This window comes from Myxococcus sp. AB025B, from assembly GCF_006518215.1.
GTDB classification, from domain to species: Bacteria; Myxococcota; Myxococcia; order Myxococcales; family Myxococcaceae; genus Myxococcus; species Myxococcus fulvus.
Genome location: NZ_SRLW01000019.1, coordinates 1 through 56,754, shown reverse-complemented (window position 1 = coordinate 56,754; position 56,754 = coordinate 1). Strand labels below are relative to the sequence as shown.

Here is a 56,754-nt window from a genome sequence, read left to right as displayed (position 1 = left end):
TCGATTCGCAAGGCCGAGAGTTTGACCAGCGGGAAGAAGGCGGCGAAGTAGCCCCCACCAGCGTCGTCATCCGGTGTTCGGCATGCTCCGGAATGGGTGTTCGGCTTGGACCGGACTCAGTGATCGGCATGGCCGGAATACGCACCCAGTGCCCGACACATCGTCGACACCGCATGCTCGGCCTGGTTCTCGCTCACGAATCGGAACGCTTCTTGGGCGTCCCGACGCCTTCCTGTGCGAACCAGGCCGCGGCTTTTGAGAGGATGTCACGCTCCTCGCGCAGCACCTTCACCTCGCGCCGCAAGCGGGCCAGTTCCTGCTTCTCGTCCGACGTCAGCCCATCCTGTCGCGTGCCCTCGTCCAGTTCGCTCTGGCGTACCCAGTTGCGCACCGTCGTGTCAGTGACGTGGAACTCCTCGGCCAGGCTGCTCGTCGTCCGTCCCGCCTTCGCCAACTCGACGATTCGCGCTCGGAACTCCGGCGGGTATGGGGGCTTCGGTTTCGGCATCGTTGGGTCCTTCTCCCACAGTTGAATGGACTCAACGAACCCGACGCAACTCCACGGTGACGCTGTCCGCCCGAAGTGTGTACGCAATTTGTACGTAACCGACTGAACGCCCGAGTACCCGTCCGAACGGTTCGGGCCTCGCCGCGAACCACGTCAACTACTCAGAATCAGAGGGAAAAAGGTGGCGGTAGGGCATGAGAATCGAACTCACCAGGGACGCCTCTCAGCGCCCCTCACCGGTTTTGAAGACCGGGCCGGCCACCAGGTCCGGAGGCCCTACCGCCTCTGATTAGTGCCGGCGACCCCCGCACCCGTCAACGCGCCCGTGCACCCCGCGCCGGCTTCGGCCCCGGCAGCCCGTGCACAATCGTCTCCAGCAGCGTGTCCCCCAGCATCTCCGCCGTCGTCTCCTTGAACGCGGCGCACGTCAGCTTGAGGCTCACAATCCCGTGCAGCCCCGCCCACAGCATCTCCGCGAGCCTCGCGGGCTGGGCCTCCGGCGCCAGTCTCCCAGCGGCCTGCAGGTCCACGAACACGCTCGCCAACAAGCCAAATGAGCGCGGCCCCGCTCCGTCCGGCGTGCCCTGGAACAGCTCCGCCGACAGCTTGGGGTCCTCCATGAAGATGAGCCGGTAGGTCTCCGGATGCTCCTGGCCGAACGCCACATAGGCCGCGGCCATCACCTTCAGCCTCGCCAGCGGCTCGGGCTCCACCGCCGCGGGCTCCAACTTCGCCAGGAACTCCTCGAACCCCCGGATGCTCAGCTCCCGGGCAATCGCCTCCCGGTTCTCGAAGTGCAGGTACAGTGTCGCCGGCGCGTACTCCACCGCGTCCGCCAGCTTGCGCATCGACAGCGCCGCGAACCCCTCCTTCACCACCATCTCTCGCGCCACCCGCAGGATGTGCTCCCGCAACTCCGCCCGCTGGCGCTCCTTCCGCTCCGTAATCCCCATACCCACCACCCTAGGACTTGATCTCCCGAACGACCACCACTAAATGAACGGTGTTCAATGAACGGTGTTCACAAAATCTCCGCTGTTCGTGCGCAAGGAGTCCGACATGGCAGGCAAGGTGGCGTTGTTCGGAGCGTCCGGAGTCATCGGCCAGAGCGTGGCCAACGCGTTGAAGGCCGAGGGACGGCCCTACCGGGTGGTCGGCCGCTCCAGGGGCTCACTCGAATCCGAGTTCGGCGCGGACCCGCTCGCCGAAGTCGTGACGTGGAACCCGGATGACCCGGCCTCCGTCAGGGACGCCGCCCGGGGCGTGGACACCCTCATCTACATGGTGGGCGTCAATTACTGGCAGTTCCACCTGCATCCGCAGGTCATGCGAAAGACGCTCGACGGCGCCATCGCCGAGGGCGTCAAGCACGTGGTCCTCATCGGCACCGTCTATCCCTACGGCCTGCCTCGCACCACGCCCGTGCGCGACGACCACCCGCGCGAGCCCAACTCCTTCAAGGGCCGCATGCGCAAGGAACAGGAGGACCTCCTCCTCGCCGAGCACGCCGCCGGCCGCATCCAGGCCACCATCCTCCGCCTGCCCGACTTCTACGGCCCCCACGTCGAGCGCAGCTTCCTCCACCGCGCCTTCGTCGCCGCCCTCGCCGGCAAGCGCGCCCAGCTCATCGGCCCCATCGGCCGGCCCCACGAGTTCATCTTCGTCCCCGACGTGGGCCCCATCGTCCTCAAGCTCATGGACGAGCCCCGCGCCTACGGCCGCTCCTGGAACCTCGCCGGCGCCGGCGTCACCACCCAGCGACAGATGATCGAAGAGACGTACCGACAGCTCGGCCGCCCCGCCAAGGTCCTCACGATGGGGAAGGGGATGCTGCGCTTCATCGGCCTGTTCGACCCGTTCATGCGCGAGCTGGTGGAGATGCACTACCTGCTCACCACCCCCGTGCTCATGGACGACTCGGAGCTGCGCCACCTGCTCGGGGACGTCCCCAAGACGCCCTACGCCGAGGGAATCCGCCAGACGCTCGCCGCCATGAAGGCGCCGCGCTCGGCCACCGTCAGTCCAGCCCCCGTTGCCACAGGTCGTCCTCGTCCAACCCCATGAGGTGACCGACCTCGTGCATCACGGTGATTCCAATCTGCTCGATGAGCTCCTCGCGCGTCTTCGCGAAGCGCTCCAGGTTCTTCTGGTAGAGCACGATGGACGCGGTGAGGTGGTCATACGCGCTCGTCACGCTGCGCTCGCCCACGGGCGTCCCACGGAACACGCCGAGGATGCTCGGTGACAGGGGAGGGTCCTGCCCCAACAGGTCCTCATCCGACGGGAGGTCCTCCACCGCGATGGTGACGTTGTCCAGGTACTGCTTGGCGTGCTGGGGCAGCGCCTTCACCGCGTCCTCCACCGCGCGGTCGAACTCCGCCTCGCCCAGCGCCACCGGGGGAGGGAACTCCTCGGGCACCAGCGCCTGCGCCCGCGCGAAGCGCTTCTTCGCCTCCTTCTCGTCCCCGCGCCGCTCCGCCATCAGCCCCAGGTAGTGGTGCGCCCACGGCTCGTCCGGCATGTCCTTGAGCACCGCCTCGAAGGCTCCGCGCGCGTCGTCGAAGCGGCACAGCTCGAACAGGGCGATGCCCCGCTCCAGCCTCGCGTCCACCGAGCGCGGCATGTGCCCGAGCGCCGCGTCCAGGCTCACCAGGGCCTGCTCGCACTCGCCCATCTGGTTGAGCCCCATGCCCTCCAAGAGCAGGAACTCGTAGAGCATCTCCACGTCCTGCTCGCGCTGCGCCAGGCGCTTGCCCCGCGCGCACAGCTCCAGGCCCTCCTCCACCGCCTCGCGGTCCTCGCCCGCCCGGCACACCAGGCAGTCCGCGGCGCCCAGCAGGATTTCCAGGTCCTCGGGGGCGGCCTTCAGCGCCAGGCCGAAGGCGCGGCCGGCGTCCTCCAGGCGCCCCAGCTCCGTGAGGGCCGCGGCCCGGTAGTGCAGGGCCTCCGGCAGCTCCGGCGCGTCCGAAAGCAGACCCTCCACCTGTCCCAGGGCGCCCTCGAAATCGCCCGCCTCGAAGGCGTCCGCCACCGCCTCCAACCGCACCCTCGGGTCCCCCGACCCCGATGCCTTCCCGGTCCGCTTCTCCATGGCCCGGCTCATAAGAAGGCCCGCTGTGCGTTGTCAACGACAGGGGCGGCTGTTACGGTTCAGCGCCCTGTTGGTGCGGCATTCCGTCCTGTGAACATCCTTGTCGTCGACGACGATCTCGAGCTGTGCACCTTGCTCTCTCGCTTCCTGGAGATGCATGGGTACACCGTGTACTCGGCGTCCGACGCCCTCCAGGCGCTCGACATCATGGAGCGCAACGAGGTGGGCATGGTCATCACGGACTACATCATGCCCCACCTGGATGGCATCGCCTTCACGGAGATGCTCAAGGCCGACCCCCGCTTCCAGGCCATCCCGGTGCTCCTCATGACGGCCAGCACCGACGGCAACGTCACCGAGAAGGGCCTGCGCAAGGGCGTGGCCCTCACCCTCAACAAGCCCCTGGACATGGGTCAGCTTTTGACCCTGGTGCGCTTCGCCGAGTAGTCCCGGCCGCCCCTGTCCCAAGGACGTGGCGGGCCGTCCGCTCGCCCACACGTCCGCCCTTCTCGGTTGACATCGTTGCCCCGCCCCTTATGTTGGCGCTCGCCAGGGCCGAGTGCTAACGGCCTGCGTTGTACCCACAAAAATTCCAAGTAACTTCAGGAGGTTGCGATGGCAGCGAAGGAGATTTTCTTCCACCAGTCCGCCCGTGAGGCCATCCTGCGCGGCGTTCGTACGCTGGCGGATGCGGTCGCGGTGACGCTGGGTCCCAAGGGCCGCAACGTGGTCATCGAGAAGAGCTTCGGCTCGCCCACGGTCACCAAGGACGGCGTCACCGTCGCCAAGGAGATCGATCTCGAGAACAAGTTCGAGAACATGGGCGCGCAGATGGTGAAGGAGGTCGCGTCGAAGACCTCCGACAAGGCGGGCGACGGCACGACGACGGCGACGGTGCTCGCGCGCGCCATCTACGAGGAGGGCCTGAAGCTGGTGGCCGCGGGCCACAGCCCGATGGACCTCAAGCGCGGCATCGACAAGGCCGTCGAGGTGGTGGTGGAGGAGCTCAAGAAGATCTCCAAGCCCACGTCCGACAAGAAGGCCATTGCCCAGGTGGGCACCATCTCCGCGAACGGGGATGAGACCATCGGCACCATCATCGCGGACGCGATGGAGAAGGTGGGCAAGGAGGGCGTCATCACCGTCGAGGAGGCCAAGGGCCTCGAGACGACGCTCGACGTCGTGGAGGGCATGCAGTTCGACCGCGGCTACGTCTCGCCGTACTTCGTGACGAACCGCGAGCGCATGGAGGTCGTGGTCGACGACCCCTACATCCTCATCAGCGAGAAGAAGATCTCCTCGATGCAGGACATGATTCCCATCCTCGAGCAGGTCGCGCGCTCCGGCAAGCCCCTGCTCATCATCGCGGACGACATCGAGGGCGAGGCGCTGGCCACGCTCGTGGTGAACAAGATCCGCGGCGTGCTGAACGTGGCGGCGGTGAAGGCGCCGGGCTTCGGTGACCGTCGCAAGGAGATGCTCAAGGACATCGCCACGCTGACGGGCGGCATGGTGGTGAGCGAGGAGCTGGGTCACACGTACGAGAAGCTGACGCTCGCCGAGCTGGGCCGCGCCAAGCGCATCACGGTGGACAAGGACAACACCACCATCGTCGACGGCAACGGCAAGAAGGAGGAGATCGAGGGTCGCATCAAGCTCATCCGCGGGCAGATCGAGGCCGTGACGAGCGACTACGACCGCGAGAAGCTCCAGGAGCGCCTGGCGAAGCTGGTGGGCGGCGTGGCCGTCATCAACGTCGGCGCGGCGACCGAAGTGGAGATGAAGGAGAAGAAGGCCCGCGTCGAGGACGCGCTGCACGCGACCCGCGCGGCCGTCGAGGAGGGCATCGTCCCGGGCGGCGGCGTGGCGTACCTGCGCACGCTGGCGGCGCTGGAGGCGCTCAAGCCGGGCGGTGAGCAGAACTTCGGCGTGGAGATCATCCGCCGCGCGCTCCAGGAGCCGCTGCGGAAGATCGCCAGCAACGCGGGCGTCGAGGGCGCCGTGGTCATCAACAAGGTGCGCGAGGGCAAGGGCGCGTTCGGCTACAACGCCCGCACGGACACCTACGAGGACCTGGAGAAGGCCGGCGTCATCGACCCGACGAAGGTGGAGCGCACCGCGCTGCAGAACGCCGCCTCCGTCGCCTCGCTGCTCTTGACCACCGAGGCCATGGTGGCCGAGCGTCCGAAGGGCAAGTCCAAGGGCGGCGGCGCTGGCGGCGGCATGCCGGACTACGGCGGCGACGACATGGAGTACTGAGCCACGCTCCGCGCCCCGGGCTCCACGCTCGGGGGGGCGGTGGGTGAGCCGGCCTCGGCCCCGGTTGCCTCGTGTGAGGCACCGGGGCCGTTGTCTTTGGGTGGGGCAGGGGACGTGCGTCCAGGTGCCCACGGGCTCACGATGAGGGCGGGGCCGACGCGCGTCAGGGCTCGTGGTCCGCCGGGCCTCGGCGGCGGCTGGGAGCGACGCGAGGCCTGGACGTGTCAGGGCACCCGGCCGACCGCGCCCCCGGTGCCGCTCTCCTGTGAGGTGAAGAGCAGCGTGTCTCCGTCCACGATGAGTCCACCGGGGCCCGTGCCCACGGGGCCCACGGAATCCGTGGTGTTCGCCGGGCATCCGCGCACCCGGCGCAGGAAGCCCGCGTCACCGGCCACGGACTCCTTGAAGTACACCGCTCCGTGCAGTTCGACGGGGAAGAGGGGACCCTGCAGCCCGTCCGCGAGCACGCGTGCCTCACCACCGGCTCTCGGCAGCGCGAGGACACGGCCCGTGCCGCCGCCTCCCTCGGTGATGAGGAAGCGCGAGGGCGTCAGCTCCAGCGAAGTGCCCGAGGAGATGCTCGCATTCACGCGCTCTGCTGGAGTCTCCAGGTCCAACGGGACGCGGTAGAGACCCGGCTCCGTGTTCCCCGTCACGAGGAACCACACGTCCGTGCCGTCGATGCGCGCACCACGGACCTGGGTGCCGGCGGGGCCCTCGTAGAGCACCAGTGACGAGGAGGCGCTCCCCGTCGCGTCCACCCGCACGAGCCGCCGTGCTCCCGTCGCCACCACGACGTAGTCACGCCCGGCCAACCGTCCGAGGAGGACGTCCGTCCCGCTGGAGATGACATCCGGCACCGAGGCCTCGATGGGCACCGTGCCGCGCGCGCCCGTGGCCTTGTCCACGCGCCACAGTCCCGTCTGGTCCAACACGAAGAGGAACTGCGCGTTCACGGCGATGGCGTTGGGGGCAATGAAGCCCTTCGCCACCGTCGCCACATCGCCTCCCGACCTGGGGACCCGGAGAATCTGCCCGTTGCCCTCTGTCTGGCTCGGGCGCAGCGAGTGAGACTCGGAGATGTAGATGTCAGTCGCGTCCACCGCGAGCCTGCGCGGATTGTTCAGCCCGGGAACGAGCAGGGATTCGCGCACCGAGGCAGGGGGCTCGCAGCTCCCCGCGTCCTCCTCGCCAGAGCCCGCATCCGGCGAGCCGGTGCCGCCGTCTCCCGTCGAGCCGCCGTCATCGGCGCCCGTTCCACCATCGTCGTCGGAACCCGCATCGCTTCCCGCATCCGAGCCCGAGTCCACGGGCCCGCTCGCGTCCGGTTCGCCCTGCACCGGGGGCTTGTCCGAGGAACACGCCACACCCAGCAACAGGACGGACAGGAGCGCGAGTCTCATGGGACGCCTTTCTTGAACGCGCGGCTCAGCTCACGGCTGAGCGCCGTGGTGTCGGACAACAGCTTCGGCAGGCACGCCGCGGCTCCCGCGCGCAGCGACTCCAGCGCCGTCTCCATCGTCAGGTGCTCGGCGAGCACCACGAAGGGCGCGCCCTGCGCCAGCGCCTTGCCCAGCTCCAGCGCCTTGCGCCCATACGCCGGCGAGAAGTCCCAGCTCACCACCACGCCCGCGGGCTGCTCCAACGCGATGAGCTCCGACGTCGGGAGGATGCGTGCCTCCAGCCCCACCAGCTCCAGCGCCTCGGCGATCTGCGCCGCCGTGGTGGGGTTGTCCTCGAGCACGTCCACCCGCTTCACCTGCGTCGCGGTCCCAGGCTGGGCCGGGGGCGCCGCGAGCGTCGCGCGCAGCAGGTTGCGCACCTCGCGGATGTCGTCGAAGGGCTTGAGCAGGTAGTCCACCACGCCCAGCTCCAGCGCCTGCTGCGTCGTCACCAGCGACGGATAGCCCGTCATCAAAATCACCCGCGACGTCGCGGACAGCCGCCGCGCCTGCTGCGCCAGCTCCAGCCCCGACAGGCCCGGCAGGTTCTTGTCCGTGACGATGAGGTCCACCGGCGCCTCGCGCAGCAGGTCCAGCGCCTCCTCTCCGCTCGCGGCCTCGATGACCTCGCACTCCTTGCTCATCAGGTCGCGGAACACCATGCGGATGATGGTCTCGTCATCCACCACCAGCAGTCGCTTTCGCCGCCCGGGCGCGGCCTCGGTGGCGGGGAAGAGCACCCGGAACACCGTCGCTGGCGGCGGCACGTCCCGAATCGCGCCCTGCGGCGCCAGGTCGATGCGCGCGTGGTGCTCCTGCGCGATGCGCCGACACACCGACAACCCCAGCCCCGTGCCCCGCTTGCTGGCGGTGACGTACGGCTCGAAGATGCGCTCCTTGAGCTCGTCGGGGATGCCCGGACCCCAGTCCGCCACGTACAGCACCGGCGCCGAGCCCTCGCGCGTGAGCACCACCTTCACCCGCCCGCGCCCCGACATTGCGTCGCGCGCGTTGTTGAGCAGGTTCAGCGTGAGCTGCTCGATGAGCCGCGCGTTGCCCTGCGCGAAGATGTCCTCGGGCGCCTCGACCTCCAGCGAGATTCGCGCCGAGTCCGGGTTGACGCTGAAGAGCCTCGCGGCGGCCCAGATGGGCGCGGCCAGCGACAGGCGCTGCTGCGGCGCGGGCCGCTCGCTCGCCAGGCGGATGTAGTCGGAGACGATCTGCTCCATCCGCTCCACCTGCGACATGAGCAGCCGCAAGGGGCCCGTGGGACCACGGTCCTCGGCGAGCAGCTGGGCATACGCCTTCACGCCGAGCAGCGGCTGCCGCAGCTCGTGCAGCACCTCGGCGGCGAGCTGGGTGGAGTGGAGTCCCGAGCGCTGGAAGGCCGCCGCGGCCGCGCGCGCGGCTGGCAGGTCCCCCGCATCCAGGGCCTGGAGCAGTTGGGCGAGCGGCGCGGGTATCTCCATGTGAGGAGCATGACGGAGGCGGGCGGCTCCACGCAACGCACCAGGAGGGATTCCGTTGACCGACTCCCCGGGGACGCGGATGCTCCGAGCGTTCGCCTCGCGGCCCCAGCCTCCCCTGGACTGGACGCCGCCGCCAGGCCTCGGAGGGCCTCAATGCCGCAGACCGACCCGTTCCATTCGCTCGTGCCCCGGAAGATGACCGACTCCGAGCTGGCGCGCTCCATCCGGCTCAACATCGAGGCGGAGCTGGACGCCATCAACCTCTACGCCGCCCACATCGACGCCACCGACAACGAGGAGGCCAAGGCCGTCCTCCGTCACGTCATGGACGAGGAGCGCGAGCACGCCGCCCTCTTCTGGCAGCTCATCGCCCGGTTGGATCCGGAGCAGGCCCAGCACGCCCAGGAGGCCGTGGAGAAGTTCAAGCTCATCATCTCCGGTGCCCCGCATGAGTCCGTGGAGGCGGTGGGCAAGGAAGGCAAGGGCGGCGCCGAGGCCCCCGAGCCCAGCATCGTCAAGCGCCTCACCGTGGGGAACATGCGGCCCTGAAGCTCTGGTGCCGCTCAGGTGCCGCTGCTCCCCTGGCGCCGCTCGGCCGGGGGGGCCTCCAGGTCCTGCGCGGCCATGTAGACCACGTTCCGGGTGCCGCGCTTGCCGCGGTACATCGCCCGGTCCGACAAATCCAGCAGCGTGGCCTTGTCCCGTGCGTGCTCCGGGAAGCTGGCGACACCGATACACGTGGACAGCTTGAGCGACAGCCCCTCGCGCGCGAGGAACTGGTGCGTCTCCATGGTGCGCCGGATGCGCTCGGCCACCTTGAGCGCGCCGCCCGAGTCGGTGTTGCGCAGGAGCACCACGTACTCGTCGCCGCCGTAGCGCGCCACCACGTCGTGGTCTCTGACGCAGCCCTTCACCACGCGCGCGGTCTCCACCAGGAGCTTGGAGCCGACCAGGTGGCCGTGGTTGTCGTTGATGGACTTGAAGTGGTCCAGGTCCAGGAACAGCAGGCTGAAGGGGCGCTGCGTCTGGAGGGAGGCCTGGACCTCGCGGTCCAGCACCAGGTGCAGGTAGCGCGTGTTGAACAGGCGCGTCAGGTCGTCGACGTACGCCAGGTCCTCCACCGCCGCGAAGCGGTCCAGGTTGCGCAGGGCCAGCGCCCAGTTGCGCACCAGGTAGCTGGCGGCCTCGGCGCCGCCGTCCGTGGCGCGCGCGTCCGAGTAGAAGAGCACCGCGTGCCCCAGCACCGTGTTCGACTCGATGGCCGGGAAGGAGCTCACGCGCTGGAAGGGGACATCCAGCATCTCCGAGTCGCTGGGCGCCTTGCCGTGGAGGAGCTGCTCGCGCAGCCACGCCACCAGCGCCTCCTCGGTGCCCTCGGGGAGCCCCCGCGTGCCTTGGGCGCGCAGGCCCAGGTTGGCGTCGCGCTCCAAGAGGACGATGCCGTTGGCGTGCGCCATGGTCTCCAGCGCGCTGGTGGTGGCGACGGCGAGCTTCTCGCGGTCCAGCGTGGTGGCCAGGCGCTGACCGGCCTCGAGCAGCGCGACATGCCGGCGTAGCGAGGCGTTCTCCTGCATCAGCTCGCGCGTGGTGAGCGCGCGGCGCACCGCGTGCTGGAGGGCTTCGGGCGCGACGGGCTTGACCAGGTACTCCGCCGCGCCGCTCTTGATGGCGCGCACGGCGGGGTCCACCTTGTCCAGGCCGGTGATGACCACCACCTCCACGCCCGGATGTCGCTCCCGCACGTGCCGGAGGACCTCCATGCCGTCGCCACCGGGGAGGATGAGGTCCGTCACCACCGCGTCGAACCGGTCCGCGGCGAGCGCCTGTCGGGCCTCCAGGAACGTGGCCACCGCCGTGACGGTGTGGCCCACGGCCGTGAGGTAGTCGCCGTAGAGGGTGCGGGCGATCTTTTCGTCGTCGACGAGGAGAATGCGCGCCATCTCCCGCATGGCTTAGCACCCCCCATGGAACGCTGCTAGGGTCGCGCCCCGTGTCGCCCTTCGAAAGCGGTCGCCGTCTCTGCTTGCTCGTTGAAGCCGGGGAGACCCGCTATGCCGTGGAAGCCACCTCCGTCATGGAAGTGGCGATGCCCGGTGGCAATGGCAGCAACCTGCGAGGCGTGCTGGAAGTGAAGGACCTGGCGGCGCTGCTCGGCGGCGCGCCGGAGCCGGACGCGGGCATGGTGGTGGTACTGGATGTGAGCCCCACGCTCGCGGTGCGAGTGCGCTCCGTGGTGGAGGTGGCGGACGTGGCGCGCGCGCCGTTCTTCCTGTTGCCGCCGGGGCTGGCGGACTCGCTGGCGCCGTTGAGCCGGGGGGCGGTGCTGCACAAGGACCGGCTGTACCTGGAGCTCATCGCGGAGGCGCTGCCGCACCGGGTAGGCCCCCGCGCGACGCCTGCTCCCCCGCGCCCCGTTCACTGGGCCGAGTCCGTGCCCGAGCGGGCGCTGGTCTTCGAGTCACAGGGGCGGCTGTTCGGCGTCCCCCTGGCCTTCGTGTCCCAGGTGGTGGAGCGGGGCGAGGCTTTCAGCGTCCTGCCCGTGCAGAGCGGGCCGGTCGCCGGTATCTTCCCGCATGCCCAGGTCCTGTGGCCCATCTGTTCGGTTCCGGCACTGCTCGGGACGCCCCCCGCGCCGGAGCCGTTCTTCCTCCTGGCGGAGCTGGCGGGACGTCACGTGGGGCTGACGGCCACGCGGGTGCTCGGAGTGCTGCAGCGCTTCGAGCCGGACGAGACGGCGGGGACCTTCCGGGTGCCCGGGTTGGCGGAGCCGGTGCTGTTCCTCGACCTGCAGCGCATGTTTTCTTGATCGTCCCGGAGCGCGAACCGTAAGCTGCCAGGCTTGATACCGTGCCGTGAAGCAGGTTTTCACGGCCGGATTCCTCAACGAATTCAGGGGGTCCGACGCCCCCGAGGCCCGATACCGATGCCCAAGAATCTGCTGGTCGCCGATGACTCGCTCACCATCCGCAAGGTGATCGGCATGATCTTCGCGACCGAGGACTTTCAGGTGACCGCGGTCGACAACGGGCTGGACGCCATCTCGCGCAGCCGCGAGCTGCGTCCGGACGTCGTCCTGGCCGACGTGATGATGCCGGGCAAGAGCGGCTACGAGGTCTGCGAGGCGCTGAAGAACGACCCGGCCACGCAGGGCATCCCGGTGATGCTGCTGGCGGGCACCTTCGAGGCCTTCGACGAGAACCGCGCTCGCGCGGCCCGCGCCGATGACCACATCACCAAGCCCTTCGAGAGCCAGGTGCTGCTCGACAAGGTGAAGGCGCTGGTCGGCCAGAAGTCCAACACCCTGCCGGCCTCCGTCGCCACGCAGGTGATTCGTCCCTCCGCCACGCCCGTCGCGCCGCAGCCGGCCCCCGCCGCCGCGCCGCCCGTGGCCGCCCGTCCGGGCGTGCCGCCGGCGCCGGGCGTGCGTCCTCCTGGCCCCGGGATGCCGCCGGGCCCTGGCGCTCCGCGTCCTCCGGGTCCGGGCATGCCGCCCGGCATGGCGCGTCCTCCTGGCCCCGGGATGCCGCCGGGGCCTGGCGCTCCGCGTCCTCCGGGTCCGGGCATGCCGCCGGGTCCGGGCATGGCGCGTCCTCCTGGCCCCGGGATGCCGCCGGGCCCTGGCGCTCCGCGCCCTCCGGGTCCGGGCATGCCGCCGGGCGCCGTGGGGCGTCCGGGTGTCCCGCCTCCGCCGGGGGCTCCCGCGCCGGGCATGCCGCCGCGTCCGGGGATGCCTCCGGGTCCTGGTGCTCCGGGCATGGCCGGTCGTCCGGGCGCGCCCGGGCCGGGCATGCCGGGTGGGCTGCCCCGTCCGCCGGGTGCCACGCCGCTGCCTCCCATCGCGGGGGGTGGGGCGACGCAGCCGGCGGCTCGCAACCGGGATCCGTTCGGCCTGGGGGCTCCGGCGGCGCCGGTGGCCGCCCAGCCGGCCATCAGCATCGAGGACTCGCTGCCGGACACCAGCGGCGCCGAGGAGATCTCCCTCGACATCGGTGGCCCGCCGACGGCGCCCGCTCCGGTGGCCCGTCCGGCCGCCACGGCGCGTCCCACATCGTCGGATGGGGGCGAGGCCCTGCTTCGCGAGGCGCTGTCCAAGGCGTCGCGCGAGGTCATCGAGAAGATTGCCTGGGAGGTCGTACCGCAGCTGGCGGAGACCATCATCCGTGAGGAGCTCGAGCGGCTCATCAAGGACCGAGAGACCCAGCACTGAGGCGCCCCGCGCCGTAACCCCTTGACCTTTGCCGGCCCCCCTCAGGGGGGCTGGCCGTCTTCAATGACCGACACGACCGAACTGTCCAAGGCCTACGAGCCCACCGAGGTCGAGGCTCGCCTCTATGCCTTCTGGCTCGAGCGCGACTACTTCCGCGCCGCGGCGACCTCCGACAAGCCCGCCTTCTCCATCGTCCTGCCGCCGCCCAACGTCACGGGCAGCCTGCACATCGGCCACGCGCTTACCGCGACCATCCAGGACATCCTCACGCGCTGGAAGCGGATGAGCGGCTTCAACGCGCTCTGGCTGCCGGGCACGGACCACGCCGGCATCGCCACGCAGATGGTGGTGGAGAAGGAGCTCAAGAAGACCGAGGGCAAGAGCCGCCACGACCTGGGCCGCGAGCAGTTCCTGGAGCGCGTCTGGACGTGGAAGGGCAAGTACGGCGCCCGCATCGGCGAGCAGCACCGCTTCCTGGGCGCGTCGCTGGACTGGAGCCGCGAGCGCTTCACCATGGACGACCAGTCGTCGGCCGCGGTGCGCGAGGTCTTCGTCCGGCTGTACGAAGAGGGCCTGATGTACCGGGCCCAGAAGCTCATCAACTGGTGTCCCTCGTGCCGCACGGCGCTGAGCGACCTGGAGGTTGAGCACGAGGAGAAGAACGGCTCCATCTGGCACATCCGCTATCCCATCAAGGACAGCGAGCGCACGCTCACCGTGGCGACGACGCGCCCGGAGACGATGCTGGGCGACACCGCCGTCGCCATCCACCCCGAGGACGAGCGCTACCTGGGGCTCGCCGGCCAGCAGGTGGTGCTGCCGCTGACGGGCCGCGAGATTCCCATCATCGCGGACGCGGAGCTGGTGGACCCGAAGTTCGGCACCGGCGTGGTGAAGGTCACGCCCGCGCACGACTTCAACGACTACCAGACGGGCCTGCGGCACAAACTGCCGATGCTCACCATCCTGGATGAAGCGGCCCGGATGACGAAGGACACCGGCAAGTACGCCGGCATGGATCGCTTCGAGGCGCGCAAGGCGGTGCTGGCGGACCTGCAGGAGCAGGGGCTCCTGGAGAAGGAGGAGCCGCACAAGCTGAACGTCGGCACCTGCCAGCGCTGCGTCTCCGTCGTGGAGCCGCGCCTGTCGCCGCAGTGGTTCATCAAGATCGAACCCCTGGCGCGTCCGGCCATCGAGGCGGTGGAGCAGGGCCGCACGAAATTCGTCCCCGAGTCGTGGACGAACACGTACTTCCACTGGATGCGCAACATCCACGACTGGTGCGTCAGCCGCCAGCTGTGGTGGGGGCACCAGATTCCCGCGTACTACTGCACGTCGTGCAGCCCTCGTCAGGGTGACGACACCGACCTTCCGTTGGATGCCCCGACGGTGAAGGTGGGCGGCGTGGACTTCGCTCGCGCGGAGCCCATCGTCTCGCGCGGGACGCCGGAGTCGTGTCCCAAGTGCGGCGGCAAGAGCTTCATCCAGGACTCCGACGTGCTGGACACCTGGTTCTCGTCCGCGCTCTGGCCCTTCTCCACGCTGGGCTGGCCGAAGGACACCGCGGAGCTGAAGACCTTCTACCCAACGTCCGTCATGGAGACGGGCCACGACATCATCTTCTTCTGGGTCGCCCGGATGATGATGATGGGCCTGCACTTCATGGGCGATGTGCCCTTCCGCACCGTGTACCTGCACGCGATGGTGCGCGACGAGAAGGGCGAGAAGATGTCCAAGGTGAAGGGGAACGTCATCGATCCCCTGGACGTCATCCTCGGCGCGAAGCCCGAGCAGCTCAACGCGACGCTGAAGAACAAGTTCCCGCAGGGCATGCCCGCGTTCGGCGCGGACGCGCTGCGCTTCACGCTCGCCTCGCTCACCCAGCAGGGCCGCGACATCAAGCTGTCGATGGACCGGCTCGCCGGCTACAAGGCGTTCTGCAACAAGCTGTGGAACGCCAGCCGCTTCGCCCTGATGAACATGGGCGGCGGGTACCAGTACGACGGCCGCTCGCCGAAGGAGCTGCCGCTGACGCTGGCGGACCGGTGGATCCTCTCGCGCCTGCAGCGGGCGACGACGGAGGCCCGCGCGTCGCTGGAGGTCTACGGCTTCGCGGAGGCCGCCTCCACGCTCTACCAGTTCCTCTGGGCGGAGCTGTGCGACTGGTACATCGAGCTGTCGAAGCCGTCGCTGTACGGCGATGATGCGACGGCGAAGGACACCACGCGCGCGGTGCTGGTGTATGCGTTGGACCGCGTGCTGCGGCTGATGCACCCGTTCATGCCCTTCATCACCGAGGAGATCTGGCAGAAGCTGCCGATGTCCCGGCCGACGGAGAGCATCATGATCGCCTCCTACCCGGAGCCGGACGCGGCGCTGGTGGACGAGGCGGCCGAGTCGGAGATGGCGCCGGTCATCGCGGCCATCGAGGGCCTGCGCACCATCCGCGGTGAGAGCAACCTGTCGCCGGCCACCAAGCTGAAGGCCGTGGTGCAGAGCCCGGATGCGCGCACGCGCGAGCTGCTCGAGCGGTGGCGGGGCTACCTGCTGCCCCTGGCCGGCCTGTCCGACGTCCAGGTGGGCCCGCCGGGCGCCAAGCCTCCCCAGGCCGCGGCCTTCGTGGCGACGAACCTGGAGATCTACGTTCCGCTGGCCGGGCTCATCGACCTGGACGCGGAGCGGGACCGGCTGCGCAAGGAGATCGCCCGCGCCGAGCAGGAAGCGGCCAGCGTCCTGCGCAAGCTCGACAACCCCAACTTCGTGGCCAAGGCGCCTCCGGACGTGGTGGAGAAGGACCGCGCCCGCGTGGAGGAGTTGAAGGAGCGCAAGGCCAAGCTCGAAGATCACCTGCAGCGGATTGCCCCGGAGCCCTCCATGCCCGAGAACCTGCCGTCCGAGAGCACCACGCGTCCTGACGAGGAGAGTGCCTCCCCCTCCGAGCCGGCCCAGGTGAAGGTCGCCCCGTCGAAGGAAGAGACGGGCGGCGTCGACCTGGGCCAGGAGCTGAAGGGTGAGATGGGAGGGGACGAGGGCCAGGGGCCCCAGACGGACCCCCAGGTCCAGGACGCGCTCGCGAAGCTGCGCGAGGGGACGAAGGAGGGGCTGTCTCCCTCCGACCACCACGACCTGGGCGTCGCGTACATGAGCATGGGGCTCGTGGACGACGCGATGCGCGAGTTCGGCAAGGCGAAGGAGGGCGGCGATGGCCGCGAGGCTCCCGCCGATGCTCCCAAGGCCGAGAAGAAGCCCAAGAAGGCCAAGGCGCAGGCCGACGACGGGGCCCCCAGCGCGACGACGTTCCCGCCCCCGACTGAGGCTCCGGCCCCTGTCGCCAAGGCGGCTCCGGCGAAGAAGCCCGCCGCGCCCAAGCCCACGCCTCCGGGTGGGGTGACCGCGAAGAAGGCCGGCGCGGACGTGGCGCCTCCGGGCGCGGAGTTCGAGGTGAAGGCCCCGACGAAGAAGGCTCCCGCGAAGCCCGCGGACTCGGCTCCGGCGAAGAAGGCCGGCGCGAAGTCGGCGGGCAAGGCACCGGCCAAGAAGGCTGGCGCGAAGTCCACGGGCAAGGCCGCTGCGAAGAAGGCCGGCGCGAAGTCCACGGGCAAGGCCGCTGCGAAGAAGGCCGGCGCGAAGTCCACGGGCAAGGCCGCTGCGAAGAAGGCCGGCGCGAAGTCGGCGGGCAAGGCTCCGGCCAAGAAGGCTGGCGCGAAGTCCGCGGGCAAGGCCGCCGCGAAGAAAGGCGCCACGGCGAAGAAGGCCACGGGCAAGGCCGCCGCGAAGAAGGGCGTCTTGAAGAAGTCCGCGGGAAAGGCCGCGAAGAAGGGCGCAGCGGCGAAGAAGGCCCCCGCGAAGTCGGCGGGCAAGAAGACGGGTGGCAAGGCCACCGCGAAGAAGGCTTCCGCCCGGAAGGCGGCGGCCAAGAAGGTCACCCGGGCGAAGCCCTCGGCACGGGCGAAGGCCCGGCGGTAGCAGGAGGAGACGTGCAGCAGGATTACCTGGATCGGCTCATCGACCTCGCCCTCGACGAAGACCTGGGGGCGGCGGGAGACGTCACCTCGCAAGCGCTCATCCCTCCCGACGCGGAGGGAAGCGCTGAGCTGGTCGCCAAGGAGCAGTTGGTCCTCGCGGGGCTGGAGGCCTTCACGCGCGTCTTCCACAAGGTCGACCCGGACGTCGAGGTGGAGCTGGTCCGCCAGGACGGCCAGGAGATCAAACCCAAGGTCGTGGCCGCCCGATGTCACGGGCGGCTGCGCTCCCTGCTCGCCGCCGAGCGCACCGCGCTCAACCTCGTGCAGCGCGCCGCCGGCATCGCCACCCTGGCTCAGCAGGCGATGACGTCGGTGCGTGGCTCGAAGATGCAGGTGCTGGACACGCGCAAGACGCCGCCGGGCATGCGCGTGCTGGCCAAGGACGCCGTCCGCATGGGCGGCGCCACCAACCACCGCTTCGGCCTCTTCGATGGCGTCCTCATCAAGGACAACCACATCGCGGCGGTGGGCGGCTCCATCTCCGAGGCGCTCAAGCGCGCCAAGGCCAATGGCCCGCGCCTGTGCAAGATTGAAATCGAGGTCACCAACCTCAAGCAGCTCGCGGAGGCCCTGGAGGGTGGGGCGGACGTGGTGATGCTCGACAACATGGACGACGCGCAGATTCGCGAGGCCGTGAAGCTCGCGGGGGGCCGCGTGCCTCTCGAGGTCTCCGGCGGCGTCACGCTGGACCGGCTGCCCCGGCTGGCGAAGATGGGCGTGGACTTCGTCTCCATGGGCGCGCTGACGCACTCGGCGCGGGCCATGGACCTGTCGCTGGAGATCACCAGCACCAAGAAGCCGCGTCGTCCGCGCGCGACGCCCACGCAGGGCTGAGCGTCACTGCTTCGGGCCCTTGCCTTTCTGGGCGAGGGCCTGGGCCTGCAGCCCCTCCATGTCTGGCGTGAAGTGGCGCCCGGGCACGCGGCGGGGCCGCTGGATGCGGTCCATCCGGAACATCCGCGCCGCGGACTTCTCCACGTCGCGCGCGAGCACGTACCAGACGGGCGCCTCGACGAGCAGCCCGTGCGGCTCGACGCACCGGCGGCTCTTCTTCCCATGCCGGTCCACGTAGTCGAAGGACAGGCACACCTGCTCACGGAAGGCCTGCTCGAACACGGCGAGCAGCTCCCGGGGCGGAGTCCCCAGCTCCGCCAGCACCCGCTCCGTCGCGGGCTTCCCCACCACCACGCGCCGGCAGAGCTCTCGCATGCCGCGTGCGCGCTCCTTCGGCACGCTGGCGAAGAGCTTGTCGAGCCCCGAGCGCGCCGCGTCCCCCCACGGCAGCGCGCTCCCCGTCGAGGACAGGCTCGCCATCAGCCACAGCGAGACGACCTCCTCCACGGACAGGTGGACGGCGGTGACGCCCCTGTCCCTTTCCAGGCGCACGCCACCTCCAGGGCCCGTGTCGCTGGCGATGGGCAGGCCCTGCTCACGCAGCGTCGCGAGGTCCCGGTGGACGGTGCGCTCGCTCACCTCCAGCGCGGAGGCAATCTCCCCCACGGTGGTGGCCTCGCGCCCCCGCAGGAAGTCCACCAGACGCATCACTCGGCTGACTCGTGTCATTTGATGACAGATTCTGACAGGGATGGGGCGTACTCAAGGATTCATGGCGCGGCTGGACGCGCTCTCGATTCCTGGAGGTCGTCATGAAGGGCACGGCAGGTGAGCTGTACGTGGATGATGGTGGCGTGGGTGGGCTTCCGGTGGTGTTCGTCCACTCGAGCGCCGGGAGCACGAAGCACTGGCGCGCGCAGCTGGAGCACCTGCGCACGTCGCGTCGCGCGCTCGCGTTGGACCTGCGCGGCCACGGCCAGTCCGAGCTCACGCAGGCCGCGGATGCCACCGTCGAGGACTTCGCCTCGGATGTGGCCGCGGTGGTGGATGGGTTGAAGCTGGAGCGGTTCGTGCTCGTGGGACACAGCCTGGGCGGCGCGGTGTGCGCGGCGTACGCGGCGGCGAACCCCTCGCGCGTGGCGGGCTTGCTGCTGTTGGACCCCGCCTCCGACGGTCGCCAGATTCCCGCCGAGCAGGCCCAGGGGTTGATGGCGGTGCTGGGCTCGGACGCGTGGCTGTCCGTCGTGGAGGAGTACTGGGCGCCGATGCTCGCGCCGTCCAGTGAGGAGGTCCGGGCGCAGGTGCTCGCGGGCCTGCGCGCGACCCCGCGGCGCGCGGTGCGCTCCGGACTGGGCGCGCTGCTGACGTTCGACCCGGTGACGGCGCTGCGGGCCTACCCCGGGCCCAAGCTGTCCGTGGTGACGGCGCACAACCAGGGGCCGGATGCGTACCAGCACGTGGTGTCCGAGCTGCCGTGCCTGAAGGTGGAACCCGTCACCGGACACTGGCTCCAGCTCGATGCGCCTGTGTGGGTGAATGGCGTCCTGGATCGGTTCCTCGCGACCACAAGTTGATCCACGGACGCGTCGGCCTCATCCTCGTTCCGAAGGGCGGCGAGGGTGTCGCGTGGTGGGCATTCGTGGTGTGCGGGCGTTGCCGGGAAATGTCGTGATGTGAAGATTCGAAGCGTAGGACCAGCGTCGCGCCGTCATCCCCCAGCCGACCATGATCAAGTTTCCGAAGAAGCCCGGGGCCCGAGGGCTGCCGGACATTCCGCCCAAGGCGTCCGTCCCCGCACGTCCGCCTGACCCGAAGCCCCTGGCGCCGACACCGGCGAGGGCCAGCGCGTCTCCCAAGGACGCGTTCCAGCCCACGGCCAGCGTGCCCCGCACCGGCTTCGCGGCCTCGCAGGCGCGACTGTCGGTCCTCACCACGAAGAAGTCCGAGCTGGAGCTCCAGGCCCAGCACATCCTCCAGTCGCGCAACCAGCTCAGCCACCTGATTGGCGTTTTGTCCAACCTGGCGGCGAAGCACCCACCTGGCTCGCGCGAGGGACGGACGCTGGAGTCGCGCATCGCGAACATCCAGCAGGTGGACAAGGCGTTCGAGCTCCAGTTGCAGCAGCTCTCCACCCAGCGTCAGTCGGTGGAGGCGGAACTCGACGCCGTCCAGAAGCTCATCGCGAAGACCCCCTAGTACCGGGGCCTCGCGTCACCTGCCGGTGAGGATCTCCGCCCGGGGCTTGCCCTCCGTCGACGCGGGCATGCCCATCTCCATCAGCGCCGCGAGCGTGGGCGCCACGTCCACCGGGTCCAGCTCCGTCATGTACGTGCCCGGCTTGACGCCCTTTCCCGCGAACACCACCGGCACCTGCGAGTCGTACGAGTAGGGCGAGCCGTGCGTACTGCCCTGCGCGTCGTAGTAGACGACCTGGAAGGGGGCCAGCATGTAGAGCACGTCACCGCTGCGACCCGGATAGTAGCCCTTGCGCAGCGTGGCCAGGTGGCCCGCCGGGTCCGGCGCGGAGAACAGCTCCTCGCGCGTCACCGCCGCCACCACGCTGGGCTGCTTCTTCAGCCAGTCCACCACCGCGCGCCCCACCTGCGCGCCATCCACCTTGCCCGACGTCAGCGCGGGGCCCCCCAGGTACACGTCCAGCTCCTCCATCGCCACGGTGACGTCCGGCCCGAAGCGCTCCTTCACCATCTCCGTGATTCCCCCGCTGATGGCCTTCGGCTGCAGCCGCTGCGCGGGCAGTCCCGCCGCGGCCCACTCCTCGGGCGTCGCCGCCCCGCCGTGGTCCGCCACCAGCGCGATGCTCAGGTTGGCGCGACCGCCCGCCGCGCGCTCGGCCGCGGAGATGAGCTCCCCCAGGGCCTTGTCCAACCGCAGCACCGTGTCCTGCATCTCCCACGAGTACGGGCCGTACTCATGGAACACGTTGTCCGTGCCGCTGAAGCTCACCATGAGCAGGTCCGGCACCGCGTCCTTGCCCAGGCCCTCGCCGGCGATGGCCGCCTTGGCCGCCTCCACGAGGAACTCGTGCGAGTCCGGGGACACGCCGAACGCCTTGTAGAAGTCCGTCCCCGGCGCCTTCAACCCGCCCGTGAGCGGGTGGGGGAACACGCGGCCCAGGCCGTACGAGTCCGCTTCGTGGGGCAGGTCATCCTCACCCACGTACTCGGCGCGCGGTCGCGACAGCTCCCACGTCTTGCCGAAGGACTGGTCCGGAAGCTTGCGCGCGTTGAACTGCTGGAGCCACTGGGGGAACTGCTTCGCGTACCAGGTGCCGGTGACGAGCTTGCCGCTGCCCTCGTCGAACCACCACGCCTGGCCCAGCCGCCCCGCCATGGCGATGGCCGCGCGCGACTTGAGCGACACCGACACCGCCTTGCCGCGCTGCTGCGTGGCCATGCGCAGCCGGTCCGCCAGCGTCTCCGCCATCAGGTTGACGGGGCTCGCGTCCTGGCCCGGCTTGGACGCGGCCTCCAGCACCGGGTGCGCCGGGTCCACGAACGAATAGACGAGCTTGCCCGAGGCCCGGTCCCACCAGCGGTTGTCGACGATGCCGTGGCGCCACGGGTTGGCGCCGGTGGCCAGCGTGGTGTGGCCCGGCGCCGTGCGGCACTTCGCGTAGCCATAGCGCGCGTACGGGAAGTAGGCGCCACTGTCGAGCAGTTGACCCAAGCCGCCCTGGAGCCGGGGCCGGTTGCGCAAGAGGACGTCGCTGCCGAGCGCGTCCACGGTGATGAGCAGGGTGAGTCGGGGAGGACGCGCGGCGGCGGGGAGCGACGCCAGCATCGCGGTCAGGACGAGGGCGCGAATCATACGTCCGAGAAGCTGCACTGCCCGGCCGCGTGGATGCAATCCAGAAGGTACGTCGCGGCTTGGACGCAGGCGCCCACCCCCTGCTACGGTCCGCGCCCTCATGGTCGAGGCCCGACTTCGCGTCATCTACGGCGACACCGATCAGATGGGTGTCGTGTACTACGCGAACTACTTCCGCTACTTCGAGTTCGCCCGGAGCGAGTTCTTCCGCGCGCGCGGTGGCAGCTACCGGGAGCTGGAGGGCTCCGGGTTGATGCTGCCCGTGGCGGAGGCGAGCTGCGCGTACAAGGCGCCCGCGCGCTACGACGACGTGCTCGTCATCCGCGCGAGCGTGAGCGAGTTGCGGCGGGCCTCGGTCGTGTTCACCTACGAGCTTTTTCGCGAGGGCGAGCCGCGCACGCTGCTGTGCACCGGTCGTACCCTCCACGCGTGCGTGGGGCGCGACGGCAAGCCCACGCGGTTGCCGGAGTCCGTGGCCCGGCTGCTGGAAAATCCGAACGCAGGACCTTGAAGGAGCACAGAAGATGGATCGCAACCTGGCAATGGAGGTGGTGCGCGTCACCGAGATGGCGGCCATCGCCTCCGCCCGCCTGATGGGCCGTGGGGACAAGAACGAGTCGGACCAGGCCGCCGTGGACGCGATGCGCCGCGCCTTCGACGCGCTGCACATCGATGGCACCATCGTCATCGGCGAGGGCGAGCGCGACGAGGCGCCCATGCTCTACATCGGCGAGAAGGTGGGCCGCCGCGCCGACGGTGACCCGGCGGTGGACATCGCGTTGGACCCGCTCGAGGGCACCAACCTGTGCGCCTACGGCCGTCCGGGCTCCATCACCGTGGTGGCCATGGCCAGCAAGGGCGGGCTGCTCAACGCGCCGGACACGTACATGGAGAAGCTGGCCGTGGGCCCCAGGGCCCGGGGCGCCATCGACCTGCGCAAGAGCCCCACGGAGAACCTGCGCACCATCGCGGAGAAGATGAAGGTCTACGTGTCGGACCTCACCGTGGTGGTGCTGGACCGCGAGCGGCACCAGGACCTCATCAAGGAGATCCGCGCCGCGGGCGCGCGCATCCGGCTCATCGAGGACGGTGACGTGGCGGGCGCCATCGCCACGTGCTTCGAGGGCACGGGCGTGGACGTGCTGATGGGCACCGGCGGCGCCCCCGAGGGCGTCATCGCGGCGGCGGCCATCCGCGCCACCGGCGGCGACATGCAGGGCCGGCTGGTGCCCCGCAACGCGGGCGAAATCGAGCGCGCGAAGAAGATGGGCATCACCGACATGGCGAAGATCTACGCGGCGGAGGAGCTGGCCCGGGGCGAGGTGATGTTCGCGGCCACGGGCGTCACCAGCGGCGACTTCCTCAAGGGCGTGCGCTTCTTCGGCGGCGGCTGCGAGACGCACTCGGTGGTGATGCGCAGCAAGACGAGCACCGTGCGCTTCATCCAGTCCCTGCACAAGTTCGACAAGAAGCCGGGATACGCTTCCATCTAGGCCGTCCCCTCGACGCTTTCGGAGACCGACACCATGCCTGGCGCCACGCGGACCATCGTCATCAACGCCCCCATCGAGAAGGTGTTCGACGTCATCACGCAGTACGAGCGCTACCCGGAGTTCCTCCCGGAGGTGAAGGAGATCCGCACCGCCAACCGCAAGGGCGACACCGTCGACGTCCACTACAAGGTCGACGTGATGAAGACCGTCCGCTACTCCATCCGCGTGGTGGAGGAGCGCCCGCGCCGCATGGCCTGGACCTTCATCGAGGGCGAGGTCATGAAGGACAACAAGGGGAGCTGGCTGCTGGAGGCCGAGGGCGAGGGCAAGACGCGCGCGACCTACAACGTGGAGATGGCCCTGGGGCTGCTCGTGCCCAAGGCCGTCGTCAACGCCCTGGTGGACACCTCGCTGCCCAAGATGCTGGACGCCTTCAAGAAGCGCGCGGAAGCGCCCTGAGTCAGGGGTCCACCCGGACCCCTCGCCGGACGTTGACCCCGCCTGTCACGCGGCAGGCAGGCGGGCGAGCCCTTCCAGCAGGGAGGCTGACCTCCCTGAAGGGCGACGTGTGCCCGAGAAGGGTCTGCTTGCGGGCCGTCGTGAGGGCATTAGAATCAACACCATCCCGACCGGAAGTTTCGGCTGTCCATGACATCTATGCCACGGTTCCCCTGGCCCTGATGTCGGATGGCGGACGAGCAACCGTGCGAGATGGCGGCAGCGTACCCAGTGCGGAACCGGGGTTCTTAATTTGCATCTGAGTGTCGTGGAAGTCGAAGCGCTTTTCGGGCGGGACGGCGGGCGTACATCGGGGTACGTAGGCTGAGGGGAGACGGAAGACCCATGCTCGACGCCTTCATCATCGAGGAAATCAAGCGCCGCGAGCGCCGCCGCGAGGACCACGACAGGCCCGTGGTGGAGCTGCCGCTGCCCATGCCGGACGACCGCCCTCGGCGGCGGACGGAGACCGAGGAAGAGAAGCCCCAGCGGGGCGTGGTGGTCATCGACATGCTCTCGTGAAGAGACAACCTCACGCGGCCCCATGGCCGCGTCGTGTGGCCACGAGCCCGCGGCGGACGTCCCGATGAGGACGGTCCACCGCGGGCTTCGTGCATCCTGGGCCCGGGCGGGGACGGCCCTCAGGTGGCCACGAGCCCCAGCAGGTGGCGGGGGTGGTAGACGTCCCACAGGGGGCCCTTCTGGGTGGAGAGGGCCTCCAGCACGTGCTTCCGCCACTCGGCGGGCAGGGCCTCCTCGCCGTGGAAGGCGCCCACCAGCGCGCCGGTGACGGCGCCGTGGACCTCCGTGTCGCCGCCCCGGTGGATGACGTCGATGAGGGCGGCCTGGGCGGTGGGGGCGTGCAGGAGTTCCCAGAAGGCCAGCCGGAAGGCGACGTGGATGGCGTGCTGGGCGCGGTGCACGTGCAGCTCCGGGCCGTACAGGCGCGGGTCGTCGTCCCGGGCGCGCGCCAGGTCCTCGCGCAGCAGTTGCTGGGCGAAGGCCACCTCCTGGACGTAGTCGGGCGCGGAGCGGCCGAGCGCCGCGCCGGCGAGCAGCAGGCCGGACTCCGCCGCGGTGAGCACGTCCTCGAGCTTGAGCTCCGCGCCGCTGGTGACGGCCTTGGCGATGGCGGCGGTGAGGCTCGCGCAGGCGAGCTGGCAGCGTGGGTCGTAGTGGGTGAGGGCGGAGTCCTCGAGCGAGGCCTGGGTGCGGGCCTTCGGGTCGCTCGCCAGGTAGACGCCCAGGGGGGCGACGCGCGCGAGGCTGCCGGCGCCCACGGCCTTGCGGTGGCCCCGGAGCCACACGCGGCGGCCCGCGCCGAGCGGTGGCAGGCCGGACTGGCACTCCTCGAACACTTCCTTGAGGGGCTCGCTGACGTCGAAGGCGTGGGGCTGCCAGGCGCGGTAGCGGCGCAGGGCATCCGCCGCGTCGTAGTGCTTGAAGTCCCGCAGGCTGTGGCCCAGGGCGCAGGCCAGGTGGACCTCCTCCGTCACCTGGCCCTTGCGCAGCTGCTGGGGTCCTCCACCGGACATCGCGGTGTAGATGCCGTCCGCCAGGGTGGGGAAGGCGGGCGCGTGGAGGGGCCGGTGCGCGGTGGGCACCGCGAGGGCGTTGCCCACGGCGAGCCCCAGCAGGGCGCCCCTGCGTCGCTGGGCGAGGAGCGGATCAGGCCCCTGAGGGGCATTGCGGCGACGGGGCGGCGGCATTCGGCGGGTGGACACTGTAGCAGCGCGGTCCCCGAGTGTGCTTGCCCACTCCGGAGGGCTCCTCTACAACCGCGCGGCCATGCGGAAACCGCGGATTCTCGTATCCAACGACGACGGCTATTTCTCCGAGGGACTCCAGGCGCTGGTGGAGGCGGTGACGCCGCTGGGAGAGGTCTGGGTGGTGGCGCCGGACCGCGAGCAGAGCGCCGCGTCCCACGCCATCTCCCTGCACCGGCCCCTGCGCATCAAGGAGGTCCGCGAGCGGTGGTTCGCCATCGACGGGACGCCGACCGACTGCGCTTATCTGGCCATCGTCCATCTCCTGAAGGATGATCGCCCCACGCTCATGGTGTCCGGCATCAACCACGGTTCGAATCTGGCCGAAGACGTCACCTACTCGGGGACGGTCGCGGCGGCGATGGAAGGGGCCCTCCTGGGGGTGCCCGCCATCGCGTTCAGCCTCGTGGCGCGGGGTACATTCGACTTCGCGCCCGCGGCCCGGTTCGCCCGCGCGCTGGTGACGGAGGCGCTGTCGCGTCCGTTGCCCCAGCGGATGCTGCTCAACGTGAACATCCCGGGTGGGGTGGAGCCGGAGGGCTACAGCGTCACGCGGCTGGGGCGCCACTCGTACGGCTACGGCGTGGTGGAGAAGGAGGACCCTCGCGGCCGGAAGTACTACTGGATTGGCGGCAGCGAGTATCAGCACGAGGACATCCCGGGCAGCGACTGCAACGCCGTGCACCTGGCGAAGCGGGTGTCGGTGACGCCGCTGCACCTGGACCTGACGGACCATGGTCGCCTCGAGGACCTGGGAGGGTGGAACCTCCAGGGCTTCGCCCGACACGAGCCGGATGGTGCCTAGCGTTGAGGCCCGGCATCTGCATCCGAGCGGCCAGGGCGCTCCTTTTCCTCCTGTCGACCGTCGTCGTGACGGGCTGCGTGGGCCCCCGGGCGTCTTCCTCCGGGACGGAGCTCTCGCTGGTGCAGGAGACCAGGTCGCAGGCGGTCTCGGGTGACGGAGCCGGGGCGTCCGCCGCGTCGGGTGAAGCGCCACCGCCGAAGTCGGGGGCGTTCCCGTTCGCGCTGCGCTCCTCGCACGAGGAGCCGGAGCTGGTGGCCGTGCGCCACCGCGTGGCCGCGGGCGAGACGGTGTACCGCATCGCCAAGACGTACGGGCTCACGGTGGACGAGCTCAAGTCCGCCAACGGCATCAAGGACGTGCGCTCGCTGGCGGTGGGGCAGGAGCTGACGATTCCGGGCGTGGAGCGGCGCGTGCCGGTGGAGGCGCCGGAGGCGTTGGCCGCGGAGGCGGACCCGGAGCCGGTGCGTACCTCGGTGGAGACCCCGCCCCGTCGCGGTGGGCCGGTGGTGGCGCGGCGCGAGGAGCCGCCCCGTCGACCCGTGTCGCGTCCGGGCGCGCGGCCCCGGCTGGCCACGCAGGGGATGATCGACTGGCCCCTCAAGGGCGTCCTGTACGGGAGATTCGGGAAGAAGGGGCGCGAGCCGCACGACGGCATCGACCTGGCGGCGCCCTCGGGGACGCCGGTGAAGACGGCGCAGGAGGGCACGGTGCTCTACGCCGGCGAGCAGCGCGGCTACGGCAACATCGTCATCGTCGAGCACGAGAACCGGCTCATCACGCTGTACGCGCACAACCGCGACTTGCGCGTGCGCACGGGGCAGAAGGTCCGCCGCTCCCAGGTCATCGCGACGGTGGGGGAGTCCGGCAAGACGTCCGGTCCGCACCTGCACTTCGAGCTGCGGCTGGATGGGAAGCCCGTGGACCCGCTCGACTACCTGGGGCCGATGCCCAGCTTGTGAGCGCCTGGCCGGGGAGGGCGGGGCTCGCCTCGTCGCCTGCTGGGGGCGGGTTCCCGTGAGAATGTTTCCTTGAGACCGGGCAGGCCCTCCGGGTGGGGGCCGGGGAAGGGTAGAGTCCCGCGCCGTGTCGCGCGTCTTCGCCCAGCTCGTGGTCCTCCTCGTCCTTGCTCCCTCCGCGTGGGCACAGTCCCCCGTGGCGTCGGTGCCGCCTCCCGAGGCTCCGCAGGTGGGCTCGGCCCCAACGCCTCCGGCCTCCGAAGCTCCCGCCGTCACCGCACCGTCCACTCCCGCTCCGGACGAAGCGCCGATGAGCGTCGCGGTGCTCGCGTTCGACTCCAATCCTTCCGCGCGGGACTCGGTGACGGGCGTCACCTCGCTCATCACCGCGCGCCTCGCCGAGTCACCCCGCCTCTGGGTCATCTCCCAGCGCGACCTCGAGGCGTCCCTCGACGCCGAGCGCCGCCGCCAGCTCGTCGAGCTCGAGACGTGCGACGTCGGCCCGTGCCTCCAGCAGCTCGCCACCCTCACCGGCGCGCGCTACGTCGTGTCAGGACGGGTGGACCGCTTCGGCGACTCGTACCTGCTCACCGCCCGACTGGTGGACACGGAGGCGGGGCTGACGCTCGCGAAGCCGCGCGCCGAGTCCCCCGAGGCCGACACGCTGTTCCCCACCGTCTACGCCATCGCCGACGCGCTGGTCGCCGAGCTCGTCAACCCCGGCGAGAACCACGGTGCCCGACCGCTGATTGGCGGCGCGCCCCGCACGGGCGGCGGCGGCCTGTCCCTGGGCCTGCGCATCAACAACAACTTCGTCGACAAGCTGGCCACCCTGAACCCGGGCGCCGACGTGGAGGTGGGCTACTGGTTCCACCCCGAGTGGCTCGGCTTCATCCAGGTGGGCTTCTCCTACGTGCAGTCCACCACCGAGGGCGCCAAGGGCGGCCTCAACGTCCTGCCCAGCGTCGTGGGCGCGCGCCACTACCACAACGTGGAGAAGTCCCTGCGCCCGTACTGGGGCTTCGGCCTGGGCGTGCAGCTGTCCTTCGGCGACTTCGGCATCTTCCAGTCCACCGGCCCCCTGCCCACCGTCGTGGGCTTCATCGGCCTGGAGTACCTCATCGCCGGCCACGTCGGCGTCCAGCTGGAGGCGGGCACCAACGTCGCCCAGGCGGTGCTCGGCCTGGCGGAATCCCAGCTCGGCGATGGCCTCAATCTGGACCTCAACCTGGGCATCGCGTACCACTTCTAGGATTCGGAGCCCCTCATGTTCCAGCGCCTGCGCGCCTTCCCGCTGATTGCCCTGCTCGCCGCCGCCGCGTGCGACGAGCGCCCCACGGTGACGCCCAAGGACCACGCGGAGGGCCTCTACATCAAGGGCACCGCCGAGTACCTCCAGGGCCAGTTCACCGCCGCGCTCGCGTCCTTCGACGAGATGCAGAAGCTGGCCCCCAATGACCCCCGGTTGCCCGCCGCCCGAGGCGAGGTCTACCTCTCCATGGGGAAGATCTCCGAGGCCGCCACCGAGTTCGAGGCCGCCCTCAAGCTGGAGCCCAAGCGCTCCACCAACTGGAGCCGCCTGGGCTTCGTCCAGGCCCAGCTGGGCCGCACCGACGAGGCCATGAGCTCGCTGCGCAAGGCCATCGGCCTGTACCCCAACGATGCCAACGCGCTGGAGCAGCTGGGCGAAATCCACTTCAAGAAGGGCGAGCACGAGGAGGCCGTCCGCCACTTCATCCTCGCCGCCAACGTCGCCTCCCATCTGGAGGCGAAGTCCGAGCTCATCCTTCGCGCCGTCGACGTGCTGACGAAGCAGGGGCGCGAGCCGGAAATCCTGGCGCTGGCGCAGAAGTCCGCCAACGAGGGGGTGCGCACCGTGGGCGTGCTCACCACCCTGGGGGACTCACTCGTGCGCGCCAAGAAGCTGCCCGAGGCCGCCGCCGCCTACCAGGAGGCCGCCAGCAAGTCCCCGAGAGACCCGACGCTGTGGGAGCTGGTCGGCACCATCCACCTGCAGCTCGACAAGCCGGGCGACGCCATCGCCGCCTACAAGGAGTCCCTGCGCGTGAAGGACCGCGCCATCGTCCACGTGGCGCTGGCGCGCATCCAGCTCGCGATGAAGAGCAAGGAGGGCGCGGAGCAGGAGCTCGCCGCCGCGCTCGAGACCGTGCAGGGCAACGACGTGCGCGAGCTGCGGGAGCTGGCGGACCTGCTCGTCACCATGGAGCGCAAGTCGGATGCGCTGCGCATCCTCGGCAACCTGAGCGCCGAGAAGGACATGGCGAAGGACGCGGAGCTCCACCTCACCACGGCGCGCCTCGCGCGAGACTTGAAGGACGTCGCGCTCCAGCAGACCGCGTGTGCCCGCGCGCTGGCCGCGGACCCCGCCCAGAAGAAGTGCCCCTGAGCTCCACGGGGAGCCCAGGAGCACGCAAGGCCGCTACGCGCGTCCGCCCTGCATCTTCCGGTACACGCCGACGACCAGGCCCAGGATCATCGTCGAGCGGAACTCCGTGCGGCTCACGTAGATGGGCTGCATGGTCGCGTTCGCCGGCTGGAAGCGGATGCGGTCGCCCTCCGGGTAGTAGCGCTTCACCGTGGCCTCGTCCTCGATGAGCGCCACCACGATGTCGCCCGGCTGGGCGGCCGGCGTCTTCTTCACGAAGAGGTAGTCGCCGTCGTGGATTCCGTCGTCAATCATGGACTGGCCCTTCACCCGCAGGGCGAAGACCTCCCGGCCGTTGACGCCTCCCAAAAGGAAGCTGTCGATCTTGACCGAGTCCTCCATGTGCTCCTGCGCGAGCAGCGGCGCGCCGGCGGCCACCTTGCCCAGCAGGGGGACCTCCACCATGCCCGCGTCGCGCTTGGCGCCCAGGCCCAAGAGCAGCCGGGCCCGCTTGGTGGGCACCAGCGAGCGGCTCTGCTGCTCGCCCCGGTTCAGGTAGCCCTTTCGCTCCAGCGCCTTGAGGTGGTCGTTCACCCCGTTGGTGGAGCGGATGTCCATGTGCTCGCCAATCTCCCGGATGGTGGGCGGGAATCCGCGAGTCTCCGTCTCCTTCACGATGAAGCTGAGAATCTCGCGCTGGCGGTCCGTCAGCTCTTCCATGCGCTCCCTCGCTCGGCGGGCCTGATTGCTACAGGGCGGTTGCCCAGGCAACAGGCTTTCAGTGTCCACTCTCCCTGAACAGACGTGTAGAGTCAATTCGTTCAGTGTCCCACCGCGCACCTGGAGTGCGTGCCCATCTTTTCGGCATTCTCAGTTCTTGAGGGGAGTGGACGAACTCGACGTACAATTCCGCCCGCTTTGTCCGAACTCCGCCACACGCTGCTCTTCGTCGACGATGAGGCCGACGTCCTGGACATCCTCACCCGGATGTTCCAGCGCCGGTATCGCGTGCTCACGGCCCTGAGCGGGCAGGCCGCGCTGGAAGTGCTTCGCCGGGAGACGGTGGACGTGCTCGTCACGGACCAGCGGATGCCGGAGATGACGGGCATCGAGCTGGCGGCGACGGCACGCGCCGAGGGCTTCGACGTCACCACGCTCCTGCTCACGGGCTTCACGGACCCCGATGACCTCATCGCGGCCATCAACCAGGGGCAGGTGTACCGCTACATCACCAAGCCCTGGGACGTGAACGACCTGCTCATCACCGTGAAGAACGCGGTGGAGTACACGCAGCTGCGGCGCGACAAGGAGCGGCTCATCCGCCAGCTCCACCAGCGCGTGGAGGCCCTGTTCGTCCTCTACGAGGTCAGCCGCGCGAGCGCGAATGATCCGGCCAGCTACGACAACATCATCGACCGCGTGCTCATCGCCGTGGCCAGGGTGCTGCCGTACGACTGCGGCGCGGCGCTCATCGCCCCGGACGAGTCGCGCAGCGCGACCTTGCGGCTGCGCTGTCACGGCACGGTGGGGGAGCAGGCGCTGCTGGGCGTGAAGGAGTCGATGCTCGGCGCGTACCGCAAGAGCTCCGGCCTGCTGCTTCCGGAGGACCGCGTCATCACCCGCGTGGCGGGCACGACGACGCAGGACGCGGCGGCGCCGGCGGTCTACCCCAGCCAGCTCACGGTGAACCTGGTGGCCGGCGGGCGTCCGGTGGGCATGCTGTCGCTGTTCAGCCAGCGCTCGGACGCGTTCACCGAGGACGACGGCGTGCTGCTGGACGTGCTCGCCAACCAGACGGCGGACGCCATCCAGTCCTTGCGCTCGGCCGAGGAGGAGGCCCGCCACCGCATGGAGCGGATGGTGGAGTCCATGGCCGACGGCGTGGTGCTCACCGACGAGAAGAACGACATCGTGGTGATGAACCCGGCGGCGCGAAGGCTGTTGCACGTGGGGGACGACCCCGCGGAGCACACCAGCCGGATGATGGAGGAGCGCCTGGGCTTCCAGCCGTTCCACCTGGTGCGCGGCTGGGAGTACAGCGGCACGCAGGTGCTGCGCGAGGAGGTGAAGCTCTTCGACCGGCACGTGCAGACCACCACCACGCCGGTGGGCGACGCGCGCGGCACGCTGCGCGGGGTGTGCGTGGTGCTGCGCGACATCACCGACCAGAAGCGCCTGGAGGAGCGCAAGGACGAGTTCGTCTCCATGGTGAGCCACGAGCTGCGCACGCCGCTCACGTCCATCTCCGGCGCGCTGGACCTGGTGCTCAACTTCATGGCCGGCGACATCAACGAGCGGCAGCGCCGCTACCTGTCGCTGGCGCGCGACTCCACCGAGAAGCTCAACACCATCGTCGACGACCTGCTGGACCTGTCGAAGTTCGCCAAGGGTCGGCTGCGGATGAACTTCGAGGTCGCGTACCTGGACGAGCTGGTCCAGCGCGTGGTGGAGAAGTACGGCCCGGCCTTCGACGAGAAGCGGGTGAAGGTGACGCCGGGGCTGCCGCGCCACCCGCTGCGCGTCATCGCGGACCCGAACCGGCTCAACCAGGTCCTCAACAACCTGCTCAACAACGCGGTGAAGTTCACGCCCGAGGGCGGCCAGGTGCGCGTGGAGCTGCACGCCACGTCTAGCCTGCCCGGCTACGTGGTGCTCTCCTGCTGGAACAGCGGAGACCCCATCGCCGAGGACAGCCTGGAGCGCATCTTCGACCGCTTCGAGCAGGCGCGCACCAAGGCCAACCGCACCGTGCGCGGCACGGGCCTGGGCCTGGCCATCTGCCGCAACATCGTGGAGGCCCACGGCGGGCGCATCTGGTGCGAGCCGTGCGTGGACGGCGTGCGCTTCATGGCGGTGCTGCCCACCGAGCCTCCCGCGGAGCTGCGCCAGTCGGACGACGCCGCCGAGGCCCAGTCCCCCAAGCGGCGCGAGAGCCGGGGGCGGGTGCTGGTCATCGAGGGCGAGCACGAGGTGGGCTACATCGCCAAGGCGCTGATGTCCGCGCGCGGCTACGAGGTGCGGCTCGCGTTCAACGCCGAGGAGGGCCTGTCCAGCGCGCGCAAGCACCACCCGGACATGGTGCTGGTGTCCGTGCGCCTGCCGGACGTGGACGGCCTGCGGCTGGCGGAGATTTTACGGCACGACCCGGAGACGCGGCGCGCGCCCTTGCTGCTCACGTCCGCGTTCGACGAGCGCCAGCGCGCCTTCCGCGCCGGCGCCGATGCGTTCCTGGTGCGCCCGCTGACGCCGGACAAGCTGCTGGCCACGGTGGACTCGCTGGTGCGCGGCCGCGCGGGCCCGGCGCACGGGCGCGTGCTGGTGGTGGACGACGACTCGAAGATCTCCGCCATCTGCCGCGAGGTGCTGGAGAACATCGGCTTCGACGTGGCGGTCGCGGGCTCGCTGGAGGAGGGCCGGCGCGCCCTGCGCGAGCGCAGGCCAGACGTCATCCTGCTGGACGTCACGCTGCCGGATGGCGACGGGTTCCTCTTCCTCGAGGAGATAAAAGCCGAGCGCGCCAGCGGTCACATCTCCGTCATCTTCATCTCCGCGCGCGCTGAGACGTCGTCGAAGGTGCGCGCGCTGAAGCTGGGCGGCGACGACTACCTCACCAAGCCCTTCGACGCGCTGGAGCTGGGGGCGCGGGTGGAGAGCGTGCTGCGCCGCAAGGAGCAGGAGCTGTCGGCCTCGCCGACGACGCAGCTGCCGGGCTCCACCGCCATCGAGCGCGAGGTGCAGCGGCGGCTCATCGCCCGTCGCCCCTTCGCCTTCTGCTACCTGGACCTGGACAACCTCAAGGCCTACAACGACTACTACGGCTTCGCGAAGGCGGACGGCGTCGTGCGTCAGACGGGCGACCTGATGCGTGAAATCTTCGCGCAGGAGGGCGTGCCCGGGGACTTCCTGGGCCATGTGGCCGGGGACGACTTCGTCTTCATCGCCTCGCCGGAGTCGGTGGACCGGGTGTGCCAGACGGCCATCGAGACCTTCGACCGCATCATCCCGCTCTACTACGACCGGCAGGACCGGGAGCGGGGGCACATCGAGGCGGAGGACCGCTTCGGGGAGCGCCGGCGCTTCCCCATCATGAGCGTGTCCATCGTCGCGGTGATGACGGACGGCACCCAGGACCACGCGGAGCTGGCCCGGCGGGCGGCCGACATGAAGAAGCGCGCCAAGGCCATCCAGGGCTCCGTCTATCTGCGCAGTGACCGCGAGCAGGTGGTACGCTCCGTCGCCGGGTGAGGCTCTACCAGCAGCTGGTCCTGTTCATGCTCGCGGCGACGGTGTTGCCGCTGGCCGCCGTCGGCTTCGTGTTGCTGTCGCGCGCGGAGGCGGAGCTCGTCGCCCGCATCGACGCGGAGCAGCGCACGCAGGCCGCCGCGGCGGCGGAGGCCGTGGGCTCCACCCTCATGGAGGTGGTGGACGCGCTGGCGCGCTCCGCGGAGCTCATCGACTGGCAGGCCGCCACGGAGGCGGAGACGGTGGGCGGCCTGCGGCTGCTCTACGGCCAGTCCCAGGCCGTGAGCGCCGTGCTCAAGCTGGACGCGCGGGGCCAGCCCGTGGGTGCGCCCGTGTTCCGCCCCCGGGATACGGAGGGGCACCCCGGTTTCCGTGAAACGGGGCTCGAGCGGATGGTGGGCTCGGTGCCCGTGCAGCAGCTGCGAGGTGGCGGCAAGGGGCAGGCGGCGCTCGGCGGCGCGTACGTGCACGCGGAGAGCGGCCGGGCGGCGGTGGCCGTCGCCGTGAAGCTGGCCGAGGGCGAGGACGCGCCGTTCGCGCTGGCGGAGGTCGTCTTCGGTCCGCTGGAGGCCGCGCTGCGCCGCCGCCCTCCGGGCGCGCTGGGGCGGGTGGACCTGGTGGACGAGGAGCGCCGGGTGCTCGCCAGCTCCGAGCCCGAGCGGCGGATGGTGACGCTCTCGCCGGAGGTCGCCGCGCACCTGCTCTCGCCCACGGCGCCGGAGCCGGACGTGGTGCGCAGCTTCCGGCTGGAGGACCCGCCGCGCCGGGTGAGCGTGGCGCGCGTGTCGCGAGGCCTGCGCTTCGACGTGGTGGTGGAGGTGGACGAGGCCGCGGCGCTGGCGCCCGTGCGGGCCATGCGACGCACGGTGCTCTTCTCCACCGGCGGCGCGCTCTTCGTCCTGTTGGGCCTGGGCGCGCTCTTCACGCGGCGGCTCAACCGGCGGCTGGAGGACGTGGTCCAGGGCGCGGAGGCCTTCGGCCGGGGTGAGCTGGACAAGCGCTTGAAGGTGGAGGGGCAGGACGAGCTGAGCGAGCTGGCGGACACCTTCAACCGCATGGGCGCGGAGCTGGAGGCGGCGCGCGCGCGGATGCTGCGATGGAACGACGAGCTGCGCGTGCGCGTGGACGAGGCCACGGGTGAGCTCAAGAGCGCCCAGGCCCAGCTGCTCGAGGCGCAGAAGCTGGCGGCGGTGGGACAGCTGGGCGCGGGCGTGGCGCACGAGATCAACAACCCGCTGGCCGGCATCCTCGGCAACGTGCAGCTGCTCATGCTGGACCGCGGCTCGGCGGACCCCGACCTGGATACGCTGCGCAAAATCGAGCAGAGCGCCAAGCGCTGCAAGGAGATCACCCAGAACCTGCTGCGCTTCTCCCAGCAGCGCGAGCGTCCGGACCTGCGCCCCGTGGACCTCAACGCGGTGGTGCGCGACGCACTCAGCCTCACCGAGCACCAGATCCTCAGCGACGGCGTGACGCTCGAGACGAAGCTCGCGCCCGGGATGGGCCGCGTGCGCGCGGACCCCGGCCACCTGTCGCAGGTGGTGCTGGCCCTGTTGTCCAACGCGCGCACCGCGATGATGAAGTCCCCCACGCGCAGGCTCACGCTGCGCACCGGCGAGCGCGACGGGCGCACGTTCCTGGAGGTGGAGGACACGGGGAAGGGCATCCCCGCGGACATCCGCCCGCGCATCTTCGAGCCCTTCTTCACCACGAAGGATGTGTGGTCCAACGTGGGGTTGGGCCTGAGCGTGTCGTGGCGCGTCGTGACGGAGGCGGGAGGAACACTCAGCGTCCGCTCGGAAGTGGGGCAGGGGGCCTGCTTCACCGTGGAGCTGCCGAGGGCCTGAGCATCCCACGCGGCCTGTGATAGCTAGGAGGACTCCATGGCCGAGCCCCGCACCCATCGGCGCCAGACGCCCTTCTACGTCGGCCTCGTGCTGATCCTCGCGGCCCTGCCCCTGGGCTGGTTCCTCTTCCTGCGCCAGCCTCCCTCGCCGCCGACGCCGCCGCCCCCGCCCGTCGTCCCCGTGGCGGCGCCGGTGGTGGAGAAGGCGATGGAGCTGGAGCTCACCGAGGTCACCGGCACGGTGGAGGTGAAGGAGGGCAGCGGCGCGTGGCGCAAGGCGTCCGTGGGCATGGCGCTGCGGCGTCACGACAAGGTGCGCACGGAGGACGGCTCGTACGCCGTGCTCATCGGCGGCGAGGCGGTGGAGTTCCGCATGGACCCGGGCACCGAGGTGTCCGTGGAGGACCTGACGAAGTCCGTGTCGCGCCTGTTGCTCGCCAGCGGCATGGCCACCGCCGTGGTGCGCCCCGGCAAGCGTCACACCTTCGAGGTGAAGGCCGCGCAGAGCGACGCGGTGGCCACCCTGCACGAGTCGGGTGCCTTCACGATGAGCAACAACGGCCAGGGCACCGTGGCCGTGGGCACGCGCGAAGGCGAGGTGACGCTGCTCGGTCAGGGCAAGGTCGTCATCGTCCGTGCGGGCCAGCAGTCCGTGGTGCGTCCCGGCCAGGCGCCGTCCGAGCCCGCGGCCGTCCCCACCAGCCTGCTGCTCAAGGTGGACTGGCCCTCCGAGCGCACGCGCCGGGAGAAGGAGCTGCTCGTGCGGGGTCAGACGACGCCGGGCAGCCGTGTGCAGGTGAACGACGTGCGCGTGCTCGCCGACGCGGAGGGTCGCTTCGAGCGCAAGGTGAAGCTGCGCGAGGGCGCCAACACCGTGGACGTGCGCGCGGTGGGCGTCGGTCGTGTCGAGCAACGCGAGCAGGCCGAGGTCATCGTCGACACGCGCCCGCCACCGTTGAAGACGGACTCGGACATCTGGAATCAGGCGAACGATTCAAGCCCCTGAAACCCCGAGCGTCCTGGCAGGCGGTCGGCTTGACCCCTGGCAGGGGGTCTCCCTAGACTTCGTCGCGAAGTCATTCCTGTTCAAGGGCAATCCAGGGCGAAAGCCCTGGTGCGCAAAGCCGCGGGGCCCGAAGCAAGGCCGGCCGTGGTTGCCGTGGGGAACCAGCTCCGGGGAGGACTCCGGGCCCACTGCTGCCTTGTGCGGGCATGGGTCTGTGGTTCCAGCGTCCTTCCGGGAAGGTGGTTTCCGATGCTGCGCGCTCTGTCCCTCGTGACGTGCCTGCTCCCTGCCTTGGCCTCCGCGGACACCCCTGAAGTGGGAACGCTGTCCGGCTTCGCCAAGGTGGTGAACGACAGCCCCGGAGACCAGACGGACCCGCACGTGAGCGGCGCGCTCGTCGCGTACACGAACGAGTCCGGAGGCCGCAGCGAGATCCGCTACCACGACCTGGTGTCCGGCGAGGACGCGGCCATCCCCAACGAGGGTGCGTTCGACTTCGTGTCGGACATCAGCGGGGACACGGTGGTCTTCACCCGCGTCAGCACCTCCAGCGCCATCTACACGTACCAGGTGGGCGCGGGGCTGCCGGCGCGGGAGCTGGCGCCACAGCCGGGCAGCAGCCGCAGGGCGGCGGTGATCGGCGGGCGCACCGTGGCGTGGCAGGACTTCGGCTTCACCGGCAGCACGCTCGAGCCCGAGATCGCCCTCTACGATCTGGACCAGGGCACGCTCACTCGGCTCACCGAGGACCGGATGCTGGACCGCACGCCGGCGGTGGCGCCGGACGGCCAGACGGTGGTCTGGGCCAAGTGCAACGCGGAGGGCCTGCAGTGCGACATCTGGCGCGCGCGGCGGGAGGGCACCGCGTTCTTCTCGCAGGCGCTCACCGGCAGCGAGGGCGAGGAGTCCCAGCCGGACACCAACGGAGAGCTCGTCGTCTACGCGAGCACGCGCACCGTCGACGGGGTGTCGGACCGGGACATCTACTGGAAGCCGGTGAACGGCGGCACCGAGCAGCGGCTCGCGCTGCCGGGACTGGATGCGAACCCCAGCATCAGCGGCTCGTTGATCGCCTTCGAGCGGAGGGACCCGACCAAGGGCGACTTCGACATCGCGCTGTACAACCTCGACACGCAGACGCTGTACCTGCTCACCGACTCGCCGGACAACGAGAACCTCAACGACCTGAGCGTGTCCGACGACGGCACCGTGCGCGTGGTGTGGACGGTGTCGAAGAACGGTGACTTCAACGTGCACAGCTTCACCTTCCAGCTCACTCCGGATGGACCGTGCGATGTCGCGCCGACGGCCTCTCCCGCGCCGACTCGGACCGCGGAGGAGGTGTGCAAGCAGCCGGGGAAGACGCCGCTGCTCGCCGCGCTGGAAGTCGCGCGCACCACGGGACAGCCCAACGCCGTCTCGCTGGGGTTCCATGGCAAGGGCGCGGGGGTGATGTGTGTCGACAACGGCTACAGCGGCGAGCGCGCCACGTCCGGTTGGGTGTGGCTGGACGGGCGTGAGATTGTCGACCCGTCCCGTTTCAAGCCCACCGTGGCACTCGTGGCGCGTGACGTCACGCTGGGCGGAAACACGTGGCTCGCCGCGCTGATCTCCGGAAATCCAGGAAGCTCGTTCCGCATCCGCGTGTACGGCACCGCGTCCGAGTGTGGCGCGACGGTGTCGCCCGCGGGCTCGCAGCAGGTCGCCGGGCAAGCCATCACACCGATTTCCCTCACGGTGGGTGGGGTGTCATCCCTGACCTTCGAGCCGGGCGAAGATGGGCGGGGCTTTGGGTGCAGTACGAGCGGAACCACGTCCGGGGCGGTGGGGCTGGTGATGTTGGCGTTGTGGCTGGCTCGGCCTCGGCGCGAGCCGGTGTTGGTTTCGCGGAAGGAGCTTCGGAGAAGGGGAAGCAGCCTGTAGACTTCCGTGCGTCCTGAACCGTTTTCATCCCCCAGTTCTCCTGCTGCTATGCGTGTGCGCTGCCTCGGCCTGGGCCGACACGCTCGAGCTGCTTGGACCGTCATCGGCGGTGACGCGCGATGGTTTCCCGCTGGCGCTGGTGCGCAGGGATGCCTCGGGTACGCCCGTGCCGTGGGTGGGCAAGCCGGTGGTGACGGTGGAGGGCGCGGAGCTTCGGCCAGGTGACGCACGGCCGCCGCTGGGCACGTACGTCGTCGTGCCTCGGCCGGGGGCTCGGGACGTGGTGGTGCGCGCGAAGGTGGATGGGCTGGAGGCGCAGGCGCGCTTCGTGTTGGGGCCGCCGGCCACCGAGGTGCAGCTGGCGCTGGAGCCCGCCGCGCCGGTGAAGGGGCGCGACAAGGAGGCTCGGCTCACGGTGAAGCTGCTGCGGCCGGACGGCACGGCCGACGACAGCGGCGCGCCGCCCGTGGTGCGCGTGAGCACCGGACGGGTGGCGGACCTGGAGCGGGTGGAGCCGGGCACGTATCGCGCGCGCTACATCCTGCCGGACACGCGCTACCCGGAGGTGGCCATCCTCGTCGCGTTCTCCGCGTGGCCCAGTCCGCAGTCCGTGCACGGCGCCTATGGGCGCGTGCTGGTGCCGCTGGCCGCGTCGGTGAACCTGCCGGGCACGACGGAGAAGGACGCGCGCATCTCCATCGAAATCGCGGGTGAGAGCTTCGGCCCGGTGACGGCGGGGCCGGACGGGCGCTTCCGTCTGCCCATCGTCGTGCCGCCGGGACATCGCTTCGGCAAGGGGAGCGTGGTGGACCGGGCGGGCAACGTGCGTCGGGAGCGCATCGACCTGAACCTGCCGCCCACGGATGGTCTGGCGTGTGTGCTCCAGCCGCAGCGGCTGCCGGCGGATGGGGTGTCGCGAGCGCGTCTGGTGTGCGCGACGAGCGACCCCTTGGGCAAGCCGGTGGAGGACGCGAAGGTGACGGCGCAGGCGCGGCGGGGAACGCTGTCGAATGGCGCGCGCGCGGCGGGCGGCATGCTGGAGTGGCTCTACACCGCGCCCAGGACGCTGGCGGATGACGAGCGCATCGAGGCGGCGTGGCCTCAGCGTGGCGCGGGCTCGAAGGAGAGCCTCGCGCTCCAGCTCGCCCAGGGGCCCGCGTCGCGGCTGACGATGTCCGTGGCCGACCCGCTCGTGCACCGTGGCTCCCGCGTGGACGTCACGGTGGGAGCGCGGGATGCGCTCGGCAGGCCGCGTCCCGGGGTGATGCTGGCGCTGGAGGCGCCCGAGGGGGAGTTCTCCGTGGCGCGGGAGACCTCGCCGGGGCACTTCTTGAGCACATGGTCTCCGCCGGCCTCGGGTGGCGAGGAGTCGGTGGCGCTGCGTGCGCGGGCCTGGGGACCGCTGGGCAGTGAGCCCGCGCGCATCGCGGTGTGGTCTCGCGGCGGCGAGCTGTTCGCGGGCGTGTCCGACCTGGCGGACCAGCCGGTGCCCTCACAGCCGCTGCGCGTGGACGGGCATCCGCTGACGACAGGCCCGGATGGCACCGTGTCCCTGGGGGTGTTGGCGCCGGGCGCGCACGTGGTGGCGCACGGCGTTTGGACGGGGCTGGTGCGCACGCTCCATGTCCTGACGAAGGACGGACAGGCGTATCCGTTGGATTCGCCGCTGGTGCCCGAGCCGCTGACGCAGACGGTGCGCGTGGCGCCCGAGGTCCCCGTCAACGTGCGGCTCCGCGTGGAGGGCACGCGCGTGACGTACTGGCTGGAGGACGCGAAGGGACACACGCTCGAGGGGCGGCGGGTGCATGTCTCGCTGTCGGAGGGCGCGCGGGAAGCCGAGCAGGTCCGCGAGGGCCGCACGTCCTTCACGGTTCGCGCGGCCACGCCGGTGAGTGTCTCCGTGGCGGACGTGGAGACCGGCGTCACGGCGCTGGCCGAGGTACGACCGTGAGATGCTCGGGCCTGGGCCTCCTGCTGGTGGTGTTCTGGGCGGGCCTCGCCCGGGCGCAGGGCGCGTCGATGGACGTGCCGTCGCTGGCGTCGACCATCGCCGGGCGCGTGTGCCAGGACACGGATGGTGACGGACGCTGTGGCGCGGACGAGCCTGGCATCGCGCAGGTTCGCCTGGTGCTGGCGACGGGACGCGAGGTGCTCACCGATTCGCACGGGCGCTTCCACCTCACCGGCGTGGACGCGCGCGTGCCGGAGGTCACCCGAGGGCTGCACCTGCGGCCGGGGCGTCATCGGCTCAAGGTGGACGCGCGCTCATTGCCCGCGACGAGTCAGGTGACGCCGGAGGCCGCCACGGTGGAGGTGCCCTGGGGCGCCGTCGTCCTCCAGGACTTCGCGGTGCGCACGAGGCCCGCGTCGGCGTCGTCGCTGGGGCTGTCCTTCGAGCGCGCGCCGCCGGTGGCGAGCGTCGCGTCCGGCGAGGGCGCGGTGCTGTTCCGGGTGGCGGGGCAGGCGTCCGTGGGGGACCACGTGCGCGTGGGGGCCGCGGAGGCGGAGGTGGATGCGCGCGGCGGTTGGAGCGCGCGGGTGCCGCTCATCGCGGGCGCCAACGAGCTGGCCATCACCGCGACGGCGCCGGATGGCTCGGTGCGCCTGTATCGCCAGCGCATCGACGTCGTGCAGCGCGCCGAGGGCTGGCTGGTGGTGCCCAGGCCCCTGGAGCTCCTGGGCTCGGTGCGCCTCCCGGCGGCGCGTGACGAGCGCGCGGCCACCGGCGTCGCGCGAATGAAGGTCGAGGCCCGCGAGGGCACGCTGGTTCGCGGCGTGGGGCAAGAGCCCCTGTTCGTGGGGCCGGAGGGCTGGGTGGAGGTCCCCGTGACGCTGTCCCCGGGCCTCAACCGCGTGCCCCTGGTACTGGCCCCGCCGGGCGCGAGCGAGCGCGAGCTGCTGCTGGACATCCAGGCGGAGGCGCGGCCCTTCGCGGTGGCCCTGCTCGATGTCGAGGTGTCGTTCGCGCCGGGAGACAGCGACTGGCAGCTGCGAGGGCGAGGCTCCGCGCACGCCGAGTTGCGCCTGGGGCCCGTGGACGTGGTGGGCGAGGTGGACCTGCGCGACACGGACGCGCGCACGCTGCGCGGCAAGGAGCTCCCGGACTGGCTGCGTCCCCGGGTGCCCGAGCGCTTCGAGCGCGTGGCGGACCCGGACTTCTCTCCGGCGGAGTGGGGCGATGACTCGGTGTCGCTGACGCCGAACGCCTCCGAGGCCCGTCTGCGCGTCGAGGCCCGGCACGCGGAGCATGGCCGCGCGGGTCTTGGCACCTATCGCGCGCTGGTGCAGGACCGTGAGGTGGGCCGCTATCACCGTCCGCTCTTCGGTCCCTACGCGGAGCTGGCGACGTCGGCCGACGCGCGCGACGGAGCGCTCCGGGCCGGCGTGGACGCGTTCGGCGGAAGCCTCACCGACCCGACGCGAGGGCTCGCCGCGGTCCCCGCGCACGAGGAGCTCCGCGCCACGGGCGGCAGCCTCTACTACCTGGGCGCGGTGTCGGTGGCGGAGGGCTCGGAGCTGCTGCGCGTGGAGGTGCGCGACGGTGTCACGGGCCTGCCGCTGGCGGAGCGGCACCTGGTGCGAGGTCGCGACTACGACATCGACTACTTCGCGGGCCGCATCCTGCTGTCCCGGCCGCTGTCGTTCCTCGCGAGCGACACCTTCTTCCGGACGGACATGGTGACGCAGGCGCCGGAGCCGGTGCTCGTCGCGGACTACGCGGCGCTGCGCTCCATGGACACCGAGGACTCCGGCGGTGGTGAGCTGTGGGCCGAGTGGAAGGGCGCCCGCGTGGGGCTCGCCGCGGTGCGGGAGGGGCGCGGCGAGGGCCGTCCCTACACGCTCTACTCCGGCCGGGCCTCGGCGCGTGTCGGTGGCTACGCGCTGGAGGCGGAGGGGGCTTCCAGTCGCGGCTCCGCGGTGGACGCGGGGCTCTTCGGCGTCTCGGATGATGGCGGGCTGAGCTATCTGCGTCCGACGGGCGCCGTCGCGACGGGCGGCGAGGCGCTGGGCCTGCGGCTGCGCGGTCCGGGGTTCTCCGGCGATGGCTCCGTGGATGCGTCCTACCGCTGGCGCGCGCGGGGCTTCTCGGATGGCGCGCACCTGGACGCGGCGCGCTTCCAGCAACTGGCGCTGCGGGTGCGTCAGCCCCTGGGGCGACTGCGCCTGTCGCTGCTCGCGGATGGACGTCAGTCGGCGGACCCGCGCGAGCCCTTCGTCGACCATCCCTTCTCCGCGAGCACCGTCGGCGCGAGCGTGGGGTGGGAGGAGTCCGCCTGGGGCCTGAGCGTGGAGGCGCGCGACGCGCGCTTGAAGGCGGCCGAGGTCGTGGGGCAGGGCGAGGCGCTGACGGGAGGCCGCACCTCCGTGGGTGTCGCGGGCCGCTACCGGCTGCTCGAGGGACTGTGGCTCCAGGCGTCGCACCGGCAGAAGCTGGCGCTGCATGGCGCGGGGCCCGGACGGGTGGATGACACGTTCAGCGCGGCGGGCGTGGACGTGGCGCTGGGCCGCGACACGCGCGTGGACGTGCGCGGCGGCTGGGGGCCGGACCTGGGGCCCCGGGCCTGGGCCAACGTGGAGTCGCGTCGTGGCGCGGACGTGTACTACGGCGGCTACTCGGTGGACGTCGACGGGCCGGACTTCGGCGCGGGCCGGACGCTCACGGGCGCGCGCACGGAGCTGCCGGACAGCGGCACGGCGCTCTTCGTCGAGGAGGTGGGCCTGCATGATGCCTCCACCCTCCGCATGGCTCGCGCGGTGGGCTTCCAGAAGTCGGTGCTCGACGGCTTGAGCGTGGGCGCGCGCTATGAGCGCGGCGTGCGCAGCCTGCTGGACGTGGACCCGCCGCTGCGGCGCGACGCGGGAGGCGTCTTCGGCCAGCTGCTCCTGAGCCGGCTGCGACTGGAGGGCCGCTTCGAGCTGCGTCGCGAGAAGGGCACGCCGGAGCGGGGCGCGACCGAGGCCGTGGACCGGCTGCAGACGGTGGTGGCGCTGGCGGCGGAGGTGGAGCTGCTGCGCGACGTGACGGCCTCCGGCCGTGTGGACTTCGCGCGCACCGTCAACGACGACGCGCTGGAGGCCCGGCTGCTGGAGGGCTACGCGGCGCTGGCCTGGAGGCCCGGTCCGTGGCTGGTGGTGGCGCGCTACGGTGTCAGCCGCGAGCTGTTGCCGGGGACTCGGGCCGCGTTCGGAGACAGGGCGCTGCAGCTCCTCTCGCTGATGCCCGCGGTGCGCCTGGGTGACAGGTTCTCCGTCGCGGCCGGGCTGCACGCGGGGCGCAGTGAGCTGCGGGGCTCGTCGCGTTGGGTGTGGACCGGCACGGTGCGTCCGGCGGTCCGGGTGGTGGGGGGCGTGGAGGTGGCGGCGGAGGCGGCGCGCAGGACGGCCTCCCTGGACGGAGAGCGGCTGACGGCGGTGCGGGCGGAAGTGGCCTACCGGATGGATGAGCGACTCCGGATGGCCGTGGGGTACACACTGCTGGGCTTCAGCGGCTTGGGTCTGGCCACCGAGTCGTCGGAGAATCAGGACCGGCTCTACCTGCGGGCGGAGCTCGCCTACTAGGAGTCTCGCGTGCGCGCCGGCATCCTCATCTGTCTCTGCGTGGGAGTGTCCGCGGTCGCCTCCGCGGAATGGAAGGTGGGGCCCGGCGTGCCCGGAGAGCCCCGGGACGTGCGGGCCTGGGGCCATGAGCGCGTGGCCCTGGCGCACTCCACGGGCGCCGAGCTCTTCGAGAACGAGGCGCAGGTCGCCTTCCGCTTCCTGTCTCCCGCGGTGGGCACGTTGCTGACGTCCACGGGCTGCTTCGCCGGCGTGCACGCGAATGGAACCCTCTACGCGTACGACAGCTGCCTGCCCGACTCCAAGTTCATCCCCGAGATTCCCACCTCCACCGTGTTCGAGGTGCGCCGGGTGATGCAGACGCAGTCGGGGAGCAGCTACGCGGCCATCACCGTGGACACGAACGAAATCCTGGTGCTGGGCGCGACGCCGTCCGGCACCGGTGTGCTTCCCTGGAACACGCGCATCCTGCAGACGAGCCAGTTCAGGGCGACCTCGGTGATGGGGGTGACGGACACGGCGGGCGCGGTGCCGCACGCGCTCCTCCAGGTCGTCGGGCCGCCCAACCTCATCTACGTGCGCGGCGACCAGCGCCTGGCGGAGTTCAGCGTGCCCACCGCGCTGACGACGCTCCCGTTCCTGACGCTGGACCTCTTCGCCACGAGCGGTCCCCATCCCGTCGCGCTGCTGGGCAACGAGGACGGGCTCTTCCGGGGGCAGCTCACGTCGGGCGTGCCACCGAACGACACGTTCCAGCGCGTCACCCTGCATGGCTCGGGGCCGGTGAGCATCACGTCCGTGGACCTCACCACCGAGCAGGGCAGCGCGCGGGGGACGGGCTTCGGTCTGGCGGTGGGCGTCGACAGCAATGGGGAGCCGGTGGTCCTGGGCGCGGTGCCCACCGCGAGCGCGGCGGACTCGGGCACGACGTGGCGCATCCATCCCGCCTTCGCGGGCGCGTCGCTGCCCGTGTCGGCCCCGTTCAACCAGGTGTCCTGCGTGGACCCGACCTTCTGCGTGCTCACGCTGAGCAACATCGAGCCGAACGTCATCTACTACTCCAACGCCGCGGCGCCGGTGTTCGGCTCCTTCCCGGACCCGGTCCTCATCGACGAGCGCACCACGCGGACGCTGGACATCACCGCCACGGACCCCGACGGCGACGCGGTGCGCGTCTCCGTGGACGCGGCGCAGTCGACGCTGAACGTCAGCGCCACGCCTCGTCCGGACGCGGTGACGCTGACGCTCACCGCGCCCGAGGTCTGCGAGCCGACCACCACGCAGCTCACCGTCTTCGCCGCCGACGGCCTGGGCACGCATGACCGGCAGACCACGGTGAACGTGCGTGTCGAGAACACGGCGGGGCCCGCCACGCCGCGCGTGCAGCCCGCCCAGGCCTCGACGAGCGCGGGAGGCCCCTCGCGCGTCTTCACCGCGTCCCCCGGCGCGGGCTTGTGCGAGTCGGTGGACTACGTGTGGAGCTCGCCCCCGGGCCAGCCCGTCCTGGTGACCGAGGGCAACGGTGGCAGCGCCACCTTCGTGCCGCCGGAGTTTTTGTGCGCGGCCTCCGGCGCGCGCTACACGTACGAGGTCCGCGCGAGGGACCGGGGCCAGACGCCTTCGCCGCCCACGACGTTCAGCGTGGACGTGCAGCCCTGGGGCCGTCCCTCGGCGCCCTTCGCGCCGGACGCGGTCCGCCGGTTCACCTCGGGCGAGAGCGTGGAGGTGCGTCCGGACTTCCTGCATCCGTGCGCCGGCACGCAGGCGCTGCCCGAGGTGCAGACCGTGTGGCGGCTGGCGGACGGGAGCACCACCGTGCCTGCGGGGCTGACGGTGCGGGATGACGCTGGCGCCGCCGTCGACCTGTCCGCGCCCGTGACGGCGCGCGCGCTCCAGGTGTCGGCCGAGGGCTGCGCGAGCGCCTCGCTGACGTTCTCGGTGCGCAACCGCCTGTCGCTGCAGGACGGGACGGTGCTGGAGGGACCGGAGGCGTGGGTGAAGGTGGAGGCGGCGCCTGCGCCCGAGGACGTCTCCGCCGCGAGCCTGGACCTGTCGATGCAGCTGTCGGGTGGCCAGGACGCGGAGGCGCGGCTGGGCACGTCGCTGCGCTGCCCGGGCGTCCACGCGCTCAAGGCGCGCATGTTCCTGGAGTCCGCGTCCGGCGAGCCCCTCGCCTCGGACGTCGTCCCCGTGCCCGGGGTGTGGCGCTTCACGCTCCCGGCGGTCTGCTCGCAGACGCCCTTCACGGTGCGCGGCGAGCTGTTCTCGGACGGGCCCACGCCCGTCGAGGCGGGGCGCGCGCGAGAGACCTTCACGGCGCAGGCGCGCCCGGTCGCGCTGGGGGAGCTGGACGGTGAGGCGCTGGTGGCCCGGTGTGGCGAGGGCGCGACGGCGCGGCTCACCCAGGAGATTCCCGCCGACGCCTGCAGCGAGGTCAGCCTGTCGTGGTCGCGCGAGTCCGGCCCGGCCCTCACGCAGGAGTCCCTGTCGGGCCCGAGCGTCACGCTGAGCACGCGGGAGACGGGGCTGCAGGACCTGGTGGGCGAGTCCCTCACCCTGCGCGTCACCGCCAGCGCGAGCGGCGGCGGTCACGCGGATCGGGTGCACTCGGTGCCGATTGTCGCGGACCCCTTCGTGGACGTGCGCCATGAGACGGAGGCCGCCGCGGGACAGGAGACGGGCCTGGTGGGCGTGGTGGTGGCGCTGCGCAACACCACCGCGTGTGACGTGACGGGCCTGCGCTACGTCGAGCACGTCGAGGGCATGGACGTGGTGCCCGGCAGCGTGCGCGTGGCGGGACAGTCGCTCGCGGAGCAGGCGACGGAGGGCGGCTTCTCGGTGGAGGGCGTGTCGCTCCCGGCCCACGCGCAGCGCACGCTGACGTATGTGGCCCGGCCCCGGCTGTTGGGCTCGTCGCGCTTCAGCGGCGAGGTGTTCCTCAAGGGCGTCCCGGTGTCGGGGCCCCTGGACCGTGAGCCGCCGTCGTCCTGTGGTTGCTCGCAGGGCGGCTCGGGTGCGGCGCTATTCGGCCTGCTCGCGGTGGCTCGGCTGCTGCGCCGTCGCCGCGAGGGCTGACGGGGCGACTCAGAGCCCGAAGGAGATGCGGTGACGGCGGCTGGGCGTCTCCGGCCGCTCCTCCAGCACCCCGAGCAGCTCCAGGCCCCGCAGCGTGGCGAGGGCCTGTCGCTCCGACACGTCCACCAGCGCGAGCAAATCCTCCACCGTCTTGCTCCCGTCGGCGTACGCGAGCAGCAGGGCCTGTGGACCCTGCAGCTTCAGCTCGTGCAGGCCGTACGGCGGGTCGGCGGTGGGGAAGAGGCGACGTCCGGCGGACATGCGCTGGCGCAGCGCGACCAGCGTCTCCGTCTTCTCCACGCCCTCCAGGATCAAGTCCCCCGGGAAGACGGACAGCTTCACCAGGTCGGCACGCTGGGGGCGCATCGCGCTGAACCCGTACGCGCCCTCCGTCCAGGGGAAGGAGGACCAGAGCAGCTCGCGCACCTGCTCCTCGAGCAGCTGCTTGCGCCGGCCCGCGTCCAACAGGCCCAGGCGAATCATCGCCTCGCCCGTGCGCAGCCCCTGCTCCTTCGCGACGGTGGCGACCTCCGCGAGCCTCGCCTCGTCGAGCACGCCCCGGCGCACGCAGAAGCGGCCGAAGCGCTCATGGGCCAGGTTGGAGGCGGCGTACACGATGCGGCCGGACTCGAAGTAGACGACCTTGAGCACGGAGCCCTGGCGCAGCTTCAGCTCTCCATGGTGGCGCGACTCGTAATAGGCGTTGAGCAGCCGCGCGACGGACGTGTCCTTCAGGTCCCCCGCGAGCGACCACTCGGGCAGGGCGCGCCGGGCCTTCGCGGGCGCGGGCGTGAGGGACGCCTGCTCGCCGGACCACACCTTGCCCCGGTGGGCGAAGGGCAGGGGGAGCGCGGGCTCCTCGCTCTCCAGGCCGGGCAGCGGCGCGGAGTCGGGGATGGCCTGCATGGGCGAGCCCGCCTCCCCCGTGTCCTCCGGGGTGGGCATCAGCTCCTCCAGCACGATGAGGTCCACGTCGTCGAGCAGCACGTCCTGCGCGGCCGCCTCGTCCACGGGGGGCGGGGCGCGGGGCACGGGCTCGAAGCCGCCGGCCTTCTCCAGCGCCTCCAGGACCTGGATGAGCTCGAAGGGCTTCTCGAAGAAGCCCCGGGCGCCGTGAATCTGCACGGCCTCCTGCGCGAACCGGTCCCCCTTGTAGACGCCGCTCACCGCGATGGCGGGGATGCCATGGGCGCGCAGGGCGCCGAGCACCTCGCTGCCCCGGATGTCGGGCAAGAGCAGGTCCACCAGCGCCGCGTCCCAGCGCGTGCCCGGGCTGAGCGCCTCCAGGGCGGCCTCGCCCGTGTGCACGGCGCGCGCGTCATGGCCCCGGCCCTGGGCCGAGGAGACGATGAGGGAGGCCAGCTCGTGGTTGTCCTCGACGATGAGCAGTCGCGCCATGGGCGGGCGGACCATACCATCGGGCCCCATGAACGTTCAGGGCTTCCACCACGTGGCAATCCAGGCGAGGGACGTCGAGCGGGTGACGGCGTTCTACAGGGACTTGCTGGGCTTTCCCGAGCTCGCCCGGCATCCGAGGCCGGACGGCACCTTGCGGAGCATCTGGGTGGGCGTGCCCGGGGGCGGCTTCCTGGCCATCGAGGCGTCGAGCGGCGAGCCCGAGGGGCGCCCCTTCCGCCACGAGCACCCGGGCCTGCTCCTGCTGGCGTTCCGCATCGCCCGCTCGGAGCGGGAGGGTGTGGTGTCCGAGCTTACTCAGGCGGGCGTGACGCTGGAGCACCAGACGAAGTGGACGGTGTACGTGCGAGACCCGGAGGGCAATCGCGTCGCGCTCAGTCATCATCCAGAGGACTAGGCGAGGGAGGCGGCGTGCTTGCGGAGGGGGATGGGGCACGGCTACAAGCCCGACATGCGCCTGGGTGAACAGCTCCTGAAGGAAGGCCTCGTCACCGCCGAGGGACTCGAGGAGGCGCTCGAGGCCCAGGTGGTGCACGGCGGCCGGCTCGGGACGAACCTGGTGGAGCTGGGCCTGCTGTCCGAGCAGGACCTGGCGAAGACGCTGGGCGCGCTGCACAACGCCGCGTTCGCCTCCGGGGAGATGGTGCCGGACCCGAAGGCGCTGGAGCTGGTGCCGCCCAACCAGGCGGACGACAAGGAGCTGCTGCCCATGCGGGTGGACGCGACGCGGCTGAGCGTCGCGGTCGTCAACCCGCACGACTTCACGACGCTGGACGCGATTGCGTTCAAGACGGGCAAGCGCGTGGTGCCGGTGGTCATCCCCGAGTTCCGGATGAACCAGCTGCTGCGCCGCTACAGCAAGGCGTTCCGGCCCCTCCGGGCCATCGACATGAACGCGGTGCGGCCGCGCCCCAAGCCCGGCTCGCGGGAGGAGGTCGAGCTCGCGAAGTCGCGTGAGAAGCCGCCCGACCTGATGAGCGAGGAGGAGTTCCAGTCCCTCTACGCCCAGGCCCTGCGCGGCGGCGCGGACGGCGACGTCGACATCGAGGTCGGCGAGGAGGAGGTCATCACCGGCGTCGAGGTGCTAGAGGCGCCGCCGATGCCCGTGGCGCCGCCGCAGCGCCCCGTGGCGCAGCCTCCCGTGCAGATGGTGCAGCCTCCCGTGGCGCGGCCTCCGATGCAGGTGGCGCAGCCTCCGGCGCAGGTGGGCGTGCCGGTGGCGCAGCCTCCGATTCAGGTGGGCATGCCGGTGGCGCAGCCTCCGATGCAGGTGGCGCAGATGGCTCCCAGGCCGCCGGTGGTGCAGCCGCCCGTGGCCGCGGCGCCGCCGACGACGCCGCCTCCCGCGCCGCCGACGACGCCGCTGTCCTTCGCGGAGGCGCAGGCGGAGCTGTCGCGCAGCCTGGACCGCGAGGACGTGGCGCGCACGGTGCTGCGCTTCGCGATGGGCAAGTGGCGGCGCAACCTGCTGCTGTCGGTGCAGGGCAGCCTGGTGACGGGCTGGCACGGGATGGGCTCCGGCGTGCGCGAGTCGGCGGTGCGGCGCATCGGCGTGGCGCTGCGGGAGCAGAGCACGTTCCGGCTGGTGCGCGACACGCGCTCGCACTACGTGGGCCCGGTGCGCCGGGACGCGGCGATGGCCGTGTTCTACAAGCTGCTGGGCGGGGGCTTCCCGACGACGGCGGTCATCCTCCCGCTGCTGGTGCGGGGCAAGGTCGTGCACCTGCTCTACGTGGACAACGGCCCGGACCAGCTCACGCCGCCGGACGTGGGCGAGTTGATGATCCTCTCGCAGAGCGTGGGCCGCTCGTACGAGGCGATGATGCGTCGTCGCAAGAGCGCGTAGCGTCGCTCGGGATGAGCGAGACCGCGACGCGTGTTCGTGGTGGCCGCGAGATGGCGTCGTGAGAGGGCGCGCGCCGCGTCGGCATGACGGGTGCGGCGTCTCGGGAGCAAGGCTTGGAAGACGATGGCAACCACAAGACGCGGAGCGACCAGGCGCAGCTGCGCGCGCTCCTGGCCGCGATGGAGGCCGCCCACCAGGGTGACTTCTCGCGGCGCGTGCCCGTGTCGGGGACGCATCCGTTGCTGGACCGCATCGCGGAGACGTTCAACGCCGGGGCCGAGCGCTTCGTCCTGCTCACGCGCGAGGTGACCCGCGTCTCCCGAGAGGTGGGCGTGGAGGGTCGGCTGGGGAGCCTGGTCGACGTGCCGGATGCGTCGGGGGCGTGGCGGCAGCTGGTGGACGGCGTGAATGTGCTCGCCAGCAGCTTCACCGTGCAGGTGCGCGACCTCATCCGCGTCAGCGGCGCCGTGGCGCGGGGAGACCTGACGCAGACGCTGGAGGTGGATGTCCGGGGCGAGTCGCTGGAGCTGAAGACCCTCGTCAACACGATGGTGGAGCGGCTCACGGACTTCTCGCGGGAGGTGAACCGGGTGGCCCGGCAGGTGGGCGTGGAGGGGGCGAGCACGGACACGGGGGCCTCCGGCGTGTGGAAGGACCTGACGGACAACATGAGCTTCACGGAGAAGCTCGCGGTGGCGTCACGGCACAAGAGCGAGTTCCTGGCGAACATCAGCCACGAACTGCGCACGCCGCTCAACAGCCTGCTCATCCTGGCGAAGGTCCTCTCGGAGGACTCGGACCATCGGCTGGGGCCTCGCGAGGCGGAGTACGCCCGGACCATTCACGCCTCGGGCGTGGACCTGCTGGACCTCATCAACGACCTGCTGGACCTGTCGAAGGTGGAGGCGGGGAAGCTGGAGGTCGTCGCGGAGGAGGTCGCGCTGGCGGAGGTGAAATCGCTCGTCGAGCGGGACTTCGAGCACGTCGCGGACCAGAAGCGGTTGGGGTTCGGCGTGGTGTTGTCGGGTGGGCTGCCGCGCTCCCTGCGGACCGACTCGATGCGGCTGCGGCAGGTGCTGAGGAACCTGCTGTCGAACGCCTTCAAGTTCACGGACGTGGGGCGGGTGGAGCTTCGCGTCGCGCCAGTGGCGAAGGGGCTGTTCCACTTCGAGAGCGACGTGCTCAATCGCGCCGAGGCGGTGCTGGCGTTCAGCGTGGCGGACACGGGAATCGGCATTCCGCAGGACAAGCTGCAGCGCATCTTCGAGGCCTTCCAGCAGGCGGAGGCGGACACGAGCCGCAAGTACGGCGGCACGGGGCTGGGCCTGTCCATCAGTCGGGAGCTGGCGCGCCTGTTGGGCGGAGAGCTGCAGGTCGCGAGTGAGTTGGGGCGCGGCAGCACGTTCACGCTCTATCTGCCGGACGTCTACGTGGGCGTGGAGGTCGGGGGGCGCGACGCGGTGGTCGAGGCGGGCGTCGGCTCGCCGCTTCAGCTGGAGGCGATGGAGTTGTCGGCGACGGACTTCGCCGGGGGCTCCCGGGAGGATGCGGAGTCGGAGGTGGCTGGGTGGGAGCCGGTGGACTCGCGTGAGGCGCTGATGCGTCAGGAGGCCTTGCTCGAGCGGCCCACGCGGCACCGGGTCCTCGTCGTGGACGACAACATCCGGGAGGTGTTCTCGCTCATCAGCGTCCTCGAGTCTCGAGGGCTGGAGAGCTTCCACGCGGAGAGCATGGGGGAGGCCCTGCGCGTCCTGTGGGACTCGCCCGAGGTGGATGGGGTGCTGCTGCTCGTGCCCATGACGGACGCGGGCTACGACGTCCTGCGGACGATGCGGAAGGACGCGCGCTTCGGAGCGCTGCCCATCGTCGTCGTCACGTCGCAGCTGACCGACGAGGAGCGGGGACGGTGCCTCGCCGCCGGCGCGAGCGACTACCTGGCCCGCCCCGTGGATGCCCACCGCATCATGGAGTTGCTGAAGCTGGAGCCGCGTCCGGGCAAATCGTGAGCGGCGTGGCCTGCGTCGCGATGCCCCCACCGGTTCGCCGCGCGCCGGAGCTGCCCGCGCGCGGGCTCGGTGGGGACCTCGGGTGCATCACTCCTCGGGCGGCGCCTCGAAGTCGACGTCGAACGAGATGCGCTGGCCGGGCTCGACCTTGAAGGTCTTCTGCCAGCGCGCCCCGTTCGCGATGACGAGGAGCTGGTGGGTGCCCTCGTAGACGTCCTGCTCCTCGACCGGCGCGGCGCCGATGAGCCGTCCATCGAGGGTGACGATGGCGTCCTTCGGCGCGCGCACGTTGAGGAAGGCCTTGTTCAGGTAGAGCTGCTGCGCGTTGCGCCCGTTCGCGGGGATGGTGAACGTGCGTGACAGCTGGATGCCGAGCACCGCGTTGGTCAGCGTGAACACGTGACGTCCCGCCGGAAGCGACACGCTCAGCGGCGTGCGCCCGAGGAAGCCGCCCGGATAGGACACGTCCACGCGCGGGTCGACGGTGAGGTCCAGGTAGCCCATCGCGATGGCCTGGGCGCCCGCGTCCGTTCCCGCATCCGTTCCCGCGTCGCCGTCCACTGCCGCCTGCGCCACGGTGGCGGGGCCGGCGTCCTCCAGCGAGGCCTCCACCTGCGTGGGCAGCCGCTGGACGATGACCGCCGCGCCCGCGAGCGCCAGCGCGGAGCCGACACCCACGATGGCGAGCCAGCCGCGCGAGGACTTCCTCGGCGCCGCCGCGCCCGGAGGCACGGGGCCCGCCGCGGTGGCGGTCGCGGGCTGGGTCGACGAACCCTGCGCGCTCGTCGCCACCGGCTGCCGCGAAGGTGCGCCGACGACCGGAGCGCTGCCCGTGCTCTCGGAGGACTTCGTCACCACGGCCGTGGGCTCGGGGGACTTCGCGGCCACGGCCGTGCTGTCCGTGGGCTCGCCCGCCTTCGTGGCCACGGCCGTGCTGCCCGTGGGCTCGGGGGACTTCGCGGCCACGGCCGTGCTGCCCGTGACTTCAGCGGCCGCGCTGACCGTGGGCGCGCTTCCAGTGGCCTCGGCGGCGGCGGGGGACGAGCTGCTCGCGGGAGCCGAGGCCGGGCCCTCCGTGCTCACGGCCTGGGCCGCGCTCGTCGCAGCCGTGCTCGCGGGCTCCTTCGCCCCCTGCGCGGAGGAGGGCTCGGCGATCTGCACCTCGCTGCTTCCCCCCGACACGGCGGCCAGGATGGACAGCTGGCCCTGCATCGCCGGCCAGACCTTCGGGATGATGGAGGCGGGCAGGGCGCCGGTGGCGAGGAACTCCGCCACGGCCGGGGGCGGCACGCCCGTCTTCTGCAGCACGTCCGCGATGCCCGCGTCGATGACCCGGCGCCGCGCCGCGCGGGCCTCGTTCTCCGGCGGGAAGAGCTTGGCCAGGTAGTCGGCGAGCAGCGTGTGCGCGGGCAGCGTGCCCACGGCCTCGACGATGGCCTCGCGGAAGGCGTGCGCGGAGGCGTACCGGTCATACGCGCGCTTCGCCGTCGCCTTGCGCACCACCGCGTCCAGCTTCAGCGGCACGTCCTGGGACATCGTCGGCAGCGTGCGCGTGAGCGTCGCCTTGTCCGGGTCCGCGTTGTCCTTGAAGGGCATCTTCCCGGAGAGGCACTCGTGCAGCACGAGCCCCAACAGGAACACGTCCGACTGGACGTTCACCGCCTCGCGTCCGCCGAGCAGCTGCTCCGGAGCGCTGTACGCGCGGCGGTTCTTCACTCGCTTGCCGTCGCGCTCGCGCGGGGCCACGCTCAGCGCGCCGTAGCCCGTCACCTTCGTCAGGCCGCTGAAGGAGACCATCAGCGTCTCGGGCCGCACGTCGCCGTGCACCAGCGGCGTGCCGTCGTCGTTACCGGCCATGTGCGCGTAGTGCAGGCCCGTGGCCGCGTCGGCCGCCACCAGCGCGGCCAGGGGCGGCGGCAGGCGCGGGCTCGCCTCCAGCACGCGACGCAGGGGCTCGCCATCGGCGAACTCGGTGACGCGGGCCAGCCCTCCGTCCTGGGCCGCGAGGCTGTGGACGCGGAGGATGTTCGGGTGCTCGAAGACGAGCGCCCGGCTCGTCTCTCGTGTCAGCTTCGCCGTCAGCTCGGGGCTCTGGACCACCTCCTGGGGCGCCCAGATGAGGACGACAGGACGAGGAGGCAATCCATCTTCCAGGGCGAGCCCCAGGAAGGCTCGGGAGCCCGCCCCGGCGAGCAAGGGTCCAAGGGACAGGTAGCGCACGGTGCTCATGGGGCACGCATGCTAGTGCGAGATGCGCGCCCTTCGAAATCCGAGGAACCCGAACCCCCGCTCGGTCGGAGGACAGCCCTACAGGCTCTGCCCCGTGTCCTGCTCGAAGGGCAGGGTGATGTGATAGCCGTAACGGCCCCGTCTCACGAGCAACAGGACGCTACGTCCGCGACGCGCGGTGAGCAGGGCCTCCTTGAAGGCATCCGCCGTCGTCACCGGCTGATTGTTCACCCGGAGGATGGTGTCCCCGGGCTCCAGTCCCACCTCCGCGGCCGCCGAACCCCCTCTCACGCCCGACAACATCAGCACGCCCCGGCTCTCCTTCACCCGCAGTCCCAGCCTGTCCCAGGCGAGCGCCTCCACCATGCGCGCGGGGAACTCGGAGGGGGTGACCTGGACGGTGCGCGAGGCGCCTTCACGGAACAGCACCAGCGCGAAGGCGGAGCGGGCGGGGTAGCCGCGCACGCGGGTGTCGAAGTCCTCGGCGTCCTGGATGCGCGAGCCGCCCAGCTCCGCGACGATGTCCCCGCGCCGCACGCCGGCCTGGGCCGCGGGGCTGCCGTCCTCCACGGCCGTCACCAGCGCGCCGTAGGAGCGGTCCCACCCGAGCTGTCGGGCCGCGCGCGGCGTCAGGTCCACCGCATCCATTCCCACCCACGCCGGCCGCAGCTTCCCGAAGCGGGTGAGCTCATCGACGATGCGGCGGACCTTGTCGGCGGGGATGGCGAAGCCGATGCCCTGCGCTCCGCCGCCGAAGATGGCGGTGTTGATGCCGATGATTTCGCCGTCCACGTTGAGCAGCGGCCCGCCCGAGTTGCCGGGGTTGATGGCCGCGTCCGTCTGGACGAAGTCGTTGTACACGCGGTTGTCGGCGCGGAAGGTGCGCCCCGTCGCGGACACCACGCCCGCCGTCACCGTCTTGCTCAGGCCGAACGGGCTGCCGATGGCGACCACCGTCTCGCCAATCATGAGGTCGGAGCTGATGCCCAGCTTCGCGATGGGCAGCGGCTCCTTCGTCGTCACCTTGAGCACGGCCAGGTCGTTGTTGGCGTCGCTGCCGATGACCTCCGCGTCGAGCGAGCGCCCATCCGCGAGCACCACGTGGATGGTGGACGCGCCCCGGATGACGTGGTCGTTGGTGACGATGATGCCCGTCGGGTCGATGATGACGCCGCTGCCCAGGCCTTGAATCTTCTGTCGCCCGCGCTCGCCGCGCTCACCCCCGAAGCCGCCGAAGAACTCCTCCAGCGGGGAGCGGCGGCGGAAGCGCGCCTCCACCTCCTGCTCGGTGCCGATGTAGACGACGGCCGGTGAGACCTTCTGGACGACCTCCACGACGGCGTCGCGCCGCCGGGCCAGGTCCGCGCTCGCGCTTCCCGTGGCGATGAGCGCCGCCAGCAGGGTTGCCCACCTCATGACTCCACCCTTCATGTCACCCTCCGTGGGCCTCCAGCGAATTGTCCGGCGAAGGACAGGTGGACTGTCGGGAAGCCGGCGTCATTCCCACGATTCGCTGGAGGCGGTGCTGCGCCTTTCATAAACCACTCCGCACGTCCGTGAACGATTGCATCTCCGGGTGGTGGCCGTTCCCCGAGGATTCTCGCTTCATCCAAGGGGCAGGCCGAGTCCTGGCGGCGTGGCTTGGGGGCCACGCTGGTGCGGAGGAGCGGAAGCATGAGTCTGGTCCTGGTCGCGGATGATGAGCCCGCGGTGCTGGAGGTCCTCAGTCAGGTGGTCGAGGACCTGGGTCACGATGTGGTGAAGGCTCGCGATGGCGAGGAGGCCCTGGCCCTGGCCCGGACGCGTCGCCCACATCTGGTGGTGACGGACCACATGATGCCGCGCCTGAGCGGGGTGGAGCTCTGCCGCCGGCTCAAGCGCGACCCGGACCTGCACGGTGTGCCCGTCATCCTGCTGAGCGCGGTGTTGCCGCAGGGGGCGCCGGAGGCGGACGCGTTCCTCCACAAGCCGTTCGAAATCACCGACTTCGAGGCGCTCATCCACAAGTCGCTGGTGGACGCGCCGAAGGGGGCGGCGGTGGG

General features: G+C 71.0%; 41 protein-coding genes, 1 tRNA gene, 1 pseudogene and 1 riboswitch. Of the genes and pseudogenes, 29 read left to right on the top strand and 14 right to left on the bottom strand.

Translation table 11 applies throughout. The features are described 5' to 3' along the window. Positions 1–146: 146 nt before the first annotated feature. From FL311_RS05305 to FL311_RS05295, 3 genes and pseudogenes are all read right to left on the bottom strand, one after another. Positions 147–508 (bottom strand): annotated as a pseudogene (locus FL311_RS05305) (transposase); the annotation flags it as partial. 182 nt (positions 509–690) lie between these two features. Continuing rightward, a tRNA-Sec gene (locus FL311_RS05300) sits at positions 691–789 on the bottom strand. Between the two features lie 33 nt (positions 790–822). Then, complete coding sequence (locus tag FL311_RS05295; RefSeq protein WP_141323851.1) at positions 823–1,461, bottom strand: TetR/AcrR family transcriptional regulator; 639 nt, start codon at positions 1,459–1,461, stop codon at positions 823–825. Between the two features lie 106 nt (positions 1,462–1,567). Between FL311_RS05295 and FL311_RS05290 the strand changes: the two genes are divergently transcribed. Continuing rightward, positions 1,568–2,572 carry an SDR family oxidoreductase gene (locus FL311_RS05290; protein WP_141323850.1) on the top strand — a complete coding sequence of 335 codons (1,005 nt, stop codon included), beginning with the start codon at positions 1,568–1,570 and terminating at the stop codon, positions 2,570–2,572. Here FL311_RS05290 and FL311_RS05285 read toward each other — a convergent pair. Next, entirely contained in the window at positions 2,526–3,599 is a 1,074-nt protein-coding gene (locus FL311_RS05285; protein WP_141323849.1) for a metallopeptidase family protein, read from the bottom strand. The two genes, FL311_RS05290 and FL311_RS05285, sit on opposite strands and share 47 nt — an antisense overlap. A 90-nt stretch (positions 3,600–3,689) precedes the next feature. Here FL311_RS05285 and FL311_RS05280 point away from each other — a divergent pair, with 90 nt between their 5' ends. Both FL311_RS05280 and groL read left to right on the top strand, forming a co-directional pair. Continuing rightward, positions 3,690–4,046: a response regulator gene (locus FL311_RS05280; RefSeq protein WP_074955215.1), complete on the top strand. Its 357-nt coding sequence runs from the start codon at positions 3,690–3,692 to the stop codon at positions 4,044–4,046. A gap of 168 nt (positions 4,047–4,214) precedes the next feature. After that, positions 4,215–5,858: a chaperonin GroEL gene (gene groL / locus FL311_RS05275; protein ID WP_141323848.1), complete on the top strand. Its 1,644-nt coding sequence runs from the start codon at positions 4,215–4,217 to the stop codon at positions 5,856–5,858. Positions 5,859–6,082: 224 nt separating this feature from the next. On the opposite strand, the gene sinM is transcribed toward groL, so the two are convergent. After that, positions 6,083–7,261 carry a signal integration modulator SinM gene (gene sinM, locus FL311_RS05270; RefSeq protein WP_141323847.1) on the bottom strand — a complete coding sequence of 393 codons (1,179 nt, stop codon included), beginning with the start codon at positions 7,259–7,261 and terminating at the stop codon, positions 6,083–6,085. Beyond that, entirely contained in the window at positions 7,258–8,769 is a 1,512-nt protein-coding gene (gene sinK, locus FL311_RS05265) for a hybrid histidine protein kinase/response regulator SinK (protein ID WP_153882667.1), read from the bottom strand. Before sinK ends, sinM begins: the two co-directional genes overlap by 4 nt. A 153-nt stretch (positions 8,770–8,922) precedes the next feature. Between sinK and FL311_RS05260 the strand changes: the two genes are divergently transcribed. Further along, the gene (locus FL311_RS05260) at positions 8,923–9,318 is read left to right on the top strand and encodes a demethoxyubiquinone hydroxylase family protein (protein ID WP_046714599.1); all 396 of its coding nucleotides are present in this window, start codon (positions 8,923–8,925) and stop codon (positions 9,316–9,318) included. Positions 9,319–9,332: 14 nt separating this feature from the next. Here FL311_RS05260 and FL311_RS05255 read toward each other — a convergent pair whose 3' ends face one another. Further along, the gene (locus tag FL311_RS05255) at positions 9,333–10,709 is read right to left on the bottom strand and encodes a diguanylate cyclase (RefSeq protein WP_141323845.1); all 1,377 of its coding nucleotides are present in this window, start codon (positions 10,707–10,709) and stop codon (positions 9,333–9,335) included. Between the two features lie 50 nt (positions 10,710–10,759). Between FL311_RS05255 and FL311_RS05250 the strand changes: the two genes are divergently transcribed. From FL311_RS05250 to nadC, 4 genes are all read left to right on the top strand, one after another. Then, the gene (locus FL311_RS05250; RefSeq protein ID WP_141323844.1) at positions 10,760–11,575 is read left to right on the top strand and encodes a chemotaxis protein CheW; all 816 of its coding nucleotides are present in this window, start codon (positions 10,760–10,762) and stop codon (positions 11,573–11,575) included. Between the two features lie 117 nt (positions 11,576–11,692). Then, a complete protein-coding gene (locus FL311_RS05245) occupies positions 11,693–12,976 on the top strand; it encodes a PleD family two-component system response regulator (protein ID WP_141323843.1) in 1,284 nt (427 codons plus the stop codon). A gap of 63 nt (positions 12,977–13,039) precedes the next feature. Continuing rightward, a complete protein-coding gene (locus FL311_RS05240; RefSeq protein ID WP_141323842.1) occupies positions 13,040–16,942 on the top strand; it encodes a valine--tRNA ligase in 3,903 nt (1,300 codons plus the stop codon). Positions 16,943–16,953: 11 nt separating this feature from the next. Beyond that, positions 16,954–17,835 carry a carboxylating nicotinate-nucleotide diphosphorylase gene (gene nadC / locus FL311_RS05235; protein ID WP_174816738.1) on the top strand — a complete coding sequence of 294 codons (882 nt, stop codon included), beginning with the start codon at positions 16,954–16,956 and terminating at the stop codon, positions 17,833–17,835. 3 nt (positions 17,836–17,838) lie between these two features. Here the strand turns inward: nadC and FL311_RS05230 are convergent, their stop codons facing one another. After that, entirely contained in the window at positions 17,839–18,543 is a 705-nt protein-coding gene (locus FL311_RS05230; protein ID WP_228556681.1) for a YafY family protein, read from the bottom strand. Positions 18,544–18,647: 104 nt separating this feature from the next. Here FL311_RS05230 and FL311_RS05225 point away from each other — a divergent pair, with 104 nt between their 5' ends. Both FL311_RS05225 and FL311_RS05220 read left to right on the top strand, forming a co-directional pair. Further along, positions 18,648–19,409: an alpha/beta fold hydrolase gene (locus FL311_RS05225; RefSeq protein WP_141323840.1), complete on the top strand. Its 762-nt coding sequence runs from the start codon at positions 18,648–18,650 to the stop codon at positions 19,407–19,409. A gap of 151 nt (positions 19,410–19,560) precedes the next feature. Beyond that, positions 19,561–20,031: a hypothetical protein gene (locus FL311_RS05220; RefSeq protein WP_141323839.1), complete on the top strand. Its 471-nt coding sequence runs from the start codon at positions 19,561–19,563 to the stop codon at positions 20,029–20,031. A gap of 15 nt (positions 20,032–20,046) precedes the next feature. Here the strand turns inward: FL311_RS05220 and FL311_RS05215 are convergent, their stop codons facing one another. After that, positions 20,047–21,663, bottom strand: a complete 1,617-nt coding sequence (locus tag FL311_RS05215) for an alkaline phosphatase family protein (RefSeq protein ID WP_141323838.1) — start codon at positions 21,661–21,663, stop codon at positions 20,047–20,049. 100 nt (positions 21,664–21,763) lie between these two features. Here FL311_RS05215 and FL311_RS05210 point away from each other — a divergent pair, with 100 nt between their 5' ends. The 4 genes from FL311_RS05210 to FL311_RS43955 all read left to right on the top strand — a co-directional run bounded on the left by FL311_RS05210 (position 21,764) and on the right by FL311_RS43955 (position 24,176). After that, positions 21,764–22,174 (top strand): thioesterase family protein, encoded by a 411-nt coding sequence (locus FL311_RS05210; RefSeq protein ID WP_046714591.1) that lies wholly within the window; start codon positions 21,764–21,766, stop codon positions 22,172–22,174. A gap of 13 nt (positions 22,175–22,187) precedes the next feature. Next, positions 22,188–23,156: a class II fructose-bisphosphatase gene (glpX, locus tag FL311_RS05205; RefSeq protein WP_141323837.1), complete on the top strand. Its 969-nt coding sequence runs from the start codon at positions 22,188–22,190 to the stop codon at positions 23,154–23,156. Between the two features lie 33 nt (positions 23,157–23,189). Next, entirely contained in the window at positions 23,190–23,615 is a 426-nt protein-coding gene (locus tag FL311_RS05200; RefSeq protein WP_046714589.1) for a type II toxin-antitoxin system RatA family toxin, read from the top strand. Between the two features lie 384 nt (positions 23,616–23,999). Continuing rightward, a complete protein-coding gene (locus tag FL311_RS43955) occupies positions 24,000–24,176 on the top strand; it encodes a hypothetical protein (protein WP_194869062.1) in 177 nt (58 codons plus the stop codon). Positions 24,177–24,295: 119 nt separating this feature from the next. On the opposite strand, the gene FL311_RS05195 is transcribed toward FL311_RS43955, so the two are convergent. Then, positions 24,296–25,363 (bottom strand): ADP-ribosylglycohydrolase family protein, encoded by a 1,068-nt coding sequence (locus tag FL311_RS05195; RefSeq protein WP_141323836.1) that lies wholly within the window; start codon positions 25,361–25,363, stop codon positions 24,296–24,298. Between the two features lie 79 nt (positions 25,364–25,442). Between FL311_RS05195 and surE the strand changes: the two genes are divergently transcribed. The 4 genes from surE to FL311_RS05175 all read left to right on the top strand — a co-directional run bounded on the left by surE (position 25,443) and on the right by FL311_RS05175 (position 29,588). After that, positions 25,443–26,225 carry a 5'/3'-nucleotidase SurE gene (gene surE, locus FL311_RS05190; protein WP_141323835.1) on the top strand — a complete coding sequence of 261 codons (783 nt, stop codon included), beginning with the start codon at positions 25,443–25,445 and terminating at the stop codon, positions 26,223–26,225. 2 nt (positions 26,226–26,227) lie between these two features. Next, complete coding sequence (locus FL311_RS05185) at positions 26,228–27,184, top strand: peptidoglycan DD-metalloendopeptidase family protein (protein ID WP_228556679.1); 957 nt, start codon at positions 26,228–26,230, stop codon at positions 27,182–27,184. Between the two features lie 124 nt (positions 27,185–27,308). Beyond that, on the top strand, positions 27,309–28,433 hold the full coding sequence (locus tag FL311_RS05180) for a hypothetical protein (RefSeq protein ID WP_141323834.1): 1,125 nt from the start codon (positions 27,309–27,311) through the stop codon (positions 28,431–28,433). 15 nt (positions 28,434–28,448) lie between these two features. Then, the gene (locus tag FL311_RS05175) at positions 28,449–29,588 is read left to right on the top strand and encodes a lipopolysaccharide assembly protein LapB (protein ID WP_141323833.1); all 1,140 of its coding nucleotides are present in this window, start codon (positions 28,449–28,451) and stop codon (positions 29,586–29,588) included. 33 nt (positions 29,589–29,621) lie between these two features. On the opposite strand, the gene lexA is transcribed toward FL311_RS05175, so the two are convergent. Continuing rightward, positions 29,622–30,287 (bottom strand): transcriptional repressor LexA, encoded by a 666-nt coding sequence (gene lexA / locus FL311_RS05170; RefSeq protein ID WP_046714584.1) that lies wholly within the window; start codon positions 30,285–30,287, stop codon positions 29,622–29,624. 198 nt (positions 30,288–30,485) lie between these two features. On the opposite strand from lexA, the gene FL311_RS05165 reads away from it, so the two are divergent. The 7 genes from FL311_RS05165 (at position 30,486) to FL311_RS05135 (ending at position 47,215) form a co-directional block, all read left to right on the top strand. Next, positions 30,486–33,812 (top strand): response regulator, encoded by a 3,327-nt coding sequence (locus FL311_RS05165; protein WP_141323832.1) that lies wholly within the window; start codon positions 30,486–30,488, stop codon positions 33,810–33,812. Then, positions 33,809–35,656: an ATP-binding protein gene (locus FL311_RS05160; RefSeq protein ID WP_141323831.1), complete on the top strand. Its 1,848-nt coding sequence runs from the start codon at positions 33,809–33,811 to the stop codon at positions 35,654–35,656. Before FL311_RS05165 ends, FL311_RS05160 begins: the two co-directional genes overlap by 4 nt. 36 nt (positions 35,657–35,692) lie before the next feature. After that, positions 35,693–36,661, top strand: a complete 969-nt coding sequence (locus FL311_RS05155; protein WP_141323830.1) for a FecR domain-containing protein — start codon at positions 35,693–35,695, stop codon at positions 36,659–36,661. Between the two features lie 75 nt (positions 36,662–36,736). After that, positions 36,737–36,817, top strand: a riboswitch (cyclic di-GMP riboswitch). 93 nt (positions 36,818–36,910) lie between these two features. Then, positions 36,911–38,584 carry a hypothetical protein gene (locus FL311_RS05150; RefSeq protein ID WP_141323829.1) on the top strand — a complete coding sequence of 558 codons (1,674 nt, stop codon included), beginning with the start codon at positions 36,911–36,913 and terminating at the stop codon, positions 38,582–38,584. Positions 38,585–38,636: 52 nt separating this feature from the next. Next, on the top strand, positions 38,637–40,535 hold the full coding sequence (locus FL311_RS05145; RefSeq protein WP_194869061.1) for a hypothetical protein: 1,899 nt from the start codon (positions 38,637–38,639) through the stop codon (positions 40,533–40,535). A 68-nt stretch (positions 40,536–40,603) separates the two neighbouring features. After that, positions 40,604–44,143 carry a flagellar motor protein gene (locus FL311_RS05140; RefSeq protein WP_228556680.1) on the top strand — a complete coding sequence of 1,180 codons (3,540 nt, stop codon included), beginning with the start codon at positions 40,604–40,606 and terminating at the stop codon, positions 44,141–44,143. 9 nt (positions 44,144–44,152) lie between these two features. After that, entirely contained in the window at positions 44,153–47,215 is a 3,063-nt protein-coding gene (locus FL311_RS05135) for a hypothetical protein (RefSeq protein ID WP_141323826.1), read from the top strand. Positions 47,216–47,224: 9 nt separating this feature from the next. On the opposite strand, the gene FL311_RS05130 is transcribed toward FL311_RS05135, so the two are convergent. Next, the gene (locus tag FL311_RS05130; RefSeq protein WP_141323854.1) at positions 47,225–48,628 is read right to left on the bottom strand and encodes a response regulator; all 1,404 of its coding nucleotides are present in this window, start codon (positions 48,626–48,628) and stop codon (positions 47,225–47,227) included. 13 nt (positions 48,629–48,641) lie between these two features. Here FL311_RS05130 and FL311_RS05125 point away from each other — a divergent pair, with 13 nt between their 5' ends. The 3 genes from FL311_RS05125 (at position 48,642) to FL311_RS05115 (ending at position 52,483) form a co-directional block, all read left to right on the top strand. Beyond that, positions 48,642–49,028: a VOC family protein gene (locus FL311_RS05125; RefSeq protein WP_141323825.1), complete on the top strand. Its 387-nt coding sequence runs from the start codon at positions 48,642–48,644 to the stop codon at positions 49,026–49,028. A gap of 54 nt (positions 49,029–49,082) precedes the next feature. Further along, complete coding sequence (locus tag FL311_RS05120; protein ID WP_141323853.1) at positions 49,083–50,477, top strand: general secretion pathway protein GspE; 1,395 nt, start codon at positions 49,083–49,085, stop codon at positions 50,475–50,477. A 113-nt stretch (positions 50,478–50,590) separates the two neighbouring features. Next, positions 50,591–52,483, top strand: a complete 1,893-nt coding sequence (locus FL311_RS05115; RefSeq protein ID WP_194869060.1) for a hybrid sensor histidine kinase/response regulator — start codon at positions 50,591–50,593, stop codon at positions 52,481–52,483. A gap of 87 nt (positions 52,484–52,570) precedes the next feature. Here the strand turns inward: FL311_RS05115 and FL311_RS05110 are convergent, their stop codons facing one another. Together FL311_RS05110 and FL311_RS05105 are read right to left on the bottom strand one after the other, a co-directional pair. Then, a complete protein-coding gene (locus FL311_RS05110) occupies positions 52,571–54,712 on the bottom strand; it encodes a protein kinase (protein ID WP_141323823.1) in 2,142 nt (713 codons plus the stop codon). Between the two features lie 78 nt (positions 54,713–54,790). Further along, positions 54,791–56,143: a trypsin-like peptidase domain-containing protein gene (locus FL311_RS05105; RefSeq protein ID WP_141323822.1), complete on the bottom strand. Its 1,353-nt coding sequence runs from the start codon at positions 56,141–56,143 to the stop codon at positions 54,791–54,793. A gap of 243 nt (positions 56,144–56,386) precedes the next feature. Here FL311_RS05105 and FL311_RS05100 point away from each other — a divergent pair. Further along, positions 56,387–56,754: response regulator (locus FL311_RS05100; protein ID WP_141323821.1), on the top strand; the 368-nt coding region annotated here is incomplete at its 3' end.

Bases quoted from the DNA above. Each gene is read 5' to 3' on its own strand.
- FL311_RS05290 (WP_141323850.1), top strand. From the start codon at position 1,568: ATGGCAGGCAAGGTGGCGTTGTTCGGAGCGTCCGGAGTCATCGGCCAG.
- FL311_RS05215 (WP_141323838.1), bottom strand. From the start codon at position 21,663: ATGATTCGCGCCCTCGTCCTGACCGCGATGCTGGCGTCGCTCCCCGCC.
- FL311_RS05105 (WP_141323822.1), bottom strand. From the start codon at position 56,143: ATGAAGGGTGGAGTCATGAGGTGGGCAACCCTGCTGGCGGCGCTCATC.
- sinM (WP_141323847.1), bottom strand. From the start codon at position 7,261: ATGAGACTCGCGCTCCTGTCCGTCCTGTTGCTGGGTGTGGCGTGTTCC.
- FL311_RS05225 (WP_141323840.1), top strand. From the start codon at position 18,648: ATGAAGGGCACGGCAGGTGAGCTGTACGTGGATGATGGTGGCGTGGGT.
- FL311_RS05155 (WP_141323830.1), top strand. From the start codon at position 35,693: ATGGCCGAGCCCCGCACCCATCGGCGCCAGACGCCCTTCTACGTCGGC.
- FL311_RS05150 (WP_141323829.1), top strand. From the start codon at position 36,911: ATGCTGCGCGCTCTGTCCCTCGTGACGTGCCTGCTCCCTGCCTTGGCC.
- FL311_RS05210 (WP_046714591.1), top strand. From the start codon at position 21,764: ATGGTCGAGGCCCGACTTCGCGTCATCTACGGCGACACCGATCAGATG.
- FL311_RS05230 (WP_228556681.1), bottom strand. From the start codon at position 18,543: ATGCGTCTGGTGGACTTCCTGCGGGGGCGCGAGGCCACCACCGTGGGG.
- FL311_RS05245 (WP_141323843.1), top strand. From the start codon at position 11,693: ATGCCCAAGAATCTGCTGGTCGCCGATGACTCGCTCACCATCCGCAAG.
- FL311_RS05295 (WP_141323851.1), bottom strand. From the start codon at position 1,461: ATGGGGATTACGGAGCGGAAGGAGCGCCAGCGGGCGGAGTTGCGGGAG.
- FL311_RS05120 (WP_141323853.1), top strand. From the start codon at position 49,083: ATGCGCCTGGGTGAACAGCTCCTGAAGGAAGGCCTCGTCACCGCCGAG.
- FL311_RS05285 (WP_141323849.1), bottom strand. From the start codon at position 3,599: ATGGAGAAGCGGACCGGGAAGGCATCGGGGTCGGGGGACCCGAGGGTG.
- sinK (WP_153882667.1), bottom strand. From the start codon at position 8,769: ATGGAGATACCCGCGCCGCTCGCCCAACTGCTCCAGGCCCTGGATGCG.
- FL311_RS05175 (WP_141323833.1), top strand. From the start codon at position 28,449: ATGTTCCAGCGCCTGCGCGCCTTCCCGCTGATTGCCCTGCTCGCCGCC.
- FL311_RS05195 (WP_141323836.1), bottom strand. From the start codon at position 25,363: ATGCCGCCGCCCCGTCGCCGCAATGCCCCTCAGGGGCCTGATCCGCTC.
- surE (WP_141323835.1), top strand. From the start codon at position 25,443: ATGCGGAAACCGCGGATTCTCGTATCCAACGACGACGGCTATTTCTCC.
- FL311_RS05130 (WP_141323854.1), bottom strand. From the start codon at position 48,628: ATGGTCCGCCCGCCCATGGCGCGACTGCTCATCGTCGAGGACAACCAC.
- FL311_RS43955 (WP_194869062.1), top strand. From the start codon at position 24,000: ATGCTCGACGCCTTCATCATCGAGGAAATCAAGCGCCGCGAGCGCCGC.
- FL311_RS05240 (WP_141323842.1), top strand. From the start codon at position 13,040: ATGACCGACACGACCGAACTGTCCAAGGCCTACGAGCCCACCGAGGTC.
- lexA (WP_046714584.1), bottom strand. From the start codon at position 30,287: ATGGAAGAGCTGACGGACCGCCAGCGCGAGATTCTCAGCTTCATCGTG.
- FL311_RS05110 (WP_141323823.1), bottom strand. From the start codon at position 54,712: ATGAGCACCGTGCGCTACCTGTCCCTTGGACCCTTGCTCGCCGGGGCG.
- FL311_RS05140 (WP_228556680.1), top strand. From the start codon at position 40,604: ATGGACGTGCCGTCGCTGGCGTCGACCATCGCCGGGCGCGTGTGCCAG.
- FL311_RS05220 (WP_141323839.1), top strand. From the start codon at position 19,561: ATGATCAAGTTTCCGAAGAAGCCCGGGGCCCGAGGGCTGCCGGACATT.
- FL311_RS05200 (WP_046714589.1), top strand. From the start codon at position 23,190: ATGCCTGGCGCCACGCGGACCATCGTCATCAACGCCCCCATCGAGAAG.
- glpX (WP_141323837.1), top strand. From the start codon at position 22,188: ATGGATCGCAACCTGGCAATGGAGGTGGTGCGCGTCACCGAGATGGCG.
- groL (WP_141323848.1), top strand. From the start codon at position 4,215: ATGGCAGCGAAGGAGATTTTCTTCCACCAGTCCGCCCGTGAGGCCATC.
- FL311_RS05125 (WP_141323825.1), top strand. From the start codon at position 48,642: ATGAACGTTCAGGGCTTCCACCACGTGGCAATCCAGGCGAGGGACGTC.
- FL311_RS05260 (WP_046714599.1), top strand. From the start codon at position 8,923: ATGCCGCAGACCGACCCGTTCCATTCGCTCGTGCCCCGGAAGATGACC.
- FL311_RS05255 (WP_141323845.1), bottom strand. From the start codon at position 10,709: ATGGCGCGCATTCTCCTCGTCGACGACGAAAAGATCGCCCGCACCCTC.